Genomic DNA, 57671 nt, shown 5'->3' on the forward strand with positions numbered 1-57671 from the left:
TTGGTGTTGGCTCTACCGTCGGTGTTGGTGTTGGCTCTGCCGTTGGCGTTGGTGTCGGCTCCACCGTCGGCGTTGGTGTCGGTTCTACCGTCGGTGTTGGTGTCGGTACCGCCGTTGGCGTTGGTGTCGGTTCTACCGTCGGTGTTGGTGTTGGCTCTGCCGTCGGTGTTGGTGTCGGTTCTACCGTCGGTGTTGCTGTCGGTTCTACCGTCGGTGTTGGTGTTGGCTCTGCCGTTGGTGTTGGTGTCGGCTCTGCTGTTGGCGTTGGTGTCGGTTCTACCGTCGGTGTTGGTGTCGGCTCTACCGTCGGTGTTGGTGTCGGTACCGCCGTTGGCGTTGGTGTCGGTTCTACCGTCGGTGTTGGTGTCGGCTCTGCCGTTGGTGTTGGTGTCGGTTCTACCGTTGGCGTTGGTGTCGGTACCGCCGTTGGCGTTGGTGTCGGTTCTGCTGTCGGCGTTGGTGTCGGTTCTGCCGTTGGTGTTGGTGTCGGCTCTGCCGTTGGTGTTGGTGTCGGCTCTGCCGTTGGCGTTGGTGTCGGTCCCGCTGTTGGCGTCGGTGTCGGTACTGCCGTTGGCGTTGGTGTCGGTACTGCTGTTGGCGTTGGTGTCGGTACCGCTGTTGGCGTTGGTGTTGGCTCTGCTGTCGGCGTCGGTGTCGGTACTGCCGTTGGCGTTGGTGTCGGTACCGCTGTTGGCGTTGGTGTCGGTACTGCCGTTGGTGTTGGCGTCGGCACCGCTGTTGGTGTCGCTGTTGGCTTCACCGTTGGCGTTGGTGTTGGCTTCACGGTCGGCGTTGGTGTCGGCTTCACGGTCGGCGTTGGTGTTGGCTTCACGGTCGGCGTTGGTGTTGGCTTCACAGTCGGTGTTGGCTTTGGAGTTGGAGTGCACACAGGTGTAGGTGACGGTTTTATGGTCGGTGTTGGCTTCACAGTTGGAGTCGGCGTTACCGTCGGTGTTGGCTTCACTGTAGGTGTAGGCGTTACCGTCGGTGTTGGCTTCACTGTAGGTGTAGGCGTTACCGTCGGTGTTGGTTTCACTGTAGGTGTAGGCGTTACCGTCGGTGTCGGCTTCACTGTAGGTGTTGGTGTTACCGTTGGTGTTGGTGTAGCCGTCGGTGTCGGTGATGGACTAGGTGTCGGCGTTGCGGTAGGCGTCGGACTCGGCGGCGGCCCCTCTCCCTCGTACATTCCAAGATGCATCTCAACCCCGCCGCTAAAAGATTTTGCAATCAGAGTCCCGTACAGCTCTGCTCCGGCATAATGAACATCCGCTCTAGGTGCGAGGATCGTCCCGAAGAATGAGGTATAAGCGATATTCACCTCAGAAGCTTCGTAAAAGTTGAACAATACCTGACTGGCTCTGCCGTTATTCATTGAAAAGCTCGGCACATTGACTGTAGACCCGCTTATATTAATAATCAGCGTAGCGTTCTGGGCAATGTTGAATTCGATATAGTTGGTCTTCGCCAGTGTCGAGGCATCCAAATGAACTACATTGAAACGATCCGGTGCACTGATCTTGAGCTGTCCATAATTGTTATTGCCGATCTCAATCGTGTCAGCCAAGGCCCCATACTCTGTGGATCGGGAGATCAGAATCTCCTGCTCGGCTGCAAAATCAATCGGGCTGGCATTTTTCTTCCCGCCTTTGATGTTGACACCAGGCTCATTGGCTGTAAAGCTATCCCCAAATACCACATTTCCATAGATCTCTCCACTGCCTGAATGTACAAAATTCTTACCGGCCACAAGTACATCCGTCGGCGAAGCATCCCTGTATGCCCTAGCTACTCCGTAACCTCCGGAGAGGGTAATGTTCCCCGCCGCTGCCAGGCGGCCTTCAATCTGATCATTGGCTTGTTTAAAGTCCCCGAGGATAAAAGCATTAAAATTCCCTGCGACCCCCAAAACCGGTGTTGGCGTATACGGCACCCCTGAAGCTGCTCTAACATCCGTCCCCCAAGTAAAAGCACTGGATACGGTCAATAGGCCCGCCATAATGATGGCGGCTGTTTTACGTACTCCTTTTTTCAATAGTCCACACCTCCTAGTTACTATTCTATGAATCTGTCACGCGACTATAACAACAAAAAGACCGCCACGAAGGGTTAGCTTCACGGCGGCCGGACGACCCTAGCCTCAACTTTAGAGACAGTAGATTCCTGACTTTGCGTCCCGCTCTTTCGATACGGTTTGCGTTTGTACATGATTTCGGTATGCAATTGAGATTTGCTTATGTAAGATCATTGTTGAGTCTATGACATTTGTTACTTTTGTACTAATTTCAGTTTATCCGCTCCCCCACCCTGTTGTCAATCCGTTCCCAGTATATTTTTTGAAATTATTTTTGCGACGGTTGCTCATTGATCCCTTGTACCATAAGGGTTCGGGGGCGAGTCTCTTTTTTAGCTATTCACGAAAAAAGTCGAGAAATCAGAGGATTGGCTGTAGCCGTTTATCTCTCTTTACTATAATAATATCAATTGATATTATTAAATTTTGATGCATTTGTCCTATTTTATTGCCTTCAGGCCCCTCCTACTCATTGTCTGCTCCTGTTCAATGCAATTTTACCTATTTACAGGCACCTCAACTCGAAAAAAAGTGCCGCCCATAGGGACGACACCTGCTAATAGACTTCATATATTTTGAATAAAATGTCGCCTAGGCAGACCCGAACAGCTGAACCCAGCCAATCATCGATACCCAGAGCGGAACACTTAGAATGATCCCGAATACCAAACCACGGCGGAGGCTTCCTTCATGACTCATTGCCATTCTCCTTTGAGCTGATTTATTTTTCAATCTTTAATATTTCAATTTTAATATAAAATAATTCATCTTATTTTTTTGTGAAATATATCACATTATTTGAGTTAATTTATAAAACCCATTGATTATTTTTTGAAGGATGAGTTACAATGCGAATATACGTTCTCTTCGAGGGGTTGAGAAGGATGCAAAGAGCAGAGAGCCAGGACAACCTGCTGGTCAAATCCTATATTTTGCTGCCGCTTATTCTATCCGCCTTCGAGCGCGATGCTTCTGCTATAGCCTCAGAGCTGCGCACGCCTGCGCCTTATCTGGAGGTAATCCAGTCGGCCGCTCATGCCGCTTCTGCCGATCTGCGGGAGGTCCGTGCCGGAATGCGCGCCCGTGGTCTGAAGGTCTATGAGCAGCAGCGGCTGGAGACGGGTATTGAAGCCAAATTTGTCTGCAGGGGCTATCACGAACGGATGCTGCTGCTGGATGATGTGATTGCCGCCCAGGCCACTCTGCATATGCGCAGATATCTGGGTATGGAGAAGATGGAGCAGCGATAACAAAGAAGCCTGCCGCAAGCGGCAGACTTCTGCATGAAATGATCACCCGGATGCGGCTACATTAACAACGTCCAATACCCCAATGTGCCGCATATCACCACCACAGCTACCGGGTACAGGATTCTCCGGCTTACCTGATCCCTGAACGCAAGAAACAAACAAAGCATACAAAGCCATGCAATTAGAAGGCTTCCCATCTATTATGCATACGCTCCTTCCCGGCATTTCTGCCCCTCTCCAGCGGTAGACCGCCTCAGAGCACAACTCTCCTTATATATAGGAAGATTTCCCGCCGAATATCCCAATTATACCAGCTGACAGCCAATCTGGAGCAATTTTTCTTCACATTGCCGTCAAGAAATTCACAATTCCTCTTCCACAACAGGATATTCCCAGAAACCCAGACGTCCCTTAGCAGGTATGGGATGTACCAGCGGAACAACCTCCTCCAGCATCCAGGCATACCTTCCTTCGGCATAATTGCCGAATACGTATTCATTGCCGCCCGGCCAGCCTTGCTGCGCAAGCTCAGGCGTCACCTCACAGCAATCCGCAATGCGGCTGACTGCAATGATCTTGCCGGTTGGCAGGTTGTCCGCAGTGTAACCGTAACGTGCCAGCAACGACTGATACGGCTCCATCCGGCAGATCGCCTTATTCACCTGCATCCCGGCATGAATGGCTAACTCTCCCCGGTGGGCGGTCCGCCAGGTCCGGGTTTCGATTTGTTTCTCTCCCAGCGCAATTAACGTGGCCCACGGCTGGCGTATGGTCAGGCATTTCATAATGTAGCTTGCCTCCTCTGATGAACACCTTTTTACTCAGAATTACTATGGCCTTCTATGGGAAACATTAATAGCTAAGAAGGGGGACTGACGAACTATGGGTAACGGATTAGATCAAGGGTACGGGGTATTAAAATGCAAATTATCCAATGAGGATAATGTCTATAAGCTAGGTTACAAAAACAATCATATTCAGGTGCTGGTTGACGTTGAAGACGATGACCACAAAAAGTATAGATTGGCCATCAACATCCGATCAAGCAATAAAGCCGAGCATTTACCGGAAGACACTGCCAATCAGGTGCTGTATTATGTGGGCGAAGATTTCAAAGCGGAAGAAACGGCCCGTTGGCTCGCGCTTGAATCCGGCTTCACGAAGATCACCAGGCATAACCGGAGCCTTGCCCTTGATTATATCAGGGGAAACCTGGTGATTCCCAGTAAGATGGTAGCTCTGCCTAATACGAACCGGAATGAACCCGAAAACAGCGATCCCCGCAACAATCTTTATGATAAAATCACCTCTTATCTCAAGGAGGCACAGGAACAGGATGCAACCCTGTACGTATTCGGCGAGCCTTGGGGACCCGAAGAGGATAAGTCCGATAAGTACTTCGGCTTCTCCCCTGGGCAGGGCGTCCATAATATTCATATGAACCAAGGCAATGCGGGCGGGTACGCCAGAGAAAATGGCACGTGGCAAGACGGCGGAGTGCTTATTCATTTCGAGAATGAACACAGATGGGTGGCTATCTTCCTGGCCTTCCAATCCCAATCCTGGTGTACTAACGGCCAGGGAGATGCCACCAAGCCGGTTAGTGAATGCGGTCATAATCACGCTTAAGGCCAAGAACAAAATCACCCTGCGGGTGAATGAGATTACCTGCGCGCAAACACAATGTATGCTGTTTTCCACATACATTCGGGCCGTGTGCCTGCTTGCAAGCACAATGTATGCTGTTTTTCACATACATCGGGCCATGCGCCTACTTGCGAGCATAATGTATGCTGTTTTCCACATACATTCGGGCCGTGTGACTACTTGCGAGCACAATGTATGCTGTTTTTCACATACATTTAGTCCATATGCCGCTGTACCAGCCAATTGTATACGGGTTCATTCACTTTACACTCACCTTTTCCACAGCAGCAGGATACTATAGTTTCCTATACAATAAAAAAACGCGGTCCCCAGAACCGGAAGGCCGCGTCAAGCTTAATTCATTAAAATGCTGGTGAAGGGAATTGAACCCCCGGCCTACGCATTACGAGTGCGTTGCTCTACCCCTGAGCTACACCAGCTTACAGACGTTTGCGTCTGCCAAGCAAAAAATATTATAACTCTTCCAGCGGAAAACGCAAGCCCTTTTTCAGTAGTGCGTATGATAATTACATTTTGTTAAAACAAAAAGAAGCGCCTTAAAAGGCGCTTCCATTAAATAAGAAGAGAGCTTTCGCAGTCCCCTTAAATCGTGATACCTTAGAGAGCTTTCGCAGTCTTAGATATCATTTATATTAGTATTCGTCGACTTGCTTTAATTATACATGTCTTTTTGTACAAAGAAGAGCTTTCGCAATTCTTATGAGGTAGAGAATGCAGGGAGAGCTTACGCTATCACCACAAGAAATATTTTAACTCAAACAATTATCCATGTCAATGTACATTATGGAATTATTTTCAAGCCAAACCGTTCTTTTTTGTTACAGCCTCCATCGTATGCTTGATTTTCAATCATATCAAGTAAACCATATGTCCTAAGTGGTTTCCCGGAAAGCTTTCTATTCCACGTGTTTGGTAATAAGTCTGCAATTTGCAATCCTATTATGTTATCAGGTTTATAGCCGAAATTTATTGTACTCAGCCTTTTTTGTACAGTTTTATTACTGTAAAAAAGAGTTCCTTGAGCCATAAGATAATGGAAATGATATTGTAATTGTTGATCTTTTTGATCTGGATCAGCATTAGTTGATTCTAAATAAATTGAACCTTTACCATCGTTCATTTCAAGATAGTGAACAAAATTCTCCATAATTATTTGAAGAGCAATGAAATACTTATCACGTCCATTAGTATATAAGCTTTGGCAATCCTTCTCATGAATGCTGACTCCAAACACTGGGAGATTATAATGCTTGAACATCCTAGTAATATCACCCCAGAAATTTTCAAGCACATCATTATCTTGAAAGACCCTAAATGGGGTGGCGGATTTATGTCTATTGATATCCATTTCGTGAATTATGACTTTTTCATCCCCAAAGTACTTATTCTTTATTGAATTGACATAAGGGATAATATCCATTTCATATTCGCTTTCTCCAATTGCAAATCCCATTAAGCTAAAATGATCAAAATGACCACCTGTGAGAATTTCATCTAAATAAAGCGTATATCTCTTCATTATTTTTATGGACACCCCTTAGATATATCCGATACCCTACCCCTGATATGCATCGGCTTAAACACTACTGCATCAGCCCCAGCCCGCGGAAATAATCCAGCGCGAGCTTAGCGCTTTCGAGGGAAGATACCTCATAGGCCTCCTGCTCTACAATATAATAGAAAATTCCGCTCTGCTCCGCTATCTCGAAGACGCTCCGGAAATCGACTTCTCCCTTCCCGAGATCGGTCTCCTCATGGTCTGCTCCGAAGTCCTTAATGTGAACCAGCGGAACACGGCCGGCGTACCGTGACACATAATCAACGGGCCGGGCTCCACCCCTGTATACCCATCCCAGATCAAACTCAGCCAGCATATGCTCGGCAGGAATCTGCTCCAGCCAGATATCGATGACCGCCTTGCCGTCAACCTCTTTGAATTCATAATCATGGTTGTGGTAGCCGTACTGCATCCCCGCCGCCCGGACCATCGCGGAAGCCTTCTCCAGGAATGGAATGATTCTCGTTACATCCTCTATGGAAGGATTCGGCGGAAGCGGTGCCGACGGGGTGATTATATATTGCAGTCCGAGCTCTACCGCGTATTCAATCTCTTTGGCTAAGGCCTGTTCCATCTTATCCAGACTGCTGAAGTCCAGGCCTACATGCGCCGAAGGGGCCGCCAGGCCAAGTTCATCCAGCTTACGGCGCAGTTCCCCTGCAGATACACCGAAATAACCGGCGAATTCCACTGCCTGGTACCCCATCTCTGCCACCTTGGCCAGTGTGCCGAGGAAATCGCGTTCCGTCTGGTCACGCAGTGTATACATTTGAATTCCGATCTGCTGAGCTACTTCTGCCATGAATAATCCGCTCCTTATTATCATTTCTGATTAGATACTGTATTCCCGCTACTCTCCCTGTAGCTTGCGCTCCACGGATTCCAGCTTGCTGCGACTGGTCGAGATCTTGTCGCGCCGGTCATCGATCTTGAGCGAGGTTGAGACTCTCTGCGCCCCGGCGGTGAACGGCGACTCGTGCAGCGCTTCTACCGCAGCCAGAATCCGCGCTACCGGCCCCTCAATAATCGTACCCATAGAAGTTAGCTCGTAGGTAATGCCCTCCACCGTCTCCAGCACGCGCTGCATCTCGGCCACATAGCTGCTGAGACTGGTGCTGCCTGTCCCAATCGGAATAACGGTCACTTCGCCAATTGCCATTGTGAACTGCCTCCTAATGATCTGATGTGCCTGCCTCTAACTTATCCTCTTATTGTAACGCTTCGCCAGGCTTGCTACAAATCACCTGCACCCTCTCTATTCTATTAATATCCGTCAAAATGATTACCAGGATTAGACGCACTCTATTTATGGATTCTTTGTGGCGTATTTTCGGAGATTTTATGAAAAATTCAAGGGCGATTCATAGGAAAGTTGTGGATTACCTGTGGACTAACTGTGGATCAGCTGTGAGTAAAAGCGCCGAACCCGCTCCCCGTGCGGGATTGCAAAAAAACATTTACAAACACAATATATTGCGGTAGCTTTAATAGATAACAACAAAATATAGTAGAAACGGGCGTTTCGCCCCTTGTAATAGAGGTGCGACTTAATAGGGAAGTGCGGTGCAAAACCGCTGCGGTCCCGCCACTGTAACCGGATGCTCCCAGGGCGCGATGCCCAGGGCCGCATTCTCCGGCTAATTGCCACTAAGGGGCGGAATAAGCCCCCCGGGAAGGCGCCGGAGGAGTTGCCGGAAGCCAGGAGACCTGCCTGTTTCGGTGGCACCGCTTAGACTCCTGCGAGGAACAGGGAAGGTGTCCGTATGCGGCCTGCAACAGCAGAGTTAGCCTTCCGTCAATCGGGCCAGAGGCTGCCGATACCTGAGGACGATCGGGGATTATTTTCAGGTATCGGCTCTGTGGAATATACAAGAACGGGCGTAAGCTATTTGCCCCTTGTCTGCTCGTATATTCCACCCAGACCACAGGCAAATTTCCGCTTCCCGGATCTTTGCATCCTGCATTCGGGCATTTCCGGCCTTCCCGGCCGGAGGTGCTTTTTTAACGCTTACAATACCCGAGAGGAGAGAGTTATATAATGACGCTGCTGGAGAAACGTTATAACGAAGGACAAGCTGCACAGGAGGATCTTTTGGAAGAGGTCATTCATTTGGGACGGGATATTATCGACAGCCGGGATCTGGATCTGCTGCGCGAGAACGCCAACCTGAACGGGGAGAGCTTCTCCGGCAAAATGAGCAAGTTCGGCAGTGAATACTCCAAATGGTACGCCCGCAACTTCACCATGCCGCCACAGCTGGTACAGGCTACCCTGGATAATGTCGTCTATGTACATGACCTTGATCAATACGCCATTGGAACCACCAACTGCATCTTCATCCCGTTCGAACGGCTTCTCCGTGAAGGCTTCAACACCGGCAACGGCAGCGTACGGCCTCCCAACTCGATTATGACGGCGATGTCGCTGGTGGCGATTATTTTCCAGTCGCAGCAGAATGCGCAGTACGGCGGCGTATCCGCCAACAAGCTGGATTATGATCTGGCCCCTTATGTGACCAAATCCTTCTCCAAGCTCTTCCGCAAAGGTCTGGAGTATTTCGAGGAGAATGCAGAGGTGTCTGAGCTTGGGGAGATTACGATGAGCCGCAGCGATCTGGCTGAGCAGTATCCGCGCGCCTTCCGTTTTGCCCTGAAGGAGACGCAAAGTGAGACCCTGCAGGCCGCAGAGAGTATGGTACATAACCTGAATACGATGTCCAGCCGCTCCGGCGGCCAGATTCCTTTTACCAGCATCAACTACGGCACCTGTACCTCCCCGGAGGGACAGCTTGTGATCAGCTCGCTGCTGACGGCTACGATGAACGGACTGGGCAGCGGGGAGACGCCGGTGTTCCCGATTCAGATCTTCAAATGCAAGCAAGGTATCAACCAGCAGCCGGGGGACCCCAACTATGAGCTGTTCCTGAAGGCAGCGGAGTGCTCGGCGCGCAGATTGTATCCGAACTTCGCCAATCTGGACGCTCCGCTGAACATGCAGTATTACGATCCGGCTGACCCGGATACCGAGTTCGCTACGATGGGCTGCCGGACCCGTGTGCTCGGCGACCGCTTCGGACGCAACCACTGCTCCGGCAAAGGCAACCTGTCCTTCAACACGCTCAACCTGGTGCGTCTTGGACTGGCCCACGGCACGATAACCGGCCGACGCCTCGCTGCTGATGAAGAAGGGTTCTTCGACGACCTGAATCACTATATGGATATTGCGCTGGACGGCCTGCTACACCGCTTCCGTATCCAGGCTTCCCAGAAGGCCAAAGCCTCCGATTTCATGATGCGTGAAGGCGTCTGGGAAGGCGGCGAGCAGCTTGCACCTGATGACAGTGTGGGCGAACTGCTGAAGCACGGCAGTCTGTCGCTAGGCTTCATTGGAATGGCAGAATGCATGAAGGCCATGTACGGCAAGCACCACGGCGAAGATATGGAGATTCACGCCAAGGCTGTAGCCATCGTCCGCCACATGCGTGAATATTGCGACCGCAAGAGCGAGGAGCTTAACCTCAACATCACCTTGTTCGCAACACCGGCCGAAGGTCTCTCCGGCAAGTTCACCAAGATCGACCGCAAGGTGCTCGGTTCTATCCCTGGGGTAACCGACCGTGAATACTATACGAACTCGTTCCACATTCCGGTCTACCATGAACTGAGCGCAGCCAAGAAGATCAGCCTGGAAGCCCCGTTCCATGAATATTGCAACGCCGGAGCGATCTCCTATGTCGAGCTGAACGGCAATGCCCGGAGCAACCCTGCAGCCTTCGTCAAAATCATTAAATATGCGCTGGAGCAGGATATCAGCTACTTCAGCATTAACCATCCGATTGACCGCTGCTCCGGCTGCGGCTATGAAGGGGTCATCGGCACGAATTGCCCGACCTGCAATGCCCATGAGGATACCACCCATATCCGCCGTCTGCGCCGGGTTACCGGGTATCTGACCGGTGACTATCAGACCCGCTTCAATGCCGCCAAGCAAGCCGAAGTCCGGGACCGTGTTAAGCATCTATGAACATCTGCGGCTATTACCCGGAGTCGATCAATGAAGGGGAAGGCCTGCGGGCCGTCCTCTTCATCAGCGGCTGCCGCCACCGCTGCCCGGGCTGCTTCAACCCGAAGACCTGGAACTTTAACTACGGGGAGGCTTTTACCCCGGAGCGCCGGCGGGAGATCATAGAAGAGATTGCAGGCAATCCGCTGCTGGACGGCTTGACGCTGGCGGGCGGGGATCCTTTTTTCTCGGCTGAGGAGGCTGCAGACTTCATTCACGAGCTGCGCGCCGAACTGCCGGACTTCCCAATCTGGATCTATACCGGTTATACGTACGAGGAGCTTACGGCTTCCCCCGGTTCAGCGGAATGGAACCTGCTGGCCTTGTGCCAGGTCGTGATCGACGGACGGTTCGTCGAAGCGCTCAAAGACCTTACCCTCTCTTACCGGGGAAGCAGCAACCAGCGGATCATTGATATTCCTGTGAGTCTGGCGGGAGATAGGGTTATTCTGTGGGAGCCGGAGCTGAGCTTTCAAGGGGTATAAAAATAACAAAGGCACTAAACTCCCGCTACCGGGTGGTTTAGTGCCTTTTATTGGTTCGGACCGGGTACGACTTATTGCCCTGCCTTGCGCCCCGCCTTATGCTCCGTCTCTTCCGCCAGCTCCTCCAGCACACTGTTCAGGCGTAAGCGCAGCTCTTCAGCCAGCTCAACTACGCCCTGGTCGTTACGCACCGCCTGCGAGTCTACGGCGTAGACGCCGCCAAGAATGTAGCGGGCACCCAGCACAGACAGTACCGGCTTCAGTGCATAGTCGATCGCCAGCAGATGAGCGAGACTTCCACCCATGAAGAGCGGGAGCACGATTTTGCCGGCCAGTCCTTTTTGCGGCACCAGATCCAGGAAGGTCTTCAGCACTCCCGTGTAAGAAGCCTTATATACCGGACTGACTACGATTACCGCATCAGCTTCCGCTACGAGCCCATTCGCCTTGACAATGGCTTCGCTCTCGAATTTGGTATGGATCAGATCCTCCGCAGGCAGCTCCGCCACATTGATCCGCTCCACTTCAAACCTGCGCTCCCGCAAGGCATTCTCTGCATACTCAATCACGGCATTGATCCGTGAGACCAGCGAGGGTGTTCCGTTAATTACGACTATTTTGGCCATTTCCGCACCTCTTCCGTCCGCATAATAGGATAAACCGGGCTGCTTCGCCGGGCATCAATACTTTAAATTAGTAATAATCCTAGCAGAGTACAAGGAATATTGTCAAACCCCTCTTATGCTTGCAAACCGCTGCCGCTCTGGTTATAATAAACGGCAAACCTATATCCCGACCAGGCCAACGACCGGCATCCAACCGCGAGGCGTCTGCGACCGGAGCAGCTTCCTGTTCCCTAAGTTTACCGGGTTTCGCCCGTTACCGCGAAGACCAAAGAGGGCCTGATTCCGCGCTGCTTAGCTGCTATACGCGAATGAGGTCAACCTGGGTGGCACCGCGAGCTGACGCTCCTCGTCCCATGGATGAGGGCGTTTTTTGCGTTTTTTTACCCACACTTAAGGAGCGGATGCAGATGTTGGATATGAACTGGATCAGGGAGAATGAGGACATTGTACGGAAGACAGCCGAGTGGAAAAGATTGAAGTTCCCCCTGGAGGAACTTCTGGAGTGGGATGACCGGCGGCGGCTGGCCCGCCGGGAGACGGAGCAGCGGCGCGCGGAGCGCAACGCGCTGACGAAGGAGGTCGAGCGCCTGCTGCGCGGGGGCGACGTTTCGGGTGGCGAGCTGGCCAAGGAGCAGGTGCGGGTGATCAACGGCCAGCTGACTCTGCTGGAGGCGGAGCTTCTGGATGCGGAGCAGCGCTGCGGCGAGCTGCTGCTGCTCGCGCCGAATCCCGTGTCGGCGGATACGCCGATCGGGCCGGATGACAGCGCGAATGTGGAGCTGCGGCGGCATGGCGCGCCGCCGGTGTTCGGCTTCCGCGCGCGGGACCATGCCCGGCTTGGAGAGCTGCACGACATCATCGACCTTCCGCGCGGCGTCAAAGCCGGAGGGCCCCGCAGCTATGTGCTGAAGGGGGCCGGGCTGCTGCTGCATCTTGCGGTGCAGCGGCTGGCCCTGGATGTGCTGATGCAGCGCGGCTTCACCGCGATGGATGTGCCCGTGATCGTCCGGCCGGAAGCGCTGGAGCGGACCGGCTTCTTCCCCGGCGGCCGGGACCAGACCTACGAGCTGACAGGCGAGAAGCGCTGGCTGGCCGGGACCTCGGAGGTGTCGCTGGTCTCGCTGTACAGCGATGAGATTTTGGAGCTGGATCAGCCGCTGCGGCTGGCCGGGATGTCGGCCTGCTTCCGCCGCGAGGTGGGCTCGGCGGGCCGCGATGTGCGCGGGCTGTACCGGGTCCACCAGTTCTCGAAGATCGAGCAGGTGGTCATGTGCAAGAATGATCCCGCAGAATCGGAGCAGATACTCCAGGAGATTCTCGGCAATGCCGAGCATATTCTTCAGCTGCTGGAGCTGCCTTACCGGGTAGTCGCCGTCTGTAGCGGAGACATGGCGATGAAGACCCATAAGCAGTATGACATCGAGACCTGGATGCCGGGCAGAGAAGCTTACGGGGAGACCCACTCGGCTTCCAATCTGCTCGACTTCCAGGCCCGCCGCTCGGGCATCCGCTACCGTGATGAAGACGGGCGGCTGCAATACTGCCATACCTTGAACAACACAGCGGTCGCCACGCCGCGCATTCTGATTCCGCTGCTGGAGAACCACCAGCAGGAGGACGGATCGATCTATATCCCGCAGGCACTACGGCCTTATATGGGCGGGGCGGAGCGGATTGAACCGGGAGTGAATCACAGCTGATATCCGGCTCTACAACGACGACTATAATTGATTTTCTATTAATAATCGATAATAGCCATTCCCCATATATTGGGGAATGGCTATTTATATAGATTTTATACTAAACATTACTACTATTTTTATGCATTTCTAATAAACTTCTCTATTATTCTTTTGAATTGGTCTCAATTTAATATATATTTATATGAAGCGACCCTTTATTTAACAATTAAATGGTAGAATAATGGGGAATGCCAATCATAGTTTTGAGAGGAGTGGGTTTAGGATCATGGTTATTTCTCACAGGATGCGAAGATGGCTGTCTGCAGGGTTATCCCTGCTAATGCTGCTTGGACTGTTAACGCCTGCTGGACAAAGTGCACAGGCAACAGCGGATAACAGTAATATTGTAATCTCACAAGTCTACGGTGGCGGCGGCAACGGCGGCGCTAAATACAAAAATGACTTCATTGAATTATACAATCCTACGGATACAGCAGTGAGTCTTGAGGGATGGAAGGTGCGTTATGCCAGTGCCACTGGTGACCTAAGTAACACATCCGACATCTCAGTATTAACAGGAACCATTGCCGCGAAGGGATACTTTCTGATCCAGCAATCGGCTGGTACCGGAGGTACGGTTGAATTGCCAGCCCCTGATTATACAGGAACATTAAAGCTTGGAGCTACCAATGGCAAAATTGACCTCGTAGATGCCTCCAATGCAAGTGTTGATATGGTTGGCTTCGGAACTGCCACTACTTATGAAGGCAGCGGAGCTACAGCCGCACTAAGCAGTACCCTTGCCGCAGTGCGCAAGACCGCAGACATTTCACCTGCAGATAACCGTGCCTTCGATACCGATAATAACTCTAAGGACTTCACCGTCCAGCCCCCTGATCCCCGCAATAGCCATTATGGTCTCAGTCAGACTGTAGCGCCGGTTATTGCCACTCCGTCTGCCAATGCCTGGCCCGCAGGCACTGAAATCTCCCTTAATACGTCAACCGTTGGCGCATCCGTGTACGCCGCAGTCTACATAGACGGCGCCGAAGCGGCATTCAAGCCATACAGCACCCCTATCCTACTGAATGCACCCACGACAATCAAAACCTATGCTGTATCCGATGCAGTCTATAGCACAGAATCGAGCTATGATTACACTCTCCTTAAACAACAGGATATTGCCTCTGTCCGCCCGGCACCTAAGGGTCAGAACGTTTGGACGGAAGGAACGGTTACACACATCGACGGCGCAAAAATGTACATTCAGGATGCCACTGCAGGCCTTGTGCTGTACGGGTACCCTGACTTCGCCAAAGCAGGAGATATTGTTAATATTCAAGGTGTTATGGATATCTACAGTAACCTCCAGGAACTTAAACCGTCCGCCGGGCTTAACTACAGTGTAGTGACTCCGGATGCCGGTATTCCTGCTCCCCAGTTAATCACCGCCGCAGAACTGACAGCAACAAGTGGTGAAGCTTATGAGGCTAAACTTGTCACACTTGAGAATGTGACGATCAAAAGTAAAGACGGTAAGAATGTCACCGCCATTCAAGCAGAGCAGCCGTTCAGAATTTACTCTGACCTGCCTCAACTGACCGCAGAAAAGCATTTTGATAGAATCACCGGTGTTATTGAACAGTTTAATGATGTCTATCAAGTCATTCCGCTGAATGCCGAGAGTCTGGTAGAAGAGCTATTCTCTGTGACCGCCAGCCCCGGCGCCGGACGAATCATTAGCGGAGGCTCTGTAACACTATCCAGTCCTACAAAAGGAGCAGCTATCTATTATACGCTCGACGGCTCAGAACCTACCGAGTCCAGTACGTTGTATACCGTTCCGGTTACGATTACTAAGGATACTATAATTAAGGCCATCGCTTCCATTCCGGGCCAGACCAGCAAAGTATTCACGTTCAGTTATACCGCTTCAGCGCCTCCGCGCATCCATGATATTCAAGGGGAATCCCATTCCTCTGAATATGCCGGCCAGACCGTTACGGATGTCGAGGGGATTGTTACCCAATATGGATATACATTTGCGAACGGCAATTATAAAGGATTTTTCATCCAGGACCCTAAGCCGGATAGCAATGACAATACCTCTGAAGGCATATTCGTATACAGCACGAATGCCAGCCTGAAGCCCGATATTGGAGATCATGTGACTGTATCGGGTATGGTGTCGGAGTACAATGAGGGCAGCAGCAAGAATCTGACCTCCACCCAAATTACACTCAGTACAATCAAGACAGTTGCCAAAAACGTAAAACTTCCAGAGCCTGTAGTTCTGGGCAAAGGCGGGCGGATCATCCCGTCCTCAGTCATCGACGATGATAAACTAACCGAATTCCAGCCCGATGAGGATGCTATGGACTTCTATGAATCGCTTGAGGGGATGCTCGTTACACTTCCGACTCCTACGATTCTCAGTCCGTATTGGACAAGCGGCGGCGGTACCTCCACCGTATATAACATTCCTACGAGAGTGGACAATACGATGGACGATGTTATTACACCGGCAGGCGGACTTGTTCTAAAAGGCGCCAAAAACCTTAATCCGCAGCGGCTGCTGATCGCCTATGGCAATCCCGGCCAAGAGGTTGGTACCGGTGATACATTCAACGGTGATGTGACCGGAGTAATCGGCTACAACAATGGAAATTTCAAGGTTATTCCGGCGAATGGTAGTCTGCCCGGCATTACACAAGGAAGCTTCACACAGGAGACCTCTACGATTGCTGTAGCTGAGGACAAGCTGCTGGTGGCTTCGTATAATATCGAGAACTATTACCCTGGCGTAGGAGCCGCGAAGATTCAGAAGCTGGCTCAGTCCATCGCTGTAAATCTCCAGAAGCCGGATATTATCAGCGTCGTTGAAATGCAGGACAGCAACGGCGAGACTGACAACGGTATCGTGGAAGCCAATGCCGCCGAGCTGATCGAAGCGATTCAGACCGCCGGAGGCCCGGCGTACCAGTATATTGATATTGCTCCATCGGATAAAGCAGACGGCGGTGCTCCCGGCGGTAACATCCGGGTTGGATTCCTCTACAATCCGGCAAGAGTCAAGCTGTCTGACAGCATCAGCGGACAGAAGGGTTCCGCTCTGCAAGCGGTCAGCTACAATGCGGCTGCGGACAAGCTCACCTACAATCCGGGAAGAATTGACCCGGCGAACGATGCCTTTAAAGAATCCCGCAAGCCGCTTGCGGCACAATTCGAGTTCAAAGGCAAGAAGGTCATTGTAATTGCCAATCACTTCAATTCCAAGTCGGGGGACAACGGCCCGTTTGAGAACGTTCAGCCACCGGTTTTGTCAAGTGAGACACAGCGTCACAAGATTGCCGCCGTCGTGAACGGCTTCGTCAAGGATGTGCTCGCAGCCAACCCGTCGGCGAATATTATTGCCATGGGCGACTTGAATGATTTCCAATTCACCAAGACCGCAGACATTCTCAAAGGCAATGAGCTGGACAATCTGATTGACAAGCTGCCGCTTAATGAACAGTACACTTATACGTATGACGGAAACTCACAGGTACTGGATCATATTTTGGCGAATAAAAATATTGCGAAATCCGCAGAAGTGGACGTTGTCCATCTTAATGCAGACTTCCCGGCATCGCGTGGACGGGCATCCGACCATGATCCGGTAGTCGCTCAGTTCGACCTATCCAACTTCGCTCTGCGTGTGCTGCACACGAATGACACGCATGGACATCTGGAGACCATTGCCAAGCGTGCTACGGCGATCAAGCAGGAACGCAATCCCTATACTCTACTGTTAGATGCAGGAGATGTGTTCTCAGGGACACTCTATTCCACTACGTTTAAAGGCATGGCGGATGTCGATTTCATGAACGATCTCGGCTATGACGCGATGACCTTCGGCAACCATGAATTTGATCAGAATAAGGATCATCCTGAATACCTGAGAAATTTCGTGGAAGCGGCAAAATTCCCGTTCGCGAGCGCAAACATTGACTTTACCTCTAAGAACAGTGAGCTTGCAGACCGGTACCACAACGATATCGTTACCATCGGCGAAGGTGACACCGCGTATAACGGGAACATCTATCCGGCTGTAATCAAAGACGTCTACGGGGAGAAGGTCGGTGTCTTCGGCCTGACCACTGAGGATACGGTCGGATTATCTTCTCCGGGGGATAAGATTAGCTTCAAGGACCATATAGAGAGCGCTAAGAACACTGTAGCGATGCTCGAAGCTAAAGGGGTTAATAAGATTATCGCGGTAACCCATCTGGGGTATACCGTAGACAAGAATCTCGCTGCAGCTGTCGACGGCATTGACATCATTGTCGGCGGTCATTCTCATACCAAGATCGACAACCCTCCTGAGCCGGTTACCAACGTTGGTACAGGTAAGCCTGTGCTGGTGGTCCAGACAGGAGAATACGGCCAAAATCTGGGTGAGCTGAATGTTGTCTTTGACAAGAACGGTGAAATTGTATCGTACAACGGAAAGCTGCTGGATGTAGCCAAATACGCTGAAGATCCGGGGGCCAAAGCCAAGCTCGCTTCTGAATACGATTCTAAGCTCTCCGCCGTTCGGGCTGAGAAGGTAGGATATTCAGACGTTGATCTCTACACGAACCGCGACATCGACGGGAAATCCGTGCGCGTGGTGCGTAAGGAAGAGACGCCGATAGGTAATATGATCGCCGACAGTATTGCGGAGAAGGTCACCGAGCTGATGCCTAACTTCGTGTCCAAGGAGGAGCTGGGTACGATCAAAGGCGTCGTGGCCATCCAGAATGGCGGAGGCATCCGTGCGGCGATTGACAAGGGCGAGATCACTATGGGAGAAGTGTTGACCACTCTTCCGTTCAATAACAGCCTGGTCGCCCTGAAGGTTACCGGCGCAGAGATCATCTCTTCTCTGGAGAACGCAGTCAGCGGCCTCGAAACCGACCAGGGACGTTTCGCCCATGTCTCGGGGATGAAATACACGTATGATTCGACTAAAAAACCAGAGATTGTGAGTTCATTGACTGGTCAGGTGACCCAGACCGGGGAACGCATCATCTCCGTTGAGATCAAGCAGGCGGACGGATCTTACCAGCCAATTGATCCGGCAGGCTATTATATTCTGTCCACGAACTCCTTCATGGCTGGCGGCGGGGACTTCTACCGCGCACTGGCTTCAGCCAAGGCGGATGGACGTTATTATGAACTGGGTCTTCCCGACTTCGAAGTCCTGCTGGCCTATCTGAAGAAGCATAATCCGGTAACTTCAAGCGTTGAAGGACGGATCACCGATCTCAAGGGTGCCGTTCCAAACCCAAGTCCGACTGTAACGCCTACTCCGGCTCCAACCACGGCACCGGAAGGCGGAAGCCCAGGGGGCACCGGAGGAGTGACTCCTACGGCAACGCCATCAGTAACCTCTACTCCAAGCGCGGCAGCACCGCAGGTTACCACGCTTACAGCAGCAGAGCTTACAGCGAAGCTGGCCGCACTGCCAGCCGGTTCTAGTGAGCTGATCATCCCGCTTACAGCGTCGGCAGGAGGCGCACAGGTTGTCCTGCCAGGCAGTGTGCTGGTTCAGCAGGCGGCTGCCCGCCCTAATACCGTGCTTACCTTCACCTCATCAGGCGGAGCCTCCTACTCCCTGCCGCTGAGCGTTGTGAACGGATCAGCACTGGCTGCAAGACTTGGCACCGGGGAGTTCACGGTCACTGTCTCGCTGCTTCAGGCCGGAGCTGCTGCACTTGACGGTCTGAACAAGGCCATTGCCGCACAGGGCAATGCGGTCACATTAGCCGGCCCAGTCATTGAATTCAGTGCCACTGCCCAGGCAGGCACTACCAGCGTTCCGCTGAACAGCTTCGGCAGTACCTATGTGAAGCGGACCCTTACCGCCACTGGCGCACTGAATGCCTCGGAGGCAACCGGGGTCACCTATGACCCGGCCACGGGCAAGCTTTCCTTCGTGCCTTCTGTCTTCGCAAGCCCGGCAGACGGACATACAGAGGTAACGATCAAGCGCAACAGCAACAGCTATTACACTGTGGTGAAGTCGTCCAAGACCTTCGGCGATACTACCGGACACTGGGCACAATCGGCCATTGAGCTGCTGGCCTCGAAGCTGGTGATTACCGGCACCAGCAATACCGCCTTCTCACCTGCGCAGTCTATTACACGGGCAGAGTTCGCAGCCTTGATCACCCGCTCGCTGGGGCTTGCACCGGCAGCAACAGGAACGTCCTTCAGTGATGTCCGTGCTGGTGCATGGTACACGGATGCTGTACAGACAGCCGCTGCCGCAGGTCTAATTACCGGATATACCGATGGCAGCTTCAAGCCGGGCAGTCCGATTACCCGGCAGGAGATGGCAGCCGTCCTGTCCAAAGCTATGAAATACACCGGCAAGACCCTGACGGCCGATTCGGCTGTACTGGCTAAATTCCGCGATGCCTCAAGCATCCCGGCCTGGTCCAGAGCAGCGGTAGCAGAGATCGCCTCAGCAGGCATCATCCAGGGTACCCCTGATGGTGCGTTCGCTCCGGCGAAGCTGGCTACCCGTGCGGAAGCGGCTACGATGCTGGAGAAGACCTTGAAGTCACTGCAATTCATTAACTAACGCACGCACGCTACAGCGTTATACGAGGTTTAAATCAGTAAAGGCGGTTCCCAAGGCGCATGATGCGCTGCGGGAACCGCCTTTTTTGAATAATAAGATTTGCCAAACCATAAAAGTTCGTTTATGATAAAACAAATATAAGTTCTATGTTTATAGAACAATTATCTCTACTACACCAGAAAGCAGGAATTCCTTATGGATTATAAAGTCACTGTGGACTTCGCGCCTGTCTATGAATGCATTACCAGCCTGAACGCCTTTATCGGCAAGCAAAATCATACGGCTATGGATGCCGGGACCTCCTGGGTCCGCCAGGTCCAGACGCAGTTCGCCCCTGTCATGCTCCAGCGCATGAAGGAAGTGCTGAAGCTCACCGATAATTTCAGTCTCTCCCCCTACATCTGGAGCTGTCCCGGAGAGCGTACGCCGGAGGCATTCCTGCATTGGTTCGAAGAATTGTCTCCGGGGGAGCTCTACGACATTGCCGGGCGGTTCGGGCAGAGTGTGCCTGCGAATCTAGCCGGGCTGCGGGATGCTGCGGCTGAAGTGATCCGGGTGTGGAATGACAGCTATTTCAGCAGCATAGATCCGGCCATTATGGAAGGGCTGCGGCAGGAGGCCGAAGCACGGGCAGCGATGCTGGACGGCACGAATGATATGGCCATCTACGAGGCAGCTACTGAAGGGATGCGGCTCTATCCGTCTAAGACGCTGAAGCAGGTTATTATCACTCCGCAGTATCATGCCCGTCCGCTGGTCATCTCCTCTCAATATGATGAGTTTGTGTTCACCAGCTACTCTTGTGATGCGCTTCCCCCCGGAGAAGGACGGCCCGCTGCCGCGCTGCTGCGGCTTACCCGGGCGTTATCGGATGAGACCCGGTTGTTCATTCTCCGGCAGCTTACCGGCAGCCAGATGAATTTCACGGAGATTGTGAAGGCGGTCCAGCTGTCCAAAAGCACGATTCACTACCACCTGATCGCGCTGCGCGCAGCAGGTCTGGTCATCGTTCACACCAGCGGCAAAAGTGTCTCCTACAGCCTGCGGCTGGAGGCGCTGGAAGATCTGCCTGGGCAAATTGAGGATTACCTGAAGGGGTGAGAAAGTTGCAGAAACGGAGCTATTACGGATTGTTATCCACGGTTTCACTCAGCGCCTTCGGCGATGCCTTTGGGCTGCTGGCCATGGAGTGGCTGGTCTATGACCTGACTGGCTCCAAGGTAGCGATGGGGGCGCTTGCGCTCAGCTCCATGATTCCCGAGCAAGTGCTGCGCCTGCTCGGCTCGCCGCTATCTGACCGGCTGCCCCGCGTGCGGTTCATGGCCTGCCTTGCCGTGCTGCGGCTGCTGGCGCTCCTGCTTCCGCTCGGCATGGGCCTCGCCGGCCATCTCCAGCTCTGGCAGCTGTTCGCGGCCGCCAGCCTGAGCGGAGCCTGCTCCGCGCTGTTCCTGCCGACAGCCATGGCCGTCATCCCGGAAATCGCCGGAACCGGCAAGCTGATGCGCGCCTTCGCCATCATTGACGGCTGCAAGGGCGCTGCCGTGCTGCTCGGACCGGCGCTTGCCGGTATCCTGACCGCAGCCAGCGGCGCCTTGCCTGCACTCGGGGTCAACGCCGTCTGTTACATGGCTGCGATTGCCATGCTGCTGTGGCTGCCCCGGATGGGCAAGCCCGCCGGTCCGCCTGCCGCTGCCGCCTCCAGATCCGGCTATCTGCGGGAGGTGGCCGAAGGCTTCTCATTCTACCGGCGGTTCCCCGCCATGCTGACGATCATGATGATGGCTGCCGTCAGCAATCTTAGCTCCACAGCCATATGGACGATGATGGTCCCTTATGTCCGCGAGGTGCTGCACCGCAATGCGGCGGCTGTAGGTACGCTGTCTACAGCTTCTGCGCTTGGGTATCTCACCGGACTCGGGGTCATCTCCATCATGGGCGAGATTAAGCAGCGGCGCGCTGTCATGCTGGGCAGCCTCGGCTTGTCAGGCATCGTCACCATGCTGTGGGGCTTCATCCCCAGCTATGCCTTCGCCTTGTTCGCCGTATTCGCCGCCGGACTGATGGGGCCGTTCTTCAGTTCCCTAAGCTCCTCCCTGCACGGGCGGCTCGTACCCGGTCAGCTTCAGGGCCGGGTGAATTCGGTCCGCTTCCTGATTGGCGGGAGCCTGTCGCCGATTGGCGCCTTGGCAGCCGGTACGGTCGCTGAGCTGTACGGGGTTCCTGTGCTTTTGATTGCCGCAGGCCTTCTTCCGGTGCTGTACGCCGGAGTGGCCCTGCGCCTGCCCGGCCTGAAAGCGCTGGACGGCGACCTGTCTGTGCTGGAGCAGCGGGACCGCCAACGCCAGGAGGCTGCGCTGACGGGCAATGCATCTATGTAGATGGACCTTAAGGAGCTGACTGTGTTGCATTTCGTGCAAAATTCCCGCGTACGTCTTACGCCGCCCCACGCCAAACAGGCGATGCCACATGCGCATCGCCTGTTTATCGTAACTCTACCTGCTGTGCTGCTATCCAGTAACTGCTACTCAGGACTCCAGCTCGCCCTCACTGGTTACATAGTGACTCGTATCTCCGTGCAGCACGATTTCCGGCACGCCGTCTGTAATATCAATTCTGCATAGGCAGGTAGGGTGAATGTAGGGCAGATCCCATAGCTTGTCCATAGCCCGGTCTTCAAAATAAGCCATCAACACCTTCACTACTACCGTATGGGTGGCAATAAGGATCGTGCCGCCTTCGTGCAGGTCTATGAGCTCACGCAGCTTGCCGAGCGCACGCTCCTGCACTGCTGCGAAGGTCTCGCCGCCCTGGATGCTGAACAACGCCGGGTCCCCCCAGAATAGCTGGTGCTGCTCCGGGTACTGCTCCTCCAGCTCACCGGCCTCCCGGCCTTCCCAGACGCCAAGGTTAATCTCTTTGAACTCATCATAAGCGGTAAGCGGGATCTGCCGCCCGCCCCGGATAATCTCTGCCGTCCGCAGCGCCCGGGGGCTGGAGCTGGCATAGACCGCGTCCAGATGGACATCCTTCATAGCCTTGCCCAGCCACTCCGCCTGCTGGACACCCAGCGGCGTAAGCGGCGAATCCTGATGACCCTGCATCCGCTTCTGCACATTCCATTCCGTCTGCCCGTGTCTTGTAATATACACCGTAGTAGTCATGAATTCCGATTCCCCTTTACCCAAGTATGTATCGATAGATTAGATCATCCCGGCCGCTATGACACAAGCATGTGCCCATCGTCTCCCGCAGGATCTACCTGCGGCTGCGCTCCAGCCACTTCACCCCATAATCGACAATCTCCCGCTGCGGGACCAGCTGCGCCGCAGATGCTGCAATGAAGCCCTTGGCAATCCGCCCGGTCTCCTTGTCAAAGTCCGCGCCAAGCTGAGCGAAATCATCCGAATTCCAGTTGTAATCACTGAACTCCACCCATTGCCGGGCACCGTCCACCAGCATGGGAGCGCCTGCGATAACCTCCTGCTTCCCTGCATAATCAGCCCGGTGCTCCGCCAGATGCAGCGAGGTGTTGTTCCCATGGTCCACGCCAAGCAGCAGCACGCTTCCCCCCAGCTCATAGATCCGGGCCAGCGGCGACCGCTCTCCGAAGGCATATTCCAGACCATGGCTGTCAATAATGACATCCCGGTGCTTCCCCCAGGCGGCAAAAGAATCAATCGGATGGCTACTGCGCCGCACACCCCGCTGCTTGCGGAAGCAATCCGGAATAATCCCCATTCCGCGAATAGGCGTCAGGTCCGGGTCGTACGCCGGCATATGCTCCCGGATCTCCGGCCACCAGGCCTCCGGCACCGGCGGTCTGCTCCAGCCTGACGGATCGGTCAGATCTGAGGATTGCGTCGGCATCACCAGCGTTCCTTCCTCGCCCAGCACCTGCTCCAGCGCGAGGATCACGGCAACGGGTCCGCCTGCCACCCACTGCCCGAGTGATTTCAAGGAGGAGTGCAGGAGCAGCGTCATGCCTTCTTGCACGCCCAGCTGCCGAAAATCGGCGGCAAGCCTATCTACCGTAATCAGTGTTCCTTGGATCTCTTCCATACAAATACCTCCAGACCTTCCATCTATCCTATCATAGACCAGAACCGCCAGTCTTGCCACCCGGCCCTTAACTCCCGCTCATTATCACTCCTGCAGCTGCTCTAATCCTAAGACTCCTTATCCTCAGCCTGGCCGGGATAACGCCCCATCAACAGCTTCGCCCGGTATTCCCCGGGAGAGATACCCTCCAGCTCCTTGAATACCCGTGCGAACTGCTTGCTGTTCTCGAAGCCGACGGACTCAGAGACGGAGGCCAGCTTGACCCGGTTATCGGCCAGCAGCTCTTTGGCATGGCGGATGCGGACTTTTTTGAGATACAGCACGAAGCTCTCCCCGGTATAGGCCTTGAATGCCTCACTGAAATAAGAATAGTTCAGGGACACATAATTACTGACCATCGCCATGTTCAGCGGACGCGCATAATTCGCTTCGATATACGCCAGCGCTTCCTCCATATCGGCATGCTCGGTATGGGCGGATTTGATGCCCATAATATAATCGTTAACGCTCAGGAGCAGATGCTCCAGCGCACGGTAATAGTCGTGGAAATGGCGGAAATTATGCAGGTTGCCCACTTGGCGGTAGAGCTTCAGCACCTCCACCGAAGCTTCGCCATGTGTACGGAACACCTCATCCAGTACGCGTTCATTCATACTCCGCCCTACATTCTCCAGGTAGCTCAGATCCAGCCTCAGCAGATGCTCCGTCTGAAAAACAACCCCAAGCAACGCCTTGATCTCCTTCTCCCGCCCGGTTCCGAGCATATTGAGCAGCTTCCGCAGTTCCTCCTCCGGGAGCGGGAAGCTCAGCCGTCCGGCCTGAATATCCGCATAGTCCACGAAGCTGGCCTGCGGCGACAGGAAGGTATATTGCAGCGCCCGGCAAGCCTCCAGATAACAGGCGCGGAACTGCTCGGCGCTGCGGCTCTCCCTGCTGATTCCGAGCAGCAGCCGCGTAAGCTCCTTGGACTCGGCCCTCTTGGCCAGCTCCAGGAAGCTCTCCCCGCCACCGACCAGCACCAGCTTCCCGTCTCCATCCGTCAGAATCTCCTTGAATTTGTGCTCTAGAGGTCCGCCCAGCTGCTCCAGCAGCCCCTGCACTTCTGCAGGCTTCATCCGTGTACCGTCACTGTGATAATAGTTCAGCACCCCTACTGTAAAAGGCACTTCAAGCCCCGCAAGCTCCTCCTGCTGCGCAGACGATACCTCGCCCTCCTGCTGCATCAGGAGGCTGCGTAGACGGGCCGCCCGCAGCTCGCGGCGGTAGCCCTCTGCTTCCTGCAGCTGCTTGTGGCTGCTGAATTCCCGCTCTTCCCCTTCCTTGGCTATCCGCTCCAGAATCTCGAACAGCTCCTCACGGCGGATCGGCTTCAGCAGATAATCCTTGACGCGGTAGCGGATCGCGCTTTTGGCATATTCGAAATCATCATGACCGCTGAGTATAATGACAGCCGGAGCCCCATCCGCCGCTGCTTCCGCAGACAGCCGCGCCAGCAGTGTAATTCCGTCCATGATCGGCATCCGGATATCGGTGATAATCACATCCTGCCGCTCCTGTTTGTACAGCTCCAGTGCTTCCGCGCCGTTGCCCGCCATCGATATGCTGTAGACAGCCGGATATTCCCGTTCAATCATCGCCTTCAGGCCTAAACGGATCATTTTTTCATCATCCACAATCAGCAGATTAGTCATAGCTGTTATCCCCCGTCAATAGAACTTTGGGCAGTGACATGTACACGGCCGTCCATTTTCCCGCTTCGCTCTGTACCTCCAGCCCGTAGGCTTCACCGTAGAATAGCTGCAGCCGCTGGTGCACATTGCGCAGTCCGACGCCGCCCGCCTTATATCCTCCGCTGCTGATCCCGGAAGCGTCCGCTCCAGGCTCCTCTTTCGCATAGATCGCCTCATGCAGCGCCAGCAGCCGCTCCGGCGTCAGTCCCAGACCATTGTCGCGCACGACAATTAGAATCTCCGTCCCGACCTCCGTCAGATCAATCCGCACCACGCGGTCCTTAAGCTCGACTCCGTCCGCGTTCCAGGCATGCTTCACACTGTTCTCGACAATCGGCTGCAGCGACATTTTAAGCACCTCCACTTCCAGATAAGCGCTGTCAATATCCAGCTCTAACCGGATGGTATGCTCGAACCTGATGTTCATAACCTCCACATAATTCTCAATATGGCGGATCTCGTCCCTCAGCTTGACGTATTCTCCGCTCCACTTGAAATTATAACGCATCATGCCGCCCAGCCGGGTCAATGCATCCGAGATGGTCCGCTGGTTCTCGATTTCGGCCAGCATCTTGATATTCTCCAGCGTATTATAGAGGAAGTGGGCATCGATCTGATTATGCAGGGTGCGCAGCTCCGCTTCCTTGGAGAGCGCCTGCTTATGGACCGCCTGGGCCACCAGCGTATTGATCGTATTCAGCAGCTTCGAGAAATGATGGGCCAGCTCCCCGACCTCACCGCCGCCGTTGACCCGGATGCTGCCGTAAGGCTCACCTCTGCGGACCTTCTTCATCGTCTCGGTCAGGCGGCGGAGATTCTTCAGAATAAATGCGTTCATGATATAGGCAATGACCGTTACCAGGAAAATAAAAACGATATTCGCCCCAATAATCAGGTTGCGGGTACGCGAAATATCCTTCATTAATCCCTTCATGGAGACCACCGTGACCAGGGAAGCATTAATCTGCTCCAGCGGCGCTTGAATCAGCAGGAATGAATTCCCGTTCTCCTCGTAATCCATCTCCCATCCGCCCATCTTACGGTAGACATCCAGCCGTTCTTTAACGGCCGCAGAGAGTCCCGGATTCTCCTCCAAGAAGGAGTGGTCCGTCCGGGTGAACAGGTTCAGCTCCTCATCTGCGATCATCATCTGCGATTCATTGTCCTGCACAGAGGTGAATGCCTTAGGTGCGAACTTGCTCAGCTGCATATCGACCTGCACCATCCCGACATGATGCCCGGCAGGAATGCTTTTCTCTTTAAGCAGCGACACCTTGGCCGGACCAGCCTCCACTTCCCCTGCGTAGCGCTTCATGAGGTCGGGATCCCGCTTCTGAAAGGACCAGTAATGCTGTCCCTCCATCTGCAGCGCTTTTTGAAACCACGGTTCCATCGATACCCGGTCCTCACTGAAAATAACCGGCCACAGCTCATGCACATTCTTATTGCTGGAGAACAGCCGCAGATGCTCAATATTCGGATTATTGAATTGCATCTGGCTCAAGCTCACAAAGGTAGTTGTATTGAAATCGATCAGTTCTCCAAGCGAAGGCTCATCCTCGCTGACCAGATAGCTCTCCACCCCTTTATCCGAGGAAGCCATCTGGGCGACCCGTTCCATCGCTTCAATCTGGTTGAGCACATACAGCTTCTCCATCTGGAGGAGATAGCTGTTCTTCTCAATAGAATCACGTTTATACGTATTATTGATCGCTCTGTACGAATAGAGGGACACCAGCAGGCTGGGTCCCAGAATAATGAAGATATATGCAGCAATCAGCCGGCTCTGCAGTGACCTCCGCCCCCACCAATAGCGGAAGGAATTCCATAATGCCCCTGTTCGTTCGCGCATGCTCACCTCTTGAAAATAGCCCAAAAGCCCGCAGTCTGCGGGCCAATGGGTCTTATATTTAAAAACTTACATTCCGAGTTTCTTTTTGTTCTCTTCATATTTCGTCTGGCGGTAGGCATCGAAGGTCGCCTGGCCGTCCTTTTCTTTCTTGGCGAGATAATCGCTCCAGATCTTATCGAAGTCTGCATCGGAATCCGCCATCAGCAGCTTCGGCATGGTTTTGCCGCGAAGCTGTTTCAGCTTGGTCGCGATAATGCCTTCCGGCGAGTTGCCGGTAGGGTCAATCAATTGGAATTCGGAGGTGTTGACCGATTTGCCCTTCGTCCAGTCTTCCAGTTGTTTGTAAGGCTCTACCGATTCCGGCTTCCATTGATCGGTAATATTGGTGTTCTGCATCATCCAGAAGGTGAAGGATGAACCGTACTGCTTATCGAAGGCTCCGCGGTCGGTGTTCATCAGCTTCAGCGCCTCAGGCAGGAATTGGTCCTTGCCGTCAATTGTATCATAGCTGACCCCTTTTTCGCCCAGGAAAAGATCCTTTTGACCTTCTTCACTGTTCAGGTAGCTGAGGAATTTAATCGCACGCGCTTTATCCTTCACATTCTTGGAGATCAGGGTCACCGTCCAGCCGGAGATCCCAGGGCCGTTCAGTGCAGGCGGGTCCATCTTGGTGTTGGCCGGTCCGTCTACTGCAATGTACACTTGATCAGGGTTTTTCTGGAAAATTGTACCGAGCTGCGAAGCAAAGTCTGTACGCTGATAGAGCATTGCGAAGTAGCGTCCCTGTACGATTTTTTCTTCCATTTGCGCACGCTTATCAATGAAGATATCCTTCGCCAAGAGTCCGTCCTGGTTCGCCTGGCGGAGAGTCTTCATCCAGCGGACATACTCAGGATCTGTCTCACGGTCATAGACCTTGCCGTCTTTTTCCCAAGGAATGTTCAGGAAGTTCTGAATGTAGCCTTCCAGCGAGTCGTTGCCGTTCTCGGTGAACTCATGCAGACCGAGCGGAATCAGCGGCTGGCCGTTCACCTGAGGGAATTTCTCCTGCGCTGCCTTCAGCGCGGCGAGGAAGCCTTCAGGCGTACGCATATCCGGGCTGCCGATGGCTTCATAGATATCCTTGCGGACCGCAAAGGTCTGGTTGGATACGTAGGTATCGCCGTATTGCTTATAATCGGCCGGGGAGGACGAGGAGTTCGGATAGCCGTAGACATTGCCGTCCGGCTGAGTATACCAGCCCAGCTTATCCTTATCCGATACCTTGTAGAAGTAAGGGTCATATTCATCCGCCAGCTTGTTCAGCGGAAGCACAAGATCTCCTTCTACCATTTTTTTGATCGCATCTTCCCAGTAGCCGAGCGTAATGAAGTCCGGCAGCTTGCCGGAAGCCATCAGCGTGTTCAGCTTCTCGTTCTCATTACCTGCAGGCACGATGAAGTTAAGGTTAACGCCGGTCTTCTTGGTCACATATTGAGAGGTTGGATCTACGCCCCATTTATTCGGGAACCAGGCAAAGTTCAGATACCAGTCAAAAGTAATCGGTGAAGTATCGCTCTTCCAGCCCGGTTCATCGGCCGAAGCCGCAGGTGCCGGTGTTGCAGCATCTGTTGCAGGTGCCGTTGTAGCCTCCGTGTTCGCCGGCTTATTATTCCCCGTGTTTCCGCCCGCGGCGTTATCCTTGCTGCCACAGCCCGTAACAGAGAAGGCCATCATGAGTCCCAAGAGCAGCAGGACCGTTTTCTTCGGCTTATGTTTCATGCCCATTTGTTTACCCCTTTTCTAGATCATAATATTTATAAGCTCAACCCCGTAGCCCTTCAGACACCCGGGCGTTGGAGGAGTTACCTGTGGCTTGCAGATGCTTAGCCCTTGATCGAACCAATCATCATGCCTTTGACAAAATAACGCTGAAGGAACGGATAGACGAACACGATCGGCAGTGTGGTCACGACCATGGTAGCCAGCTTAATCGACTGTGAGGTGACCGTTCTTGTGGCCGCGCTGCCCTGGACAGCAGTCATCATCGTATTGGAGCTGGACTGGGCCACGACCCGGAACAGATAGGTCTGAATCGGCTGCAGATCCACGTTGTTGATGTAGATAATGCCGGTAAAATAATCATTCCACTGATAAACCCCGTGGAACAGCGCGATGGTGGCAATGACCGGCATGGAGACCGGCAGCACAATCCGCAGCAGAATCGACCAGTCGTTGGCCCCGTCAATCCGCGCCGCTTCATCCAGACCATCCGGAATTTCCCGGAAGAAGGTCATGAAGATAATGAGGTCGAAGAAGCTGAACATCACCGGGATGATATAGACCAGGAAGTTATCCAGCAGATGCAGGTCGCGGTTCAGCAGGAAGGTCGGGATTAGCCCGCCGTTGAAGAACAGGGTGACCGTACCGATCAGAATGTAGATTTTGCCGCCCACCAGATCCCTGCGGGATAGAGCATACGCGACCATTGCTGTGAAGAATACATGCACGGCAACACCGACTACTGTCTTGGCTACGGTAATGGCCATCGCCAGCATAATGCCCGGACTTGCGAAGACCGCCTCGAAGTTCTTCAGTGTGATGATGCGCGGCCACCAGTAGATTCCGCCCAGCATGGCGTCATTGCCGTCATTGAAGGCGTTGACCAGCACATACCAGATCGGATAGAGCGTCAGGAAGCAGACGCAGAGCATGACCAGATTATTGATGATGTCGAAGATGACTTCGCCTTTGGTTCTGCGTTTGAGTGCAAACATAGATAGATCCTCCTTGTTCTAGAACAGCGACGTGTCGTTGATTTTTTTGGATACCTGGTTAGCAATCAGCAGCAGAATCAGTGCAATGACCGCCTTAACCAGAGTGACCGCCGCAGAGTAGGAGAAGCGGTTAGAGACAATACCTGTCTGATAAATATAATAGTCAATGACGTTAGAAGCACTGTCATTCAGCGAGTTGCGCAGCACCAGAATCTGGTCGAAGTTGGAGCTCAGCACTCCGCTGACCGCGAGAATGAACAGAATGCTGATCGTGCCCCGGACGGACGGCAGCGTAACGAACCACATTTTCTGGAACCTCCCGGCTCCGTCAATCGTCGCCGCCTCATACATCTCCGGAGAGACACCGGCGATCGCCGCCAGATAGATAATGGCTGACCATCCCAGCTCTTTCCAGATGTCGGAGCTAATGATAATGGTCCAGAAGTAGCTTGGCTCGGCCAGATACGTAATCGGCTGTTCAATGAGGTGCAGCGCCATCAGGATACTATTGATAATCCCCACGTCAGCCAGCCAGGTGGCCAGAATCCCGCCAAGCACGACCCAGGAGAGGAAATGCGGCAGATAAGAGATCGTCTGAATCGCCTTCTTATACCGGAGGGAACGGACCTCATTAAGAAATAAAGCGAAGATAATTGGCAGCGGGAATCCGATAATCAGCTTGATCAGACTGATTCCCAGCGTATTGCGTATAACATTGGGCAGTTCGTCGTCGTCGAACAATTCCCTGAAATGCTGCAGGCCCACCCAGGGGGCTTCGGCAATCGATTTGACGATGTTGTACTCCTTGAAGGAAATAATCAGGCCGTAGATTGGAATGTAGTTGAATACAATCATCCAGGCTACGCCGAGCAGGGCCATCGTCTGCAAATGCCGCTGGGCTACAAATTTCCTCCAGAGTGAATGTTTCCGACCTGAACCGGTTTCGATTGACGCCGGAATGAGCGGACCCATGACCGGGTCCTGCTTGGTATTTCGTTTGTTCTCCATCGTGTGGACCTCCAGGATACCTATCTGTTTATGTGAAGCGTTTTCATCTCTATGTAAGTATTGTATGCGTTTTAGGTATACGGTAAAAGGCCTCATATTTCGTATTTAGGGGCTCATATTTCGGCTTGGAGTATTCTTCTGGGCTCCCCAAGCCGAGCCTCTTACACATGCAGAACCGCATGCTCCTCCGACAAAACAAGATAGTCACCGATCACGCCGTCCTCAAACGCAGGCTTGCGGGGCTGGCCGTTTCCCAGCGGGGGCAGATCCTGATGGTATTTGTAGAAAACAAGCTGGGATCGCGCACCCTCCTGCGTCAGCTCAAGCCGCAGCTCCTCATCGGTCAGACAGACAGCGGACACCACGCTCCCCGTTATTTTTGCCGTCAGCTCATCCCATTGCTCTTCGTCAGGCTCCCCTGCCCAGCTGGATATCCACGGCCGGTGGCTCTTGTTATAATTCAGGTGGCATTCAATCACTCTGCCGTCCAGCAGAATATATTGGCCCGATGCCCAGACGGCATACACAAGATACTGCCGAACGCTCTCCTTCTCCAGCAGCAGTCCGAAGAACCCGGGACCTCCCATGCCATAGGTTCCCAGATGGCGGTGAAATCCGGTAACCCGGCTGCCCATCAGCGAGTCCGTGTCCACCTCTTTCATAGTCATCGGTCTGGCGGTCATCATCGCCTCGCCTTCCTCCGCTTCATAGTGGAAGTCCCTGAACGAACTTTCTTCCGTCCAGCCTTTAGCCTCCCACGTCTCCCGCTGCGCGGCGGGAATAATCATGGAGTATTTCTCAATCAGTCCGATCTTAAGCTCGCTCATTCCTTCATCCTGCTCCTCTCCTGTTTGGCTGCTCTGCTCTAAGGTAATTCAAACCGAGCTACTCCAACCCAAGCTAGATTAACCCAATCTGATATATCACCTCAGGCTGTATCCTGTTAGCAGATGTATACCTTAGTATTATAAACTAACTTTTGGACTGGTGAATTTGCGTCTAAGTTGGAGTCTGCGCCAGCCTATTGCGATTGTAATCGGTTTTTCGATTACATTGGGTCCGCACACCCTCCGCCCGCCCATTGTAATCGGTTTTTCGATTACATTTGATCCGCACACCCTCCGCCCGCCCATTGTCGGTGATCGGTTTTTCGATTACATTGGGTCCGCACTGTCTTATTCACATCAAAAGTAATCATACTCCCCAGACAATTAGAAAGGAGGCCCCCAAGGACCTCCTCTCCGCCATTATCTACGCACGTTACGTTACGTTACGTTATTCCATCTCCGCACGGATCGCGGTAATCTCCCCGCGCCGTAAGGCCACGGCATCTGCGCCGCGCAGCAAGCCGCCGGATACACTGCGTTCCTCACCGCTGCGGAATTTCAGCTTCATCTGCTGAATAACTGCCTTGCCGTCGCCGAAGGTATCCGCATGACGCGGATTCACATACGTCACTTCCGTGCTGCCCAGCAGCTTGAAGGAGACCTCTCCCTGCTCGTCGAACAGCCAGCCGGGAAGGGCCGGATGCAGCGCCAGCGTTAGTTCGCCATCCCGGATAGCAAACAGGCTGCTGCCAGCCATCATCGTTCTCCACATGCTCAGGAACTCGGCCGTAGAGCCGCTCAGGCGGGCCACGAATCCCCGTCCGTGTGTATGCGGGTCAGGGTTACCGCCCGTGGAGATGAACGACGAATTCTCCAGCGTACTGCGTCCATAGACCTCCGGGTCAAGGAACGGAATCAGCGATGTTCTCAGCTCGCTGTAGAATTTTTCATACAGTCCGGCCTTCAGCAGCTCAAGCAGATACTTATAGGACATGTGCAGGAAGTTCGATTCCCGCTCCTGCCAGCCTGCGGTGAACGCCCGGATGCGTCCGATCTCATGCCCCTCTTCCTCCAGCGATACCGAAGTGCGGTACATTGAGGTAACCGGATCGAACAGCCCGCTCTGCTTCACCTTGCTGTAGATGGCCTTGGCGGTCTGCTGATCCTCCAGTGTCTTAAGCCAGCGGGTTGGGCCTTCCAGGAAATACGGCAGCGCCGAAGCCTCGAATTCTTCTACGACTGCCTTCGGCAGTCCATAGCCGCTGATGACCGACTCGCCGGCAGCATCCGTGACCGGCCGGAAGCGCGTAGCCTCGAAACGGAAATAGGTTGGCACCAGCCCGCCGCCCATGTCTACCGCACGCGCAATCCCCTGATCCACCTTGATGATCCACCGGGCCAGCAACTCGCGGATCTCGGCAACAGAGTAGTCCGTAATTTCGCCTGTAATCCCGAAGCGAATATCCGCCCGGTAAGCCTCACGCGCCGAGGCTACGCGGTCCCAGTACAGGAATGGGTCCAGCGAACCGTCCAGCACTTCCGTTACAGCCTGGCCTACCTGTGTGAGCAGCGCCGCAATCTCCGATGGAAGAGCCACTGTGGAAGGAAGCACGGCACTGTTCTCCAGCGCCTCCGCCATGAAGACCAGCATCCGTTTCAGCTCCAGTGTCTCGCTCATGCCGGAGCCCATCAGGCCCGGCAGTCCGTTCATCGCATCGTTCCAGCCCGGCTTGTTCGCCTCCATCTCCACACCCATACCATATGGATCAAGCGTGGCGAATTTGTTCAGGGCGAGCGACAGCATTTTCACAAATAGACTGGTCCGGTAGATCTCCCCGTGCCCGCCTTGTGTGCGCAGCCACTCGGTACCGGATGCCTTGCGCTTCAGCTTATGCAGCTTCTCCTCATCCTCTAGCAGAGCTCCGAACTGCCGCACCTTGCCGCCGCTGATCACGTACTTCTCGCTGCGCGGCAGGACGTAGGCCGGAGAGTCGTAGAACGCATACGTCTCATCCCCGAACAGCAGCTCTCCAAGGCGCTCAGGATAAATATCCAGATAGCCTTCCACCAGGTCCAGGTTATACGTCCAGTGATCAGACCAGAACCCCTCGCCGAAGGCGGCTTCAATGTTCTGCTGCGACAACGCAAGCACCCCGCTGAGGAATTCCTGCTCACTTAGGGTTAACACGATCTGCTGATCGGCAATATAGTTAATCAGACTGCCTGCGGTGAAGCGTCCGGCCAGGAGCTGTGTAAGTCCCGCATGCTGCTCTGCAAGCGCCCCGGCCAACCATTCCTTAAGCTGCTCTTCCGCACCCGGCAGAATCTCGAAGCTGGTGCCCTGCACACTGAGCGGGTTGTAGCCGTCTGCCTGAATCAGGCTATAGAACATTTTGATATTGAAGCTGCCCACCTTGGGATGGAAAAAGACGTCGTTGCGGCGGTTCTGGTTCATATCGCGGAAATTCCCGTTCCCCTGCGAATAATATTCGGGGGCCAGCGAGAAGAAGTTATAATCCCGTTCCATATCGCCATGCTTGCGGGAGTAGAGATGGACCACGAAGCCCTCTTCCCCATTGTCAAAGATAAACGGATATCCCCCGCGCAGGAAATTGTCGAGATAGGACTGGCGGCAATACGCGTCAAAGATCGGCGAGGACGTCCGGGTGGCGATATCCGCAGTTAACTCCTCGGTCAGCGCGGCAGCTTCAAGGGACTTGACGGCAAAATACTCCTCACGGCACAGCTCCGCCGTCCGTTCATTAATCCGGGCAATATCATTCACATGCCCGATGATGGTGTTCAGCTTCAGCGAAGCACCCGGGGCCAGTGTCCGGGCTGTGCCGCTGAAGCCACACGGCACCTTGTTGACCGGATACTGCGCCTGTGCCAGCAGCTCGGCCAACGGAAGCGCCGCGAAACGGTCGGGATAGGTCAATGACGTATTCCCGCCAAAGATCACTTCATAATCTACCAGCGGGCGGAGCAGCTCTCCTTCCGCCGTAGAGGAGAGATAGAAATGCCCGCTCTCGATCTTGCCGATTTCGGCATCGTCATTCGTGCCGGAGCGCAGCTTATAGAACGGAATCCCGTGCTCCAGGTTGAACACATCCATCCAGCTGCGGAGAAGGTTCCCCATCTCCTTATAGCCTCCGTTCGCCACTCCGAACGGAAGCACCTCCGGCAGACCGTCCAGCAGTTCCAGCGCAAGTTCAACTCCGCCGATATTCTGAATCTCCACCTGGCGGACCAGCGCGGCATAATCATCACCCGGAAGGTTGAAGTAGTGGACCGTAGTCTTCAGTCCATGTCCGGCATGCGACTCCTCGATGGTCAGTCCGTTCGGCAGAATGGTCATGATCCGCTTGCCTGCCGGGTCCGGGCGGGCTGACTGGAACGGTTCATAGATCTCCGCTGTCCCCTTCAGCTTGATGAAGGTGCGGAAGCCGGTCGAGGTTACATTCTTATAGGAAATATTGGCTGGCGAGAACTCCATGATCGGCGAGTTTTTGTCCCGCACGCCGAAGCTGCTAATCCCTTGGCCGCGGTTCACATAGAATGTCCACATCGGTATCCCCTTCAGTCCGGCAAGGCCTGGCAGGAAGCTGGCGAACGGCTTGCCTTCATGGAACTGCTCGATCACAAATTTTCCTGAGTCAAAAGTATAACGGCTCATATTTACTCCTCCTAAAATATCAATGAATGCTTACAGCCCGCTTCAGCTACCGGGCCGTAGTAGCTACGTTGTCGGCTGAACTTTCCCTTGCGATATAACTTTTGGGTAATTGCGCCCCCTGAATGGCTGCTGCCAGTCTGGGTGCCTTCGCTTTATGACCGCTCTACAGCCCTTTGAAGATTAGCCACCCGCCTGGGTGATTGCACTTTGTACAATAAAATTTGTCTCATTACGCTCCCGACCAGCCTTCTGTTGTATTTCATACAGTAGATTCCCGGCTTGCTGCCCGAAAAGACCGCTTCTGCAGGATTCTACTGCACATAGTGCAATAGATCGCTATTTTAGGCCTGAATACAGAAATCTAGTGTACAAAATGCAATCGTCGACGCCCAGATGCCGCCCGGAATCAATCGTCCATGCCCTTACACCAGTACGCTCCCGCCGGATCACATTTCTCTTTCAAGCTACTGTACAGCCCCACCGCTCGATCCTTCTTCCAGCTACTCCACAGAGCCCGCCGCCCGCCCTCTAACCTTGCTCCACTATGCAGGCCTACCCCTGCTTAATCAGATGTGTCGCGATAGAGTGCGCAGGCAGCGTACATTCGGCGGTCTCAGCGCCCAGTCCCAGCGTCAGCGTACGTGCTTCCCCGCCTTCGTTCATCAGCACCACAGCGAGACTGCCGTCTGGATTGCGGAACGCTGCCGACAGCACATCTGCCGCTGCCGAATCCAGGCCGATCCGCACCGCACCCGGAGCGATGAATTTACTGAAATGCCCGATGTAGTAATACGAGCTGTTGTAGTGGACCTCGTCAGTAGCCGTATCCGCGATCACCGGAGCATCGCAGAGATTGCCCACATGGTTCGGCCCGCCCGTCTCATCCAGCACCAGATTCCAGTCCAGGTAGCCTTCGGTCCAGGCATTCAGATCGCCGATCATATTGCGGCCGTAGCGCTCGCCCGTGAACCATTCCTTAAGACGCACGCCGCCCTCCTGACAGCCCTCGGTGAACAGCACATGCTTATCCGGGAAAAGCTCATGCACCTGCTCCACATTCCCGAACTCCTCGCCGCCGTACCAGTGGATACCGGTCCCCCAGACATACTGTGCAGCTTCCGGGTCCGACAGAATCGGGGTCACGCGCTCGACCATAATGTCGCGGTTATGATCCCAGATCACGATGTTCACATCGCCCATTCCGGCTTCGTGCATCACGGGGCCGAGATGGTTTTTGACAAAATCACGCTCTTCCTCAGCACTATACACACAGGAATCCCAGGTCTGCACCGCTGCCGGCTCATTCTGCACTGAGACGGCCCAGACCGGAACGCCTTCCTTGCGGTAGGCCTCGATGAATTTGGTATAATACCGCGCCCAGACCGGCGCATACTCCGGCTTCAGCGAGCCGCCGTTGTTCATCTCCCCGTTCGTCTTCATCCAGGCGGGCGGGCTCCACGGGGAGGCCAGCATGGTGAACGGTCCGCCCCGGACCTCCATAGCATCCTTAATCAGCGGCAGAACCCACTTATGGTCACGCGAGATATCGAAGGTCTTAAGCTCCGTATCCCCATCCTCCACATACGTATAATTACCGAGTGCGAAGTCGCAGCTATGGATATGCACACGGCCCATACTGTAATTCAGCCCGTCTACCGGGTCAAAGTACCGCCGGATGACCTCTGTACGCTTCGCTGGACTCATCCGGGACAAGGTATACGCCGCTGCTTCTGTGAATGCGCCGCCAAAACCAATAATGGTCTGGAACGCCTGCTCCGGGTGCAGCACGATATCTGCTTTTGCCGCTGTGCCCTCTGCGCTAAACTGAATGCCATCCTTGCGACTCAGGCGATCTCCTGTATCTTTGGCGGTGACTACGGTTCGTACTGTTGTCATGTCAATCACTCCTTTATTATTTTTGCCAGGCGAAATCAGGGACGAAAGAAATCGAAACCGGTTTCGATTTTGCTGAAAAAAAAGGTATTCCTGAATGTACGCACCTTCATCACATGCGCGGCGGTGCGCAGGAATCCCTCACAATAATCTCCACAGGCAGCACAAGTGCTTCCTGTGCCGTACCTGGACCGTTCATAGATGCCAGCAGCAGCTCCGCCGCCCGGGTCCCCAACATTCCGGTATTCTGTCGTACAGTGGTCAGCGCAGGCGTAACGTATCCGGCAAGCTCAATGTCGTCATAGCCCATCACAGAGACATCCTCCGGCACCGCAAGCCCCTGATCCTTAGCCGCCATTACCGCACCCAGGGCCAGCAAGTCACCCGAAGCAAAAACAGCCGTCGGCCGCTGCGGCAACGCCAGCAGACGCTTCATTGCACCATAACCATTCTCCAGCGCGTAGAAGGCTCCCTCGGCCACATATTCATCCGGCACCTCAAGGTCCTGCTGCTTCATAGCCGTTCTGTACCCCAGCTCCCGCTGCTGTCCCGGATAGGTGTTCCCGCCTCCCGAGATATGGGCAATCCGGCGGTGTCCAAGACTGACCAGATACTCCACGGCCTGCAGCGCACCCGTCATGTTATCCGAGCAGACTGTATGCGACAGCTCCGTCTCGAAATCGAGCACCACGGTCGGAATATCACTCTCCAGCAGCTCCCGGAAATACGGGTCATCATAATCAGAGAGGAACACTACCACCCCGTCGACGCCGCGAATCCGGCAGTTCTCCAGATATCCGCTCTGCTTGCCGCCTACATCCTTCGAGATGAACATGAGGGCATAGCCCTTGGCTACGGCAACCTGCTTGAAGCTCTCAATCACTGCGCTGAAAAAAGGATGGCGGATTCCCGCCCCCGTATTCTCCACAAACAGCACACCGATGGTCCAGGATTTCTTGGTCGTCAGTGTACGTGCATGCGCATTGGGAAGATACCCCATCTCCCGGGCGGTACGCAGAATCTCCTCACGCGTCTTCTCCCGCACATCGGAATAGTTATTGAACGCCTTGGACACTGTGGTTGGTGAGTAGCCGGTCCTTTTGGCAATATCGTATATCGTGGTCATTTCCGGTTCACTCCCGCAGCTCAATGAAAGCCCTTTTATGTTCACTGACATTCTAACTTCTTTCGGCACGGCCGTCCAGCATAAAATATCTTTGGACCTCAGGCAGCAGCGTCAAGATCTGAATCAGCATTCCCAGTGACATATAGAAAACATGAATCAAGCTGACCATGTTCCACATGTAGGTCTGCACCATAATCCAGATAATCTGGCCGAAGCCGATATAGAGCGAAAAGCTCCAGGCCGCATGCCGCTCCTTGAACGGTGTCAAGGCGTAGCTCCAAGCCCACTGCGGCTGCTTCCAGAGACCGTACAGCACGAGCAGCGGGAGCACGCCGAATACGAACAGGAGCATCAGCCCAGGGACGGCAAAGCTGTGAAAGGGCATTCGTACCATTGCAGAAGCCGGCATGCCGAGCAATTCCCCGCTGGGATCAGTTAGCAGCGCCAGCCCGCCTGCGATGGCCCCCAAGCTCAAAAAACCTTGAAGTACCAACAGCACCCTAACAGCACCTGGCATTTTTTTAGCAGCGTTCATCCTCATTCCTCATTTCAGGCACCTATTTTCCGGCTACGGATTAAGGCTATTTCTGGTTAGCGCCTATGCTTTATTGAGATTTTACAGATTTCTCCTCAAGATTGCCGGGAAAGAAATCACACTCCGGAAAATTTGCATGATGTGCCTGCTGTGTGAATGTCTGCGGTTTACGCTATACTAGTATCAATTAGGACAACTACTGACATCAACGGATGCATGCAAGTATATGTACTTATCATTCACAATACAGAAGGGATTGGACGGTTGCGGCTTAAGGGCTGCTTCTGCCAAGTACACTTATGACTGAGACCACAACTCTACCACCATCCAAAAAATGCGCGTACTGCCATCAGCTTAAGCCGCTTGCTGAATTCCGCAGGCGCACAGGCAAGCGCGCCAAAGGCATGTCCCGGCGCGGCGCGTGCCGGGAATGCCGCAAGCTCCGCGAGGCCGAAGCTTCCTTGCCGCCAGTGCATTCAAGCATAGCGCCTGCCCTGCCGGAGCGCCAGGCCGGACCGGCCGGCCCCCTCAAGCGGGACAAGGGGCCGGTCTCTATCTCCGGGGCAGCTGCGCCCGAGCAGGCAAAGCCGCCCATGGCCCAGCCCCGTCCAGCCTCCCGGCCGGAACGTGCCCGGGACGCTAGAGGCAGCGCGGGAGCGGCCGGCCTTAAGGGGAAGGCGCGTCCCCGGCATGCCGCCGAGACCGGGCGCAGCCTTCCGCAGCAGCGCGGGCCGAAGCCCGATCCGCAGGATGCCTCTGCCCTGATTCCTTCGGCCAAGGGCATGATTCTCATGCGCGGGCACAGTGATAAGGGCCGCCGCTGGCATCAGGAGATCGACCTTGAGCTTGCCGTGACACTGGTCAAGGAGCATGCGGCCATCGTCGTGAACCGGCGGACGATCCGCCGCTTATACAGCAACAAGGACTTCCGCGCCTATATTTTGACGAGAGACAACTATACCTGTTATTTCTGCGGTCAATACGGGGATACCATCGATCATTTGCTCCCCCGCGCCAAGGGCGGGCATACTACGCCGGATAACTGCGTCTGTGCATGCAATCTATGCAATCAGACGAAGGCCGACCAGTTGGTGGAGCAATTCATGAGCCGGTAATGTTCTTGACCCGTCCAACCTGGCCGTCCGAGAGCCGCACCTTGATCCCGTGCGGATGGCGGGGCGAGTTGGTCAGGATGTCTTTCACTGTGCCGTGCGTGAGCTTGCCGGTTGCCTGATCCTGCTTCAGCACGATGTCTACCTGAATGCCGGGGCGGATATCCGATCTTACTTGTCCGTTCATAATACACTCTCCTTTCGTTAATATTTGCGTTATATATCGTCTACTTTCTCTTACAGATAAGGATGAACAACCATGGCTTTTGGAATCAACCGGGCGGAATTAATCCGCTGGAAACAGGCCGTCTCCGCAGGGGAGATTGCGTTCCTGACCCATTACTGGATCGATAAACGCTACCCTGAGATCACAACAGTCACCAAGGTGGGCTGCAGCGATCTGCCCCGCCTGCGAGAGTGGTGCAGGAAGCACGGTCTCCCGGCGCGGTATATTCATAACCGCCAGCCGTTCCCCCACTTCGACCTCATGGGCCCGAAGCAGGCGGAGATTCTCCGGCAGGAGGGCTTATGGGAGCACCTGGAACGCTTCCGTATGCTCTGATAAACGGCAGACTGCGGAGCGCCTGCGACCGGGCGGTTATTTCGGGTTCCGCAGATCCTTCATAATCCGGCGGCCAGTCGGGGTCTGGGCCAGCCCGCCCCCGGCCGTCTCCCGGTGCTTCTCGGGCATCGCAGAGCCGACCTCCAGCATGACCTTAATCACTTCATCGGACGGAATCACGCTGCGGACGCCGGCCAGGGCCATATCCGCCGCTGCAAGCGCCGTAACGGCACCGAAGCCGTTGCGGACAATGCATGGAATCTCCACAAGTCCGCCTACCGGATCACAGATCAGCCCCAGTGTATTTTTGAGCGCAAGACCTACTGCATGTACAGCCTGTGCCGGAGTCCCGCCGCGCATCTCGGTCAAGGCTCCCGCCGCCATGCCGATCGCTGAACCCACCTCCGCCTGACAGCCGCCTTCCGCACCCGATACAAAAGAATTATTAGCAATCACATACCCTATCGCTCCAGCCGCGAACAGACCGGAAACCATATAATCATCGTCCCAGCCGAAGCGCTCCTGACAGCTCAGGAACACACCGGGGATAATCCCGCAGGAGCCGGCAGTCGGTGTGGCAATAATCCGGCCCATAGAGGCGTTCACTTCGGAGACGGCAAGGGCATACGCCATCGCCTGGCCTGCCGGTCCCCCGAGACAAGGCTCATCCGCTGCATTATAGGCGGCCACCCGCTGGGCATCCAGGCCTGTCAAGCCGCTGCGTGAGGTGGTATCCTCGGTCATGCCGCGCTGCACCGCTTCCTTCATTACCCCGTAATACTCGCGCATGGTGGCGAATTCCTGCTCCTGGGAACGGCCGGATTCGGCGCTCTGCTCCTCAAGCATCAGAGCACCGATTCCAAGCTCCCGCTCCCCGCATAGTACAGCCAGCTGGCTGAGTGTTTGAAAATTCATGTTGTGATGTCCTTCCCCTTCTGTGTCTGTTCTTGTGTATTGCCGTTCAAATCGACTACCTTGACGCTTTTCACTGCCGGAAGCGCCCGCAGCTTCTCCAGCAGCTCCGCCGTGGCTGGCTCATCCAGCTCCAGCACCGTCAAGGCCGCCCCGCTGCGGTTCTTCCGGTCGAGTGACATATGTCCGATATTGAACTGGCCCTCCCGCATGACATCCGTAACACTGGCCAGCACACCCAGATAATCCATATGCTGAATCAGCACCGTCGGGTACATGCCGGTCAGCTTCACGCTGAAGCCGTCAATATCTACAATCTCAATATTGCCGCCGCCGATGGATGTGCCGGTAAGGGTCATCTCCGTCCCGCTCTCCCTGCCTGCAAGGCGCAGACGGACCGTATTGGGATGGGGAAACAGCCCCGTCCCCTGACCGAAGGAGATGCTCATCCCGGCTTTGGCCGCAAGCTCAATGGAATCCGGCAGCCGGTGGTCGTCCGTGGCGAAGTCAAGCAGCCCCCCGGCGATCGCCCGGTCTGTCCCGTGTCCCTGATAAGTCGCGGCAAAAGAACCGAAGAACGTAACCTCGGCCTCTCGCGGCAGCTCACCAAGCACCTGCCTTGCGGCCCGCCCGATCCGCGCGGCTCCCGCTGTATGAGAACTGGAAGGCCCGACCATGGCCGGACCTATAATTGAGAATACATCTTTAAATCTCATAGTTCTGGTCTCCCGCTATCTGAATTCGGCCATGTACAGCGAATGATGTAATGATGTCCATCCGCTCATTGTACAGCACCTATATATTATACTGCGTCCGCACCAAAGCTACACTATTACATGAATTGTGAGGGAAGTAGAAGGATAATTTATAACGTGAAACCTATACATTCTTATTTTGAGAAAAGCAACAGCCCGTCCCGCTCTTGCCAGCCGATACCGGTCCAGAAGCTGCGGCCAAGGGCATTATCTTCGATCACCATGAGATGGCATTTAGTGATGCCTGCTTCCCGCAGTTCCGCGAGGCAACGCCTCACCAGCTCACGACCTGCACCGCTTCCCCGGCTGCTGCTGTCAACAGCCACATGATACATATAGCCTCTGCGTCCGTCATGCCCGCACATCGCTGTGCCCATAAGGGTACCGTCCTCCTTCACGCATACCTGGCTGATCCCCGGATTCCGCTCCAGATAACGGATAATATGCTCACGTGAGTCGGCTTCACTGAGACCCATTCCGTCCGTATTCTCCCACAACCGGTAAGCCGCTTCGTAATCGTCCCCTGTCATTGCTCTATATATCATGCATTCTCCCCATTTCTATGTTTATGACTCCACTTCACGCCGCACGCTTTTCTGGGCGCATGCATACCCATATACGGAAGCCATCTACCAAAGGCGCTATCGTCTCCCGGTCCGGTATGACGCCGCTGATTCCCGCCAGCTTCTCTGCGGAGGAGGTCAGTGTCTTCTTCGGTACTGAGACTCCGTTCAAGCGTGCGGCACAGCCTTACGAACTGGCAGGAGCCTATGTCTACCTGGCCAGCGATGATGCTTCTTATGTAACAGGCACCTGCATTCATGTTAACGGCGGAGACATGATTACCAGCTGATCCATGTCCAGGCTTCAGCCGGTCACGCCGGCCTTGTTCATTCCCAACCCGAGAGGATGTATAGCGATGAATCAACACAAGGATTTCAACCTGCCTTCTGTCCGCCTGAATGCGGGCATGTACGCTCTGACCAAGCTGTCGGCCGCCGGATTGACCTTCATCCTGATCTCCCTGTTCATGCTGATCCATGGCTATGAGAACGGAATTCCGTCCGGCTGGCCGGTATCGGTGCCTTATGCCATCTACGCCTACGGCCTACCGGCTGCCATCCTGGCCGATGCGCTGCTGCGCATGTTCCGCTGCACCTCGCTCAGCCCGGCGCTGGCCCTGTACGCCATTGCCGGCTATGGCGCCGGCCTGTGGCTCGCTGCAGAGCAGGGCGGCGACTCCCTTGTCTCCGGCCTTACCGGACTCGCAGTCCTGCTGCTGTTCCGCATCGCCCAGATCGCGGGCGAACGCTTCCCGATTCTGCTTCCCTTCTTCGCTCTGTTTATTCCGCTGGTCTGTCTGATCTTGTTCTGACCTGGCGGGTTCAGGCGGGGCGGAGCATTAGGGAGGGCCGGAATGGCGGGTAAGGCTGGATACCGGGCTGGATGGGATCAGTATTCGGAAACCGCAAACCCTTCTCACGGCACATTGTGTTCGGTTTTCCGCATACATTGGGACCACACGCCTCCGTCAGGCCCAATGTGGTCGGTTTTTCGACTATATTTGGACCATACGTCTCCGTCACGCCCAATGTGGTCGGTTTTTCGATTACATTGGGACCACACGCCTCCGTCAGGCCCAATGTGGTCGGTTTTTCGACTATATTTGGACCATACGTCTCCGTCACGGCCAATGTGGTCGGTTTTTCGATTACATTGGGACCACACGTCTCCATCAGGCCCAATATGATCGGTTTTTCGACTACATTGGGCCCGATGCCCTCGCGCTGGCACATTGCGTTAACTCTTATCGTCCGGTGCATCGCGCTCAATAGGATGCCCGAAGCAAACAATTGGAGAAATGTGTCTTATTTCATCCGTTTCTGCCGTTTACAGGCAGGCAAGTGGAAAAGCTCCAACTAATAAAGTTAGTTTTGTCGCCTGGGGTGAAATGTGCTAAATTAAGTGCCGTCTATCCAACTAACGTCCCGCCAGAACTCATCCGCTCATCAGCAGGTGGACAAAATCCACCTGTTATCCGCTAAAGCAGACAGCAGACTAACATAGACTTTGAACTCCAAGCAGCCCGTGTGTCAGAGCGAGCAAGAGCTTGAAACTGTTAATAAAATATCGCCGGAGGGCTGGCGCTGTTGGTTGGAGACATCAAACCCGGTGCTTACATTTACAGCGCCTCGATAATATCCCCGGCGATCAGGGCAGCAGGATGGTCCCGCTTCCGGGCAGCACGTTCTCCAGCCAGCCCGTGTAGATAGACTCCGAACGCGGCGGCCTGATCCGCCTCCAGGCCCTGGGCCAGCAGACCGGAGATGATGCCTGTCAGCACATCGCCCGCACCGCCGGTACCCATACCGGGATGCCCGGTGATATTGATATAGGCCTGCCCTTCGGGCGTTGCTATTACGGTATGTGCTCCTTTGAGCACAAGGATTACCCCATGCTGAACGGCGTAGGACAATGCTATTCCGATCCGGTCCCGCTGCACCTCCGCTGTAGATATCCCCGCCAGACGGGCCATCTCCCCCGGATGCGGGGTCAGAATAACCGGATGGCGGCGGCTCCAGCTCCGGTAACCGGTATCGGCCAGTATATTCAGCGCATCCGCATCGATAACCATAGGACCGTCCATCTCCTCCCATAGTCTGCGGAGCCACTCCGTGTCTCCTTCGAACCGGCCCAGGCCGGGGCCGATAGCTATACAATCGCGGCTGGTGCTCAGCCGCAGCACTTCAGCGGCCGTACCCGCATTCCACTCCCCGTCACCTCCGGTGACCGGAGCCAGCATCAGCTCCGGTACAGAACCGATCACATAGGGCAGCAGCTTCTCCGGCAGCGCCCAGGTTACCAGCCCACAGCCTGCGCGCAGTGCAGCGCGGGCAGACAACAGGCCTGCACCGCTCATGCGCAGGCTTCCTGCTGCAAGCAGGACATGCCCGTAGGTGCCCTTGTGACCCTCGGGCGAACGGCGGCGCGCCAGGTCGACCTTCAGGCGCGCCGTCAGTACTTCCGGCGTCAGGAGGCTGACCTGGACGCCTCCCTCCCGGGAAAGGGCAGCGGGTATGCCGATGGAGCGGACCACGACCCGCCCGGCGGCCTGCGCGCCGGGATATTGCAGCAGCCCCCGCTTCAGAAACGCGAGGCAGACGGTCACTGACGCATGAATGCAGGGCTCATGCGTCTCCCCCGTGTCCGCATCCAGCCCGCTGGGGATGTCCGCGGACACAATGGCTCTGCCGCTGGCGTTCGCAGCGGCAATCAGCTCCGCATAGGCACCGCGCGGGGCTCCCGCGCTGCCTGTGCCGAGCAGCGCATCCACGATGCCGCTGCATGCGGCAAGGTCCAGGGCGTCCCTGCCGTAGACTACGGCAGGAATGCCCATAGCTGCAGCGGCATCACGCTGCAGTGCAGCTTCGCCGGCCAGCGACTCCGGCGCGGCCGCGTACACCAGCGTGACGGCGATGCCGGCCTCACGCAGGTGCCTGGCGGCGGCGAGGCCATCGCCGCCGTTGTTGCCCTTACCGGCGAGGACGAGCCAATGCTCTCCGCCGGCACCGGGAAGCGTCAGTGCCGCATCTCCGCTGACAGAGAAGCCCGCAGCGTCAGCACCGAAGCCTGGCGTACCGCGCCCGCTTGACGCATCCACTACGTCACCAGTTGCCGCCGCTCCGTTCCGCATCATTCCGCCACCTGTCGTTCCCGCTCCTTCCCACCGCACTCCAGCACCTGATATTCCCGCTCCGTTTCTCCACACTCCACCTTCAGCCGTGCCGAACCCATCACTCCGTGCACCATCAACACTCGCTCCCGCTCCAGGTACTTTGCTAACTGGCACTCCCGCTTCACTACCCTGCACTCCACCTCGAGCCGTGCCTGCCCCAACATGCCGGGCTTCACCACCAACTACACCTGCCCCGTTCCACCGTGCTTCGTCACCCAGCACTCCCGCTTCATCACTCCGCACTCCACCTCCAGCCGTACCCGTTCCATTCCACTTCGCTCCGACTCCAACCGCTCCCGCTCCAGCCCCCCACGCCCTGCCACCAGGCACACCAGCTACGCTTGCCCGGCGGCGGCACAGGGCGATGACCTCCTCGGCAATAGCCCGTCCGGCATTTTCCATCAGGGCGATGGCCGGGATGCCCAGCCGCTCGATCGTGTCGCGGTCGAATGCCCGCATCTCCTCCGCTGTCACCACATCCATTGGTCCAGACCTCCTTTATAGTTGCTTCGATTGTACTAAGTCCCGTATCAGCAAGCAAATAACCCAGGTAGCTCATGGCGGCCAACGAGCGACAAGCCCCCAGAACAACAAAAAGCCCTCCCCGCTACGAAGAGGACTTCTATGTTAGATAGGTAATGATCCCAACTGCTTAGTCTTGAGGATCAGATAAGCATACTTGCATCCATAGTTGCATTCCATACACCTAAAAACACGCAAAAGCAAAGCCCTCCTCTTCTAACTGTAGTTTGTACAACTATATCTGCCCGAATGAGGAGAATCCCGGCACAGAGGACGTTTTAAATGTACAGACTGCAACTACACGGATAATCAGCGGAAAATCAGGCGTTTTAGTTGTACAGAGTGCGATTAAACCTGCCGCCGACTCTACCTCTGCCTTTTCACCTTCCGCCTCCGCGTATCCCCCCATCAATATCCTACAGTAAACCTGGCTCTGCTGAAATTGCCTTCCTCCAGCTCATCGATGACCGCCACGGCAAAATCCTGGATGCTGATGCTGCTCCGGCCGTCTTCGTCTACAATCAGCCGGTCAAGGCCGATGCGGAATTGGCCGGTACGGCGCCCGTCTACCAGAGCGGCAGGCGGACTAAGATATGTATAGTCCAGCTCCGACCCTCTATAGATCTCATAGGCATTAGCATGAGCCGAAGCCAGCGCGCGGTAGTCCTCCGGGAATCCGGCGGTGTCCATCAGCCATTCTCCCGATTCCGTCTTGAGGCTGCCTGCTCCGCCGACAATGATCAGACGCTCAAGCCCAGCCGCCCGCAGCCCCTCCAGCAGTGAATCCGCCACCCGCAGCAGATCATTCTCATGCCCTGCCGCCGGACCGAAAGCACTGATTACCTCCTCATGTCCGCGCACGGCTGCCGTTACCGAGGCCGGGTCCAGCAGATCAGCAGCCGTCACCTGCAGCCGCTCATGCTGAAGGCTGAAGGCTTCAGGTCTGCGTACCGCAGCCGTGACCTCATGTTTTCTTTTTAACGCTTCCTGTACGATGGCACTTCCAACCCTGCCCGATGCTCCAAACACTACAATATCCATTCTCCCGCTGCCTCACTTTCCTAATCTGCTATCCTTTAGCATTACACGAATTCACACGATTTATCGCCGCAGGAACATTCCCTGTGAAGCAGGCATTACCGGCTCGAATCCGTATTTGGCATACAGCTTGGCCGCTTCCCCGTCAGCAATGAGACTGATATATGCCTTCTCCGGCACACTGTCCAGGAATGCGCGGATTTCCCCCATGATGATTTTTCCGAGACCCCGTCCCTGAAAGGAAGGCTTCACTGCTATATCCGTCACTTGAAAAAAACATCCCCCATCCCCAATAACCCTGCCCATTCCCACCAGCAGCTCGCCCGCATACACAGTAACTGCAAAAGCAGAATTAGGCAGTCCGGCTGCCGCCCCCTCTATGCTCATCGGACTAAGCCCGGCTTCCTGCCGCAGTGCGATATAATCCTCTACTGAGGGCAACTCCTGCCGGATCTCCGGCTGTGCTGAATTTGTCATGCTACTCCTCCTATTTACTGCAATCTGCAAGCATAACCCGCCTGCTATACTGATACCAATATATATGTATTTGTTCAAAATTGAAACGCCCCGCCTCCTCCGGCGTACAATAACTCAAAACACAGCACTTGCACTCTGCAGACGGGCAGGTTATTCTTACCCCGTGTCCTTGGGTAAACTGTGGATAGACAAGCAACACTACTATTTTGGAAGGTTGGTGAAGTAATTATGTCTCCTACAGGGAAACTGTTTAAATGGGGAACTTTCGCTTATGAGGCTTTTCTGGCGCTGCCGATTATCGGGGGAAGCTTTGTGGTGGCAAATGCCTGGGCGCCGCTAGGAATCGCTTTTCTGCTGCATGCTGTAGCCATAATCATTCTGCTGAGAGAGCGCGGTCCGATTATCGGGAATGCAGTGGGCGTGGTCACCTCGGTGGTTGCCCTGATTCCTTTTGTCGGCTGGGTGATGCATGCCATTACCGCAATTATTCTGCTCGTAGAAGGGCTGAGCGGATCACGGCGCAATCCACGATACTGAAATTCAACACACTAATCAGTGAACAAGGAGTACACTACCAACTATGATTAAAGGATTATACGAAGCCCATTTACCCGTTTCTAATCTGGAAGCATCTATTGAATTCTATAAAAGGCTGGGACTGAAATTCGCCTGGCGCGATGAGGACACCGCGTTCTTCTGGATTACAGAGGGGCGGAGCTGGATCGGATTATGGGAAGGGCCGGAGGTTCAGACCCCTTATCACCCTTCCCTGAGGCATATTGCCTTCGAAGTCACTTATGAGGACCTGAAGCAATCGCTCGCCTGGCTGCGTTCCCTACAGATTGACCCGGTTCCTTTCGGCAGCAGAAGCACGGTTGAGCCTTTTATCCGCCCCCATCAAGGCAATGCCTCGGTTTACTTCAATGATCCGGACGGCAACTCTCTGGAGCTGATGTGTCATATCGAAGTCCCTCAGGGGTTGAAGACGATCACAAGCAAGCTGTCTTTTGAGGAGTGGGAGGAGCTGTGCAGGAAGTCCAGCGATTAGTTCCAGCAGCCATGCTGAGAGGAACCTACAGGGAAACCGACATGTATACTGTTTTCCGCATACATTCGGGCCACATGCCTGCGTGCCAGCAACTGTATGCTGTTTTTCGCATACATTCGGGCCACGCGTCTGCATGTGAGCACAATGTATGCTGTTTTCCGCATACATTTGAGCCACAAGCCTGCGCGCCACTTATTCACAACAGAAGAAAATCATAATTTCCTATACCACAAGAAAGACCTTCCATTGGTTGCCCAATGGAAGGTCTTTCTGTATTACCCTCGTCCCCCTGCACGGGTATCGGTCCGCCGGCTTCCGGTCTCTCCACTACCACGTGAATTTGCTGTGCTGTTCTCGAAACGTTTGCGCTCCGTGCGCTCCATCTGTACGATTTGGCCTTCATGCACTACGATGTGCAAGGAGCCGAATTCCATATCGTCGAGCAGTTCCGTTATCCGCGCAAGCCATACCTCATCCACCTTCAGTGGTTTAGCCATTCGCAAGCCTCCCTTTCCCGGTTAGGGAATAACTCTGCCTAAATTCCGTTATTACCACCTTGTATACTATGAATTAACTTAGCACGGCACCCAATAGCTGTCAATGAGCATTTTTGCGTACAAGCAGGCTTTTTACAACCATCGTCACCAGTGCCAGCAGGAGCAGCAGAGAAGCCACCGCGAAGGATGCCGAGAACTGATATTCGTTGTACAAAATTTCGACATGCAGCGGCAACGTATTCGTCTCCCCGCGAATATGCCCGGACACCACCGAGACGGCCCCGAACTCACCCATGGCCCGTGCATTACAGAGAATAATGCCATAGAGCAGGCCCCACTTGATATTCGGCAGCGTTACGCGCCAGAAGATCTGCCACCCGTGCGCACCGAGCGTAATCGCAGCCTCCTCCTCCTGTGTGCCCTGCTCCTCCATCAGCGGAATCAGCTCGCGGGCTACGAACGGGAACGTGATAAACAGCGTAGCCAGCACGATGCCTGGCAGGGCGAAGACGATTTTGATATCATGGTCGCTTAACCAGGGGCCGAACCAGCCGTGCGAGCCGAACACCAGAATGAAGATCAGCCCGCCAATCACCGGTGATACGGCAAAAGGCAGATCGATCAGCGTCACCAGAAAACCCTTGCCGCGAAAACGGAACTTGGTTACCGCCCACGCCGCCGTTACCCCAAAGACCGTATTCAGCGGAACCGTAATGGCGGCGACCAGCAGCGTCAGCTTCAGCGCCGAGGCGGCGTCCGGGTCGGTCAATGCGGCCCAGTAGACATCCAGCCCCCGCTTCAGCGACTCCACCAGGACAATGATCAGCGGCAGCGCAATCAGCCAGAGCAGGACCAGTCCGGCCAGGGAGATGAGCACCCATTTCACCGCTTGGGACTCTGTGGTAGAGGGCGATGACGCGCCTGTACGCGGCCCGGGGACATGCAGGGGAACCGTACCGGCCATATTTATTCCTCCTAAAAGTTTTGTTGGTATATGCATCCTGAATCCGCTCCAGACAAAACTCGCCTCGGAAGCATACGCTTTAGTTTTATGAAGCATACGCTCCCCGATTAACTTCGCAATAAAACTCGCTTCGGAAGCATACGCTTAAGTTTTATGAAGCATACCCGTTCTCTCTTATCGCGAGCTCCTCCGCGCCCAGTGCTGAAGGCTGTTGATGACCAGCAGCATCAGGAAGGAGAGCAGCAGCAGAATCAGGGCCACAGCGGTGGCTCCGGCGTAATCGAACTGCTCCAGCTTGGACATGATCAGCAGCGGGGCGATCTCTGTGCGCATCGGCATATTGCCGGAGATGAACACGACAGAGCCGTACTCGCCGATGCCCCGGGCGAACGCCAGGGCGAAGCCCGTAAGCAGCGGAGGGAACAGCTCCGGCAGGACAATCCGCAGGAAGGTCCGCCCGCGGCCTGCCCCCAGCGTAGCGGCTGCCTCCTCCATGTCTCTGTCCAGGTCCTCCAGCACCGGCTGTACCGTGCGGACGACAAAGGGAATGCCGATGAACATCAGCGCCAGCGTGATGCCCAGCGGTGTGAAGGCAACCTTGAAGCCCAGCGGCGTCAGCAGGGAGCCGATCCAGCCGTTCTGGGAATAGAGGGCGGTCAGCGATACGCCCGCCACGGCTGTAGGGAGCGCGAACGGCAGGTCGATCAGGGCGTCGAAGATTCTTTTGCCGGGGAATTCATACCGCACCAGCACCCAGGCCAGCAGCAGTCCCAGACCAACATTGATCAGGGCCGCAGCGCCCGCCGTACTCAGACTGACACGGTAGGAGGCCAGGACGCGGGCATCCGTAGCCACATCCCAGAATTTCGCCCAGCTCAGCCCCGTTGAATTAAAGAGCAGCGCGGACAGCGGCAGCAGAACCACAAGACTCAGATACAGCACGCTGAATCCCATCGTAATCCCGAACCCAGGCAGCAGTTTGCGCCGTGACACCGTCCTTACAGCAGCTTTGGTCGTGACATTCATGTGCCCATTCATCCTTTCCTGCCTTCGGCATATGGCCGATCAGCCTCTGGCGGAATTCCGCCTGTCAGTATGGTCTTGCCGCTTCTGCATCATCGTTCACGAACTCCGCTGTCAGCTGCCCGGAACGTAGATTTTGTCGAAAATTCCGCCGTCATTGAAGTGCTTCGCCTGCGTCTCCTTCCAGGTTCCGAATTTATCCGCCAGGGTGAACAGCTTGATCTCCGGGAATTGATCCTTGAACTCGGCCTTTACGCTATCCAGTGTCGGACGGTAATAGTTCTCGGCAGCAATCTTCTGGCCTTCCTCGGTGTAGAGATATTTCAGATAGGCATCTGCTACCTCGCGCGTTCCTCTTTTATCGACGACCTTATCCACCACAGCAACCGGCGGCTCAGCCAGAATACTCTCTGACGGATTCACAATCTCGAATTTGTCCGGACCCAGCTCCTTGATGGACAGATACGCCTCATTCTCCCAGGCGATCAGCACATCTCCGATGCCGCGTTCCACGAAGGTAGTGGTCGAGCCGCGGGCGCCGGTGTCCAGGACAGGTACATTCTTGAACAGCTTTTGCACGAATTCCTGCGCCTTGGCTTCATCATTATTATTGTGGTCCAGCGCATAGCCCCAGGCAGCCAGGTAGTTCCAGCGGGCACCGCCGGAGGTCTTGGGGTTAGGAGTGATGACCTCTACGCCCTCCTTCAGCAGATCCGGCCAATCCTTGATGCCTTTCGGGTTGCCTTTGCGGACCAGGAAGACGATGGTGGAGGTATACGGGGAGCTGTTATGCTCATATTTACTCTGCCAGTCCGCGCCAATCAAGCCGGCCTCCTGAAGCGCATCAATGTCATACCCGAGCGCCAGCGTAACGACATCCGCCTCCAGGCCATCCAGCACCGCCCGGCTCTGCTTGCCCGATCCGCCATGTGATTGCTTGACTGTTACCTTCTGGCCGGTCTCCTGCTCCCAGTAGGCGGCGAAGGCCTTGTTGTAGTTCTCATACAGCTCACGCGTTGGATCGTAAGATACATTCAGCAGCTCGACCGGTTCCTTTGACTGTGTCTGGGCAGCTTCCGTTGTGGCCGGAGAATTTGCAGCCGCTTCTGTGGGGGCCGGGGCCGCTGTTCCGGCACCCGCACTGTTCCCCGTATTGCTGTTCCCGCAAGCCGTAAGCCCTGCCGTCAATATCAATGCAACCCCGGCGAGAAGCCCCTTCTTGATCCCTTTTGTCATCTTAGTCCACTCCCCCATAATAGTCTTGTAACAAGCAATAGACGCAGGAAAGCCCGCTTGCGGCAAGTCAAACCGGTCTTGTAGACACGTATCTGCGAGCCTGAAGCAGGCGTTCCTCCGTCTGTACGGTAAGAACTTATTTGATTATTCCTACCCATTTAGTAGGTTATACAGATATAATACTGAACGCTTCCCGCGCTGTCAAACCTTTTTTTCACTTTGAATGAAAGACAGTTACCGATGGACCCAGGACAGGAAGTGGCTTCCGTTCCTGTAAGACCCACTTGTTATTGTTGCCCCAAAGTAATATCATTGCTACATCTTATTGAGCGAAAATAGAGCGAATTCATATAAATAGAAACGGCAGCGCAGTTTCTATTATTGCCGCTTACACCGGGGGAAATAATCATGGGAATGGATTTGGAGTATGGCCCCGCGCCGCAGGGACCGCGGCTGCACAGGCGTGTACTCAGAGAACTGGGCAGACGTATCCTGGAAACGTACAGGTATGATACTACTTTATGGAGGACTGCGCTGAGCGGTCCTTGGATTCTATGTATTCTGGCTTTTACTATAGCTGTCATGGGTATCCCTACCGGCCTCGGGAGCGCAGCAGATATCATGCTGGCAGCCGGTGCGGGAACACTTGTTATGGCACTGTCCAGCAATCTACTGGCTGTGCTGCTCTCCTTAACCGGACTGCGGCTTCCGCATCTGTTCGCAGGCTCTTTACTCAGCACCTATGGGGCTGTACTGCTGATTCTGTATTTTTCCGATCTGGAGCTTGGAGCTGCAGCCGTTATCGCCTGTATCGCAGCCTTGGTCTGTGGGATAGGGGGACTAGCGGCCGGTCTGCTGCGGACCCGGAGAATGTTCACCGGTGGTCTGCTGGCAGCGGCACTCTTCCTCTCCCCCTTCGCACTGGCCTATGGCTATGAGACGGGAAGCAGCCCGGTACCTGTACCCTCGCTTCAGAGTCTGGCGGCGGATGGACAGGTGCTTCCCGTAACGGCGGACGATCCCGCCCAGCCGGGCGTCTATGAGTTCCACACCTTCACCTATGGCAGCGGCAAGGATCTGCAGCGCAAGGCGTATGGCAAGGATGTCCTGCTAGCCTCTGCTTCCGTGGATGCTACTGAATATATCTCTTCCTGGCCCGTGCTGCGGACCCTGTTCTGGGGGTTCGATCCCGCTTCCCTCCCGCTGAATGCCAGAGTGTGGATGCCGGATGGGGATGGGCCTTATCCGCTGGTGCTCATGGTCCATGGCAACCATATGATGGAGGACTTCTCCGAGGACGGCTATACCTATCTTGGTGAATTACTGGCCAGCCGGGGCTTCATCGCGGTCACCCTGGATGAGAATTTCCTGAATTATTCGGCCTGGTCGGGTATTCCGGACAACGACTTCAAGGCGCGGACCTGGATGATTCTGAAGCATCTGCAGCAGATCGGCAGCTTCGCGGAGCAGCCTGGCACCCCCTTTTACCAGAAGGTTGATTATGACTCTGTTGCACTGCTTGGCCACAGCCGCGGCGGGCAGGCCGCAGCCATGGCTGCGGATGCGCCGCTCTGGTTCAGCAGCGATCCTGTTCTGGACGCTATTCAGCAGTTCCATATTACTTCAGTCATTGCCCTGGCTCCTACGGATAAAATGATCGACAGCAAGCAGGCCCGTCTAACCGATGTGAGCTATCTGACACTCCAGGGCGCCCGTGACGGCGATGTACATGATTTCTACGGGGACCGTCAATATATGCGCTCTTCCTACACCGGCAATACCCCTGGCTTCAAAAGCTCGCTCTATATTGCCGACGCTAATCACAGCCAGTTCAATACGGACTGGGGGCTATATGACCAGACGCTGCCTACCGGCCTGTTCCTGAAGCGCTCCCGGATCATGGACGGGGAAGAGCAGCGGAGAATCGCCAAGGTCTATGTCTCTGCCTTCCTGGAGACCACCCTGCACGGGAGGAGCGAGTACCGGCAATTGTTCCGCGATTACCGCAGCGGTGCCCGGTGGCTGCCGGATACCGCCTACTATAACCGCTTCCAGAGCGGGGCCTATATCACGGTGGCGGACTATGATGAAGACCGCAACCGGGGCGCCGTCCAAGGCGGGACCGTCTCTACTACTACGGGGCTTCACTGGAGCGAAGAGGCCGCGAAGGACCGCGAACGGAACAACAAGCCCTCTTACGGTATTCTGCTGGAGCGCAGTAGCAGCCCTGATCAGGATCATACGGATGCCGAGGCCGCTTACAGCATTAGGCTTAGCGACACGCTGACTCAGACGCTTGCGGAATCTCCTGCCGTAGAGGGACTGACCTTCTCCCTGGCGAACCATAACTCCGATCCTAACCAGGACGGCGATGCTGAACCGCTGCCGGAAACTGAGCTCTCCCCGGATGTGGAGGTGGAGCTGACTGACAGCAACGACACCGCCGCAAGAATCCCCCTGGACGAGGTGATGGATATTCTGCCGCTGCCGCAGACTGAGTTTACGCTTAGTCCATGGCTGGAGGAGCGGATCAGTGACGGCAAATTCGGCAACCTCTCGGAAGCCGTCTACCAGACGTACAAGCTGCCCTTCGAGCTGTTCCTTGAGGAAGAGCCCGAGCTTGATCCGGATAGCCTGACAGACATCACCTTTTATCTGCAAGGGACAGAAGACAAGATTATGCTGGACGACATCGGCTTCTATGAGCGGGAGGACCCGCTGACAGGAGTGAATTAACCGGACATCATTCTATTTATCTGTAGAAAAAATAACAACAGCCCAAATTGCCCCCTGTCGCCTTATTCCGGCTAACAGGGGGCTTTGCTGTTCCTGCACAGAGATGCTTGTCCAGGTTAGTCCAAGGCTACAAGGCAGACAGGTGCCGGCACTTCCAGCTCATTGCCGGTAGGGATCAGCCGTCCGGTCTCACTGTCTATGCGGAAGGAGGCAATATTGCCGCTGTTCTGGTTAGCAGCGAGCAGCATGCCGCCGATCAGAGCGAAGTTACGCGGTGTCCGTCCTCCGGAAGTCACCCAGTCCTCCGCTTCCAGCAGACCCGTAGCCTTATCAATATGGAACAGTGCGATGCTGTCATGCCCACGGTTGGATACGTAGAGGTAGCGTCCGCATGGTGATACATGGATATCTGCAGCCGTATCATCACTTCCGGCGGTATAATGCTCCGGGAGACTGCTGATACTCTGCAGGAGCTTCAGATTGCCCTGAGGCTCATCATTGGCGAACAGGGTAACCGTATTGTTCAGTTCATTAACCAGATAGATCCATTGCCGCGAAGGATGAACCGCCAGATGGCGCGGTCCTGAGCCTGGAGGAAGCTCTACCTCCCGGTGAGTGACCAGCTTCCCGTCCTCCACACGATAGAACACGATCTGGTCGAGACCGAGATCACAGACCAGCACATGATCCCCCGTCTTGTCCGGAATCACGGAATGGGGATGGGGGGCATCCTGACGGTCGCTGCGGATTCCCGAGCCCTCATGCTTCACCTGGGAGGACATCTCCTGTAATGACCCGTCCTCTTTCAGCGGGAACACATTGACATTCCCTCCCGTATAGTTAGACACGGCTATGTAGTCTCCCTTCGGAGCCACCGAGACATAGCAGGGCGCGCCGCCCCCGGTCGCTCTGCTGCCCAGCGGATGCAGCGCTTTGCTGCCGGGATCAATGGCGTAGGCATGAACCTCACCCTCATCCTGCTCACTCACAGCATATAATACCGTCTGCGCCGCATTAACCGCCAGATAGGAAGGGTTCTGGATCCCCCGGGTACCGCCCATAACCCTCATTTCTCCGCTCTCCTTATCCAGCGCACCGAGCAGTATGGCCTCTCTCTCCTCACTGTTGTACGTTCCAATATAGAATAATACTTCATTAGGCTGGTGCATGGCAGCGGCTCCTTTATTGTATAGTATATAAGCTTATATACCCTGTACACCCCTATACTCACTCAGCGGGTGAACCATAAATTCACTATAACATCTTTATGTACCCACTGCGTTATCAGGGTTAAACAGCATAATTTTGGACAGACTGGAATACTAAATAAATGTGTGCCGGCAAAATTTAACACTGGTTTAAACGCTGTGCATAAGGTTAATATTAACCATCGAAGACAACAAACACAAAAGGAGCTGAGAGTTAATGAGTTTACTATGGATGTTGATTGTTGGTGGCGTAATTGGTTGGCTGGCCGGGTTGATTATGGGTAGAGACATTCCAGGCGGAATTATCGGCAACATTATCGCTGGTATTCTCGGTTCATGGCTCGGCGGCATGCTGCTGGGAAGCTGGGGA

General features: G+C 54.8%; 47 protein-coding genes, 1 tRNA gene and 2 riboswitches (1 of these 50 running past the window's edge). Of the genes, 16 read left to right on the plus strand and 32 right to left on the minus strand.

Translation table 11 applies throughout. From position 1 onward, the window contains the following. A partial coding sequence (locus tag MHH78_RS00005) for a choice-of-anchor A family protein (protein WP_341166232.1) occupies positions 1-2032 on the minus strand: 2032 nt, incomplete at its 3' end. An 81-nt stretch (positions 2033-2113) separates the two neighbouring features. Beyond that, positions 2114-2206: riboswitch (cyclic di-GMP riboswitch) on the minus strand. Positions 2207-2955: 749 nt separating this feature from the next. On the opposite strand from MHH78_RS00005, the gene MHH78_RS00010 reads away from it, so the two are divergent. Next, positions 2956-3321, plus strand: coding sequence for a hypothetical protein (locus MHH78_RS00010; protein ID WP_341166233.1), 366 nt, complete (start codon positions 2956-2958; stop codon positions 3319-3321). Between the two features lie 362 nt (positions 3322-3683). On the opposite strand, the gene MHH78_RS00015 is transcribed toward MHH78_RS00010, so the two are convergent. Continuing rightward, positions 3684-4106 (minus strand): ASCH domain-containing protein, encoded by a 423-nt coding sequence (locus MHH78_RS00015; RefSeq protein ID WP_341166234.1) that lies wholly within the window; start codon positions 4104-4106, stop codon positions 3684-3686. A gap of 97 nt (positions 4107-4203) precedes the next feature. Here MHH78_RS00015 and MHH78_RS00020 point away from each other — a divergent pair, with 97 nt between their 5' ends. After that, positions 4204-4950 (plus strand): YukJ family protein, encoded by a 747-nt coding sequence (locus MHH78_RS00020; protein ID WP_341166235.1) that lies wholly within the window; start codon positions 4204-4206, stop codon positions 4948-4950. A 386-nt stretch (positions 4951-5336) separates the two neighbouring features. On the opposite strand, the gene MHH78_RS00025 is transcribed toward MHH78_RS00020, so the two are convergent. The 4 genes from MHH78_RS00025 to MHH78_RS00040 form a co-directional block, all read right to left on the minus strand. After that, a tRNA-Thr gene (locus tag MHH78_RS00025) sits at positions 5337-5408 on the minus strand. A gap of 362 nt (positions 5409-5770) precedes the next feature. Then, positions 5771-6508, minus strand: a complete 738-nt coding sequence (locus MHH78_RS00030) for a DUF3800 domain-containing protein (protein WP_341166236.1) — start codon at positions 6506-6508, stop codon at positions 5771-5773. A 64-nt stretch (positions 6509-6572) separates the two neighbouring features. Then, positions 6573-7349, minus strand: a complete 777-nt coding sequence (locus MHH78_RS00035; RefSeq protein WP_341166237.1) for a sugar phosphate isomerase/epimerase family protein — start codon at positions 7347-7349, stop codon at positions 6573-6575. Between the two features lie 48 nt (positions 7350-7397). Then, positions 7398-7706: an MTH1187 family thiamine-binding protein gene (locus tag MHH78_RS00040; protein WP_340956464.1), complete on the minus strand. Its 309-nt coding sequence runs from the start codon at positions 7704-7706 to the stop codon at positions 7398-7400. Between the two features lie 339 nt (positions 7707-8045). After that, positions 8046-8276, plus strand: a riboswitch (cobalamin riboswitch). Between the two features lie 309 nt (positions 8277-8585). Between MHH78_RS00040 and MHH78_RS00045 the strand changes: the two genes are divergently transcribed. Both MHH78_RS00045 and nrdG read left to right on the plus strand, forming a co-directional pair. Further along, positions 8586-10571, plus strand: a complete 1986-nt coding sequence (locus MHH78_RS00045) for an anaerobic ribonucleoside triphosphate reductase (protein WP_036732668.1) — start codon at positions 8586-8588, stop codon at positions 10569-10571. Then, on the plus strand, positions 10568-11095 hold the full coding sequence (nrdG, locus tag MHH78_RS00050; RefSeq protein ID WP_341166238.1) for an anaerobic ribonucleoside-triphosphate reductase activating protein: 528 nt from the start codon (positions 10568-10570) through the stop codon (positions 11093-11095). Before MHH78_RS00045 ends, nrdG begins: the two co-directional genes overlap by 4 nt. 71 nt (positions 11096-11166) lie before the next feature. On the opposite strand, the gene ssuE is transcribed toward nrdG, so the two are convergent. Then, on the minus strand, positions 11167-11721 hold the full coding sequence (gene ssuE / locus MHH78_RS00055; RefSeq protein ID WP_341166239.1) for an NADPH-dependent FMN reductase: 555 nt from the start codon (positions 11719-11721) through the stop codon (positions 11167-11169). 407 nt (positions 11722-12128) lie between these two features. On the opposite strand from ssuE, the gene serS reads away from it, so the two are divergent. From serS to MHH78_RS00075, 4 genes are all read left to right on the plus strand, one after another. Further along, positions 12129-13421, plus strand: a complete 1293-nt coding sequence (gene serS / locus MHH78_RS00060) for a serine--tRNA ligase (RefSeq protein ID WP_341166240.1) — start codon at positions 12129-12131, stop codon at positions 13419-13421. Between the two features lie 268 nt (positions 13422-13689). Further along, positions 13690-20013 carry an S-layer homology domain-containing protein gene (locus MHH78_RS00065; protein ID WP_341166241.1) on the plus strand — a complete coding sequence of 2108 codons (6324 nt, stop codon included), beginning with the start codon at positions 13690-13692 and terminating at the stop codon, positions 20011-20013. Between the two features lie 195 nt (positions 20014-20208). After that, positions 20209-21114: an ArsR/SmtB family transcription factor gene (locus MHH78_RS00070; protein ID WP_341166242.1), complete on the plus strand. Its 906-nt coding sequence runs from the start codon at positions 20209-20211 to the stop codon at positions 21112-21114. A 5-nt stretch (positions 21115-21119) separates the two neighbouring features. Then, positions 21120-22391 carry an MFS transporter gene (locus tag MHH78_RS00075; protein WP_341166243.1) on the plus strand — a complete coding sequence of 424 codons (1272 nt, stop codon included), beginning with the start codon at positions 21120-21122 and terminating at the stop codon, positions 22389-22391. Positions 22392-22538: 147 nt separating this feature from the next. On the opposite strand, the gene MHH78_RS00080 is transcribed toward MHH78_RS00075, so the two are convergent. The 12 genes from MHH78_RS00080 to MHH78_RS00135 form a co-directional block, all read right to left on the minus strand. Then, complete coding sequence (locus MHH78_RS00080) at positions 22539-23174, minus strand: histidine phosphatase family protein (RefSeq protein ID WP_341166244.1); 636 nt, start codon at positions 23172-23174, stop codon at positions 22539-22541. Positions 23175-23268: 94 nt separating this feature from the next. Further along, entirely contained in the window at positions 23269-24072 is an 804-nt protein-coding gene (locus MHH78_RS00085) for an aminoglycoside N(3)-acetyltransferase (protein ID WP_341166245.1), read from the minus strand. Positions 24073-24179: 107 nt separating this feature from the next. Then, positions 24180-25763 (minus strand): response regulator, encoded by a 1584-nt coding sequence (locus MHH78_RS00090; RefSeq protein ID WP_341166246.1) that lies wholly within the window; start codon positions 25761-25763, stop codon positions 24180-24182. Then, positions 25756-27654: a sensor histidine kinase gene (locus MHH78_RS00095; protein WP_036732696.1), complete on the minus strand. Its 1899-nt coding sequence runs from the start codon at positions 27652-27654 to the stop codon at positions 25756-25758. The genes MHH78_RS00090 and MHH78_RS00095 overlap by 8 nt, the downstream gene beginning before the upstream one ends. A gap of 66 nt (positions 27655-27720) precedes the next feature. Continuing rightward, positions 27721-29421 (minus strand): extracellular solute-binding protein, encoded by a 1701-nt coding sequence (locus tag MHH78_RS00100; protein ID WP_076086688.1) that lies wholly within the window; start codon positions 29419-29421, stop codon positions 27721-27723. A 98-nt stretch (positions 29422-29519) separates the two neighbouring features. Next, a complete protein-coding gene (locus MHH78_RS00105) occupies positions 29520-30410 on the minus strand; it encodes a carbohydrate ABC transporter permease (RefSeq protein WP_036732706.1) in 891 nt (296 codons plus the stop codon). 18 nt (positions 30411-30428) lie between these two features. After that, positions 30429-31382 (minus strand): ABC transporter permease, encoded by a 954-nt coding sequence (locus MHH78_RS00110; RefSeq protein WP_445668077.1) that lies wholly within the window; start codon positions 31380-31382, stop codon positions 30429-30431. Positions 31383-31579: 197 nt separating this feature from the next. Further along, on the minus strand, positions 31580-32245 hold the full coding sequence (locus MHH78_RS00115; RefSeq protein WP_341166248.1) for a hypothetical protein: 666 nt from the start codon (positions 32243-32245) through the stop codon (positions 31580-31582). A gap of 448 nt (positions 32246-32693) precedes the next feature. Further along, the gene (locus tag MHH78_RS00120; protein WP_341166249.1) at positions 32694-35921 is read right to left on the minus strand and encodes a cellobiose phosphorylase; all 3228 of its coding nucleotides are present in this window, start codon (positions 35919-35921) and stop codon (positions 32694-32696) included. A gap of 552 nt (positions 35922-36473) precedes the next feature. Continuing rightward, positions 36474-37817, minus strand: coding sequence for a glycoside hydrolase family 30 protein (locus MHH78_RS00125; protein WP_341166250.1), 1344 nt, complete (start codon positions 37815-37817; stop codon positions 36474-36476). Between the two features lie 109 nt (positions 37818-37926). Further along, positions 37927-38940, minus strand: coding sequence for a LacI family DNA-binding transcriptional regulator (locus MHH78_RS00130; protein WP_341166251.1), 1014 nt, complete (start codon positions 38938-38940; stop codon positions 37927-37929). A gap of 52 nt (positions 38941-38992) precedes the next feature. Further along, positions 38993-39475 carry a hypothetical protein gene (locus MHH78_RS00135; protein ID WP_341166252.1) on the minus strand — a complete coding sequence of 161 codons (483 nt, stop codon included), beginning with the start codon at positions 39473-39475 and terminating at the stop codon, positions 38993-38995. Positions 39476-39774: 299 nt separating this feature from the next. Between MHH78_RS00135 and MHH78_RS00140 the strand changes: the two genes are divergently transcribed. Next, entirely contained in the window at positions 39775-40590 is an 816-nt protein-coding gene (locus MHH78_RS00140) for an HNH endonuclease (protein WP_341166253.1), read from the plus strand. On the opposite strand, the gene MHH78_RS00145 is transcribed toward MHH78_RS00140, so the two are convergent. Further along, the gene (locus MHH78_RS00145) at positions 40577-40774 is read right to left on the minus strand and encodes a YwbE family protein (RefSeq protein WP_341166254.1); all 198 of its coding nucleotides are present in this window, start codon (positions 40772-40774) and stop codon (positions 40577-40579) included. The genes MHH78_RS00140 and MHH78_RS00145 overlap by 14 nt on opposite strands. A gap of 72 nt (positions 40775-40846) precedes the next feature. On the opposite strand from MHH78_RS00145, the gene MHH78_RS00150 reads away from it, so the two are divergent. Next, positions 40847-41149 (plus strand): hypothetical protein, encoded by a 303-nt coding sequence (locus MHH78_RS00150; RefSeq protein ID WP_341166255.1) that lies wholly within the window; start codon positions 40847-40849, stop codon positions 41147-41149. Positions 41150-41185: 36 nt separating this feature from the next. Here MHH78_RS00150 and sdaAA read toward each other — a convergent pair whose 3' ends face one another. The 3 genes from sdaAA to MHH78_RS00165 form a co-directional block, all read right to left on the minus strand. Then, complete coding sequence (gene sdaAA / locus MHH78_RS00155) at positions 41186-42064, minus strand: L-serine ammonia-lyase, iron-sulfur-dependent, subunit alpha (protein ID WP_036732726.1); 879 nt, start codon at positions 42062-42064, stop codon at positions 41186-41188. Then, positions 42061-42777: an L-serine ammonia-lyase, iron-sulfur-dependent subunit beta gene (gene sdaAB, locus MHH78_RS00160; RefSeq protein WP_341166256.1), complete on the minus strand. Its 717-nt coding sequence runs from the start codon at positions 42775-42777 to the stop codon at positions 42061-42063. Before sdaAB ends, sdaAA begins: the two co-directional genes overlap by 4 nt. A 173-nt stretch (positions 42778-42950) precedes the next feature. Beyond that, the gene (locus MHH78_RS00165) at positions 42951-43361 is read right to left on the minus strand and encodes a GNAT family N-acetyltransferase (protein ID WP_341166257.1); all 411 of its coding nucleotides are present in this window, start codon (positions 43359-43361) and stop codon (positions 42951-42953) included. A gap of 59 nt (positions 43362-43420) precedes the next feature. Between MHH78_RS00165 and MHH78_RS00170 the strand changes: the two genes are divergently transcribed. Beyond that, positions 43421-43669 carry an SDR family oxidoreductase gene (locus tag MHH78_RS00170; protein WP_445668021.1) on the plus strand — a complete coding sequence of 83 codons (249 nt, stop codon included), beginning with the start codon at positions 43421-43423 and terminating at the stop codon, positions 43667-43669. A gap of 66 nt (positions 43670-43735) precedes the next feature. Next, positions 43736-44191, plus strand: a complete 456-nt coding sequence (locus tag MHH78_RS00175) for a hypothetical protein (protein WP_341166258.1) — start codon at positions 43736-43738, stop codon at positions 44189-44191. Between the two features lie 10 nt (positions 44192-44201). Here MHH78_RS00175 and MHH78_RS00180 read toward each other — a convergent pair whose 3' ends face one another. The 4 genes from MHH78_RS00180 to MHH78_RS00195 all read right to left on the minus strand — a co-directional run bounded on the left by MHH78_RS00180 (position 44202) and on the right by MHH78_RS00195 (position 48589). Further along, the gene (locus tag MHH78_RS00180; RefSeq protein WP_341166259.1) at positions 44202-44612 is read right to left on the minus strand and encodes a hypothetical protein; all 411 of its coding nucleotides are present in this window, start codon (positions 44610-44612) and stop codon (positions 44202-44204) included. Between the two features lie 386 nt (positions 44613-44998). After that, positions 44999-47035, minus strand: a complete 2037-nt coding sequence (locus MHH78_RS00185) for an NAD(P)H-hydrate dehydratase (RefSeq protein ID WP_341166260.1) — start codon at positions 47033-47035, stop codon at positions 44999-45001. Positions 47036-47482: 447 nt separating this feature from the next. Further along, positions 47483-48115 carry an NAD(P)-dependent oxidoreductase gene (locus tag MHH78_RS00190; RefSeq protein WP_036732742.1) on the minus strand — a complete coding sequence of 211 codons (633 nt, stop codon included), beginning with the start codon at positions 48113-48115 and terminating at the stop codon, positions 47483-47485. 60 nt (positions 48116-48175) lie between these two features. Further along, positions 48176-48589: a GNAT family N-acetyltransferase gene (locus MHH78_RS00195; protein ID WP_076083408.1), complete on the minus strand. Its 414-nt coding sequence runs from the start codon at positions 48587-48589 to the stop codon at positions 48176-48178. 228 nt (positions 48590-48817) lie between these two features. Here MHH78_RS00195 and MHH78_RS00200 point away from each other — a divergent pair, with 228 nt between their 5' ends. After that, positions 48818-49126 (plus strand): hypothetical protein, encoded by a 309-nt coding sequence (locus MHH78_RS00200; protein WP_036732747.1) that lies wholly within the window; start codon positions 48818-48820, stop codon positions 49124-49126. A gap of 43 nt (positions 49127-49169) precedes the next feature. Next, on the plus strand, positions 49170-49637 hold the full coding sequence (locus MHH78_RS00205) for a VOC family protein (RefSeq protein WP_036732749.1): 468 nt from the start codon (positions 49170-49172) through the stop codon (positions 49635-49637). 275 nt (positions 49638-49912) lie between these two features. Here MHH78_RS00205 and MHH78_RS00210 read toward each other — a convergent pair whose 3' ends face one another. From MHH78_RS00210 to MHH78_RS00225, 4 genes are all read right to left on the minus strand, one after another. Then, positions 49913-50134 carry a YezD family protein gene (locus tag MHH78_RS00210; RefSeq protein ID WP_036732753.1) on the minus strand — a complete coding sequence of 74 codons (222 nt, stop codon included), beginning with the start codon at positions 50132-50134 and terminating at the stop codon, positions 49913-49915. 100 nt (positions 50135-50234) lie between these two features. After that, complete coding sequence (cysW, locus tag MHH78_RS00215) at positions 50235-51098, minus strand: sulfate ABC transporter permease subunit CysW (protein WP_076083413.1); 864 nt, start codon at positions 51096-51098, stop codon at positions 50235-50237. Positions 51099-51272: 174 nt separating this feature from the next. Further along, entirely contained in the window at positions 51273-52124 is an 852-nt protein-coding gene (gene cysT / locus MHH78_RS00220) for a sulfate ABC transporter permease subunit CysT (RefSeq protein WP_341166261.1), read from the minus strand. A 111-nt stretch (positions 52125-52235) separates the two neighbouring features. Continuing rightward, positions 52236-53357 carry a sulfate ABC transporter substrate-binding protein gene (locus MHH78_RS00225; protein WP_341166262.1) on the minus strand — a complete coding sequence of 374 codons (1122 nt, stop codon included), beginning with the start codon at positions 53355-53357 and terminating at the stop codon, positions 52236-52238. 408 nt (positions 53358-53765) lie between these two features. On the opposite strand from MHH78_RS00225, the gene MHH78_RS00230 reads away from it, so the two are divergent. Then, complete coding sequence (locus MHH78_RS00230; RefSeq protein WP_341166263.1) at positions 53766-56093, plus strand: poly(ethylene terephthalate) hydrolase family protein; 2328 nt, start codon at positions 53766-53768, stop codon at positions 56091-56093. A gap of 116 nt (positions 56094-56209) precedes the next feature. Here the strand turns inward: MHH78_RS00230 and MHH78_RS00235 are convergent, their stop codons facing one another. Next, positions 56210-57262, minus strand: coding sequence for a lactonase family protein (locus tag MHH78_RS00235; RefSeq protein ID WP_076083424.1), 1053 nt, complete (start codon positions 57260-57262; stop codon positions 56210-56212). 256 nt (positions 57263-57518) lie between these two features. Here MHH78_RS00235 and MHH78_RS00240 point away from each other — a divergent pair, with 256 nt between their 5' ends. After that, a protein-coding gene (locus MHH78_RS00240; protein WP_036732764.1) for a GlsB/YeaQ/YmgE family stress response membrane protein crosses the window boundary here: on the plus strand, positions 57519-57671 show its 5' portion. Its footprint extends 108 nt past the window's final position; 153 of the gene's 261 nt are visible here — the first part of the coding sequence; its start codon is at positions 57519-57521; the stop codon falls past the right edge of the window.

This window comes from Paenibacillus sp. FSL H3-0333, from assembly GCF_038002805.1.
GTDB classification, from domain to species: Bacteria; Bacillota; Bacilli; order Paenibacillales; family Paenibacillaceae; genus Paenibacillus_AQ; species Paenibacillus_AQ silagei.

Excerpts from the sequence above, each read along its gene's own strand:
- MHH78_RS00010 (WP_341166233.1), top strand. The coding sequence starts at position 2,956 with ATGCAAAGAGCAGAGAGCCAGGACAACCTGCTGGTCAAATCCTATATT.
- MHH78_RS00015 (WP_341166234.1), bottom strand. The coding sequence starts at position 4,106 with ATGAAATGCCTGACCATACGCCAGCCGTGGGCCACGTTAATTGCGCTG.
- MHH78_RS00020 (WP_341166235.1), top strand. The coding sequence starts at position 4,204 with ATGGGTAACGGATTAGATCAAGGGTACGGGGTATTAAAATGCAAATTA.
- MHH78_RS00030 (WP_341166236.1), bottom strand. The coding sequence starts at position 6,508 with ATGAAGAGATATACGCTTTATTTAGATGAAATTCTCACAGGTGGTCAT.
- MHH78_RS00035 (WP_341166237.1), bottom strand. The coding sequence starts at position 7,349 with ATGGCAGAAGTAGCTCAGCAGATCGGAATTCAAATGTATACACTGCGT.
- MHH78_RS00040 (WP_340956464.1), bottom strand. The coding sequence starts at position 7,706 with ATGGCAATTGGCGAAGTGACCGTTATTCCGATTGGGACAGGCAGCACC.
- MHH78_RS00045 (WP_036732668.1), top strand. The coding sequence starts at position 8,586 with ATGACGCTGCTGGAGAAACGTTATAACGAAGGACAAGCTGCACAGGAG.
- nrdG (WP_341166238.1), top strand. The coding sequence starts at position 10,568 with ATGAACATCTGCGGCTATTACCCGGAGTCGATCAATGAAGGGGAAGGC.
- ssuE (WP_341166239.1), bottom strand. The coding sequence starts at position 11,721 with ATGGCCAAAATAGTCGTAATTAACGGAACACCCTCGCTGGTCTCACGG.
- serS (WP_341166240.1), top strand. The coding sequence starts at position 12,129 with ATGTTGGATATGAACTGGATCAGGGAGAATGAGGACATTGTACGGAAG.
- MHH78_RS00065 (WP_341166241.1), top strand. The coding sequence starts at position 13,690 with ATGGTTATTTCTCACAGGATGCGAAGATGGCTGTCTGCAGGGTTATCC.
- MHH78_RS00070 (WP_341166242.1), top strand. The coding sequence starts at position 20,209 with ATGGATTATAAAGTCACTGTGGACTTCGCGCCTGTCTATGAATGCATT.
- MHH78_RS00080 (WP_341166244.1), bottom strand. The coding sequence starts at position 23,174 with ATGACTACTACGGTGTATATTACAAGACACGGGCAGACGGAATGGAAT.
- MHH78_RS00085 (WP_341166245.1), bottom strand. The coding sequence starts at position 24,072 with ATGGAAGAGATCCAAGGAACACTGATTACGGTAGATAGGCTTGCCGCC.
- MHH78_RS00090 (WP_341166246.1), bottom strand. The coding sequence starts at position 25,763 with ATGACTAATCTGCTGATTGTGGATGATGAAAAAATGATCCGTTTAGGC.
- MHH78_RS00095 (WP_036732696.1), bottom strand. The coding sequence starts at position 27,654 with ATGCGCGAACGAACAGGGGCATTATGGAATTCCTTCCGCTATTGGTGG.
- MHH78_RS00100 (WP_076086688.1), bottom strand. The coding sequence starts at position 29,421 with ATGGGCATGAAACATAAGCCGAAGAAAACGGTCCTGCTGCTCTTGGGA.
- MHH78_RS00105 (WP_036732706.1), bottom strand. The coding sequence starts at position 30,410 with ATGTTTGCACTCAAACGCAGAACCAAAGGCGAAGTCATCTTCGACATC.
- MHH78_RS00110 (WP_445668077.1), bottom strand. The coding sequence starts at position 31,382 with ATGGGTCCGCTCATTCCGGCGTCAATCGAAACCGGTTCAGGTCGGAAA.
- MHH78_RS00115 (WP_341166248.1), bottom strand. The coding sequence starts at position 32,245 with ATGAGCGAGCTTAAGATCGGACTGATTGAGAAATACTCCATGATTATT.
- MHH78_RS00120 (WP_341166249.1), bottom strand. The coding sequence starts at position 35,921 with ATGAGCCGTTATACTTTTGACTCAGGAAAATTTGTGATCGAGCAGTTC.
- MHH78_RS00125 (WP_341166250.1), bottom strand. The coding sequence starts at position 37,817 with ATGACAACAGTACGAACCGTAGTCACCGCCAAAGATACAGGAGATCGC.
- MHH78_RS00130 (WP_341166251.1), bottom strand. The coding sequence starts at position 38,940 with ATGACCACGATATACGATATTGCCAAAAGGACCGGCTACTCACCAACC.
- MHH78_RS00135 (WP_341166252.1), bottom strand. The coding sequence starts at position 39,475 with ATGAACGCTGCTAAAAAAATGCCAGGTGCTGTTAGGGTGCTGTTGGTA.
- MHH78_RS00140 (WP_341166253.1), top strand. The coding sequence starts at position 39,775 with ATGACTGAGACCACAACTCTACCACCATCCAAAAAATGCGCGTACTGC.
- MHH78_RS00145 (WP_341166254.1), bottom strand. The coding sequence starts at position 40,774 with ATGAACGGACAAGTAAGATCGGATATCCGCCCCGGCATTCAGGTAGAC.
- MHH78_RS00150 (WP_341166255.1), top strand. The coding sequence starts at position 40,847 with ATGGCTTTTGGAATCAACCGGGCGGAATTAATCCGCTGGAAACAGGCC.
- sdaAA (WP_036732726.1), bottom strand. The coding sequence starts at position 42,064 with ATGAATTTTCAAACACTCAGCCAGCTGGCTGTACTATGCGGGGAGCGG.
- sdaAB (WP_341166256.1), bottom strand. The coding sequence starts at position 42,777 with ATGAGATTTAAAGATGTATTCTCAATTATAGGTCCGGCCATGGTCGGG.
- MHH78_RS00165 (WP_341166257.1), bottom strand. The coding sequence starts at position 43,361 with ATGATATATAGAGCAATGACAGGGGACGATTACGAAGCGGCTTACCGG.
- MHH78_RS00170 (WP_445668021.1), top strand. The coding sequence starts at position 43,421 with ATGCATACCCATATACGGAAGCCATCTACCAAAGGCGCTATCGTCTCC.
- MHH78_RS00175 (WP_341166258.1), top strand. The coding sequence starts at position 43,736 with ATGAATCAACACAAGGATTTCAACCTGCCTTCTGTCCGCCTGAATGCG.
- MHH78_RS00180 (WP_341166259.1), bottom strand. The coding sequence starts at position 44,612 with ATGTGCCAGCGCGAGGGCATCGGGCCCAATGTAGTCGAAAAACCGATC.
- MHH78_RS00185 (WP_341166260.1), bottom strand. The coding sequence starts at position 47,035 with ATGGATGTGGTGACAGCGGAGGAGATGCGGGCATTCGACCGCGACACG.
- MHH78_RS00190 (WP_036732742.1), bottom strand. The coding sequence starts at position 48,115 with ATGGATATTGTAGTGTTTGGAGCATCGGGCAGGGTTGGAAGTGCCATC.
- MHH78_RS00195 (WP_076083408.1), bottom strand. The coding sequence starts at position 48,589 with ATGACAAATTCAGCACAGCCGGAGATCCGGCAGGAGTTGCCCTCAGTA.
- MHH78_RS00200 (WP_036732747.1), top strand. The coding sequence starts at position 48,818 with ATGTCTCCTACAGGGAAACTGTTTAAATGGGGAACTTTCGCTTATGAG.
- MHH78_RS00205 (WP_036732749.1), top strand. The coding sequence starts at position 49,170 with ATGATTAAAGGATTATACGAAGCCCATTTACCCGTTTCTAATCTGGAA.
- MHH78_RS00210 (WP_036732753.1), bottom strand. The coding sequence starts at position 50,134 with ATGGCTAAACCACTGAAGGTGGATGAGGTATGGCTTGCGCGGATAACG.
- cysW (WP_076083413.1), bottom strand. The coding sequence starts at position 51,098 with ATGGCCGGTACGGTTCCCCTGCATGTCCCCGGGCCGCGTACAGGCGCG.
- cysT (WP_341166261.1), bottom strand. The coding sequence starts at position 52,124 with ATGAATGTCACGACCAAAGCTGCTGTAAGGACGGTGTCACGGCGCAAA.
- MHH78_RS00225 (WP_341166262.1), bottom strand. The coding sequence starts at position 53,357 with ATGACAAAAGGGATCAAGAAGGGGCTTCTCGCCGGGGTTGCATTGATA.
- MHH78_RS00230 (WP_341166263.1), top strand. The coding sequence starts at position 53,766 with ATGGGAATGGATTTGGAGTATGGCCCCGCGCCGCAGGGACCGCGGCTG.
- MHH78_RS00235 (WP_076083424.1), bottom strand. The coding sequence starts at position 57,262 with ATGCACCAGCCTAATGAAGTATTATTCTATATTGGAACGTACAACAGT.